A 55,400-nucleotide genomic window follows, 5' to 3' on the forward strand; every position below is an offset into this window, starting at 1 on the left:
CGTTCGGCATCAGCTCCATTTACACCGCTCAAAAATAATGCGGCTGGCCTTGGCGGCAGCAGCTCTGGTGATACTGCCGCTGGGGGCGCAGGCCCAGAAAAAAAGCCTGAGTGGCGCGAGTAAAGGCAAAAATGGCCGGGTGAAGTCGGTGACGGTGAACAACCTGCCGGGTTACGATGACCGGTGGCTACACCTAGGCATGTACGTGGCCCCCAACTTCTCGCGCTATAAGATTGAGCAGTCAGCGGAAGCTTACCCCCGCGTTGTGAACGGCCAGAATGTACCTGGTACTGGCGTATCGGCCAACTCGGTGGTAAGCCCCGGCGGCTCGGTAGGCTTTCTTGCCGACCTGCGGATTGGGAATTACGGCGCGCTCAATTTTGCGCCCGGCGTAAGCTTCCTCACGCGGCGCATTGAGTTCAAGCCTTACGGCTACTCCCAGAACCTGCAGCAGTACCCCAACGACCCGGAAGAAATTGCGGACCAGGAAATAGGGACGACTCAGGTAGATTTTCCGTTGCTGTTCAAGCTGAAATCGGAACGGCGGCGCAACTCCCGGGTGTACATCATTGGGGGAGTAAAGCCGAGCTTCACGATTGGTGGCCGCAAGAAGGACGGGGAGATTACGCTGCTGGAAGCCGGCCGCTCGGATTTTGCCATTGAATATGGCGTGGGCATGGACCTGTTTTATCCATTCTTCAAATTCTCGCCCGAGTTGCGCTTCTCCCACGGCCTGACCAACTTGTACGTGCCCGGCAACACCGATGTGTATAGCCGCAGCCTGCAGGGTATGAAAAGCAACACCGTCACCCTGTACCTCAATATCTGGTCGGGCCGCTAACCCTGTTTTCTCACATGACCAAAACTGCGTTTATCACCGGGGCCTCCTCGGGAATTGGCCGGGCTACGGCCGTGGCGCTGGGCAAAACCGGCTTTCAGCTGGTATTGGCGGGCCGCCGCCGGGAACGGCTGGAGGAACTGGCCCGGGAGCTGAGCGAGGTGCCCACACATCTGCTCACCTTCGACGTGCGCGACCGGGCTGCCGTGGAAACGGCGGTACAGAGTCTGCCTGCTGAATTTCAGGAGGTGGATGTGCTCATCAACAACGCCGGCAACGCGCACGGACTGGCCCCTATCCAGAGCGGCAACCCTGCCGACTGGGACGATATGCTGGATGGCAACGTGAAGGGTCTGCTGTACGTGAGCCGGGCCGTGCTGCCCGCCATGACAAGCCGCAACACCGGCCACATCATCAACATCGGCTCTATTGCCGGGTACGAGGCGTATGCCAACGGCAACGTATACTGCGCCTCCAAAGCCGCCGTAGCTTCCCTGACCAAGTGCATGCGGCTGGATCTGCTGCCCCACCACATTCGGGTGGCCGAGGTAAACCCCGGAGCCGTGGAAACGGAGTTTTCGGCAGTTCGCTTCAAAGGCGACACGGAGCGGGCGGCCAAGGTGTACGACGGGTTTGAGCCGCTGCGGGCCGAGGACATTGCCGATGTCATCCAGTTCATGGTCACGCGGCCGGCCCACGTCAATATTGCCGAGGTACTGATTCTGCCCGCCGCCCAGGGAGCCGCTACCACTATTCGACGGGAGTAAAGTTTCAAAAGTCGACAGCGAGAAAGCCCGCGGGTCAGCTCTTTTGAGCCGGCCCGCGGGCTTTCTCGCGTACTGTATTTATTGATGCGCCTGCTCCGCCAGCTGGGTAAGCGTAGGGCCATGCAGTGTGTGTTTGCCAGTGAACTGCACTACTGTGGCTTCCACGCCTATCCGCTGCAGAAACCCCCGTTGCTGGCGGAGAGCCTCAGCGGTAATAAACTCGTCCTCGGTGCCGCACACCAGCGTGACGGGCAGCTTATGCAGCAAGTTGGTGGCAGCGGGCAACGCCATATCGGGTGGAAAGGCACCGGCCCATAGGATAAGATGAGCCGGCCGGAAAGCCGCCTGGGCCAGCCAGCGGCTGACGGTGGCAGCGCCCTGCGAAAACCCCAGGACCGCCACGGCAGCATCGGGGGCAGCCTGGGCCAGCAGCCGCTCGGCCAACTGGTTGAGGTAGGCCACGTAGTCGTCGATTTCCGTCAGTCGGTCTTCCCGCGTCATCCAGGTAGCACCTATCCGCCCGCCGGTTCCCTGCAAATAGAACCTCGACAGGCCTTCCGGCGCAATAATGACCAAGTGCGGATCGGCGGCCGTGAGGTGGGCAAAGTGCCGGATGAAATACGCCGCCAACTGGCCGTAGCCATGGGCCACAAACCATACCCGCCGCGTTGTCACGGCTAACTCGCCCAACTGGTAGTAGCGCGCCGTGCGGGTGACCGGAAAATGCTGTTCCTGCGCGAGCATATAGGAAATCAGATGCAGTAGTGAAGCAGTGAGTTTGACGCGTTGGCGGCTCCGGTCGAAGTAATCAGCAAGAAAAACCCACCAGTTCCCCGGTTTCTATTTCGTCGCTGGCAAATCATCGGCGGTGAAGCCGAAGGGGAGCAGGTCGGAGAGGGAGCGGAAGCGGTAAATGCTGCCATCGGGGCCGGGCAGGAGCAGCGGAATAGCCTGCTGCTGGCGGTGCTCGTACTCCACCATCACTTGGCGGCAGGCCCCGCAGGAAGTCACCGGTACAAAGTCGCCGTTGGCGGGGCGGGCGGCCACGGCCATGCCCACAATGCGGCGCTCCGGCTGCGTGGCAGCCAGTCCGAATAAGGCCGTCCGCTCGGCGCACAGGCCCGAAGGATAGGCGGCATTTTCCTGATTGGTACCCCGGAAAACCGAACCATCGTCGAGCAGCAGGGCAGTGCCTACGTGGAAGTGGGAGTAGGGCGCGTAGGCTTGGTCGGTGGCCGCGCGGGCCGCTTGCCAGGTGGTAGCTTCGGCGGGAGTAAGTTCGGCTTCGGAAGCCACCACCTCTACGGTAATGGTCAGGTGAAGGGGATGAGCCATCGGGGGAGACAAAGAACGGCCCGGCACCGGCACGCGGCCCCGGGGAGTGAAAAGGGGCGGCGAATGTACAACTTTTTGCCGAACGCAATGGGAAATATGATAGAATGTGCGGAATGAGACAAATGTGGATGATGTGGAAAGACAGTGAAGCAGGAGGACGGGGGCGGCAGATACGGCTTGATGCCTGACTGCTGCCAGGCCGGTATAGCCTGCACGAAACGGCAGCCGCTCCATCTGGCTGGCATCTGATAGCCATGTGTTGCCGGCCGCATTGGCTGCGTTCCGGCCGTCGTTCCCGGAATCTCCCCGATATTGGCGGTTCAGTTCTCCCACCTTCCTTCCCACCCATGACTCGTATTCTGCTCCTCGGTGCCGGCCGCTCGGCCTCCTCGCTTATTCAGTACCTGTTGCGCCATGCCGCCGCCGAAAGCTGGCACTTGACCGTGGCCGATGTGCAGCCCGCTCACCTGGTACCCGTACTGGCCGCGCACACCGAATATGCCCGCGCCATACCCTTCGATGTGCACGATGAAGCGCAGCTGGAGGAACTGGTGCCACAGGCTGATATCGTGGTTTCCATGCTGCCGGCGCTGTTTCATGCGCCCGTGGCGCGGGCCTGCGTGCGGCACCGGCGGCACCTGGTCACGGCCAGCTACGTGAGCGAGGAAATCCGGGCGCTGCACGCCGAGGCGGAAGCGGCCGGCGTCACGGTGCTGATGGAATGCGGCCTCGACCCCGGCCTCGACCATATGTCGGCCATGCGCATACTGGCCGATATTCGGCGGCGCGGGGGCCGGCTGACGTCGTTTAAATCCTATTGCGGCGGACTGCTGGCCCCGGAATCGGAAGGGGAAAATCCGTGGCAGTATAAATTTACCTGGAACCCGCGCAACGTGGTGCTGGCCGGCCAGAGCACGGCGAAGTTTCTGGAAGCCGGCCGTCTGCGCTTCATTCCGTATCAGCAGCTATTCGCCCGCACGGAACTGCTCACGGTGCCCGGGTTTGGCGAGTTTGAAGGCTACGCCAACCGCGACTCATTGAGCTACCGCGCGCCCTACGGTCTGGAGGCCATTCCCACGATGCTGCGCGGCACTCTGCGCCGTCCCGGCTACTGCGCCGCCTGGCACGCGCTGGTACGCCTGGGCCTCACCGATGACACCGTACATCTGGCCAACCCCGCCACCCTGACGTGGCGGGAACTGCTGGAAGCCTACCTGCCTGCCACCACTACCGCTGCCGACGTGGCCAGCCGCGTGGCCGCCTACCTCCAGCTCGACCCGCAAGGTCCGGAAATGCAGCGTCTGGCCTGGCTGGAGCTGTTTTCCGACCGGCTCGTGGGTCTGCCCGATGCCACGCCGGCCCAGCTCCTGGAAAAGCTGCTCACCGAAAAATGGGCGCTGCAACCCCACGACAAGGATATGATTGTGATGCAGCACCAGTTCGAATACGAGCTGAACGGCCGGCAGTACGCGCAAACCTCCTCGTTGGTGGTGCTGGGCGACGACGCAGTGCATACTGCCATGGCTAAAACCGTCGGGCTGCCCGTGGGCATGGCCGTACGCCGGCTGGCCCAGGGCCGACTGACCCGGCGCGGCGTCGTCATTCCCACGCTGCCGGAGGTGTACGAGCCCATTCTGACTGAGCTGGAGCTGGACTACGGCATCCGGTTCGTGGAGGAAGAGCATGTGCTGCCGATGGCAGAGGCTGCGGCTATCAGGAAATAACCCGGCCCGTCGAGCGTTGAAGGTCCCATGAGCTACTATCTGCGGTTGCTCACACTGGGCTCCCTCACGGATCTGTGCGACAAAACAACGGTGCTGGCCGACGGCCGGGTGCTGCGCCGGTACGCCGCCTCCGAGTTCAACCAGCTGGCCGGCAACCTGCTCGACGCGCTGCACCAACAGAAACTCAGCACGCTGGCCGAGCTGCTGCCCTGACCAAACGCCCCCGGCTACAACGCCAGATAAAACGGCCCCAGCAGCTCCCGAAACTCCACCGAATAGTCTTCGGAGCCGGCTTCATGTAGCCAGAGCGTCCGGGTGTCCACGACGGTGTCCGGCTGGTGGCCGAAAGTGGTAATGTGGCGCAGGGGCTTGCTGCCCGGGCGGTGGTGCAGTACCAGTCGGGCCGTGGGGAACAGACCGGCCCGAGCCGCTTCCCGCTCGAACTGCTGCATTTCCGGGGGTGGCAGCAGTACCGTGAGCTGGCCGGCGGGGGTGAGAAACGCCGCCGCAAATTCGGCCAGCTCCGCGAAGGTCAGAGAGTCGGCGGCGGTGTGGCGGGCGGTGGTGCGCCGGGCGTCGGGGGAGCGGAGGGAGTTGCGGAAGAAGGGCGGATTACACAGGATGCCGTCGAAGGCCGCCGGGTGGGTGGCGGCCAGCTGCGCCAGCGGCATGGCGTGCAGCGTCAGCCGGTCGGCCCAGGGACTGGCCGCAAAGTTGGCCCGGGCCTGCGCGGCGGCGGCCTCGTCCAGCTCTACGGCTTCAATCCGGGCTTCGGGGTTGCGCTGGGCGGCCATCAGGGCCAGCAGGCCGGTGCCGGTACCGATGTCCAGCAGGCGGGTAGCCCCGGCCACAGCGGCGGCGGCCCCAAGCACGCAGGCATCGGTGCTCACCTTCATGGCGCAGGCACCCTGCTCCACGCGGAACTGCTTGAACCGGAAATAGTCGTTGGGCATCGAAACCGAAGGCTACGCGCGCTGCCGCTCAATCAGCTCGTAGCCCTCATCCGTCAGCAAGGGGCCGCGGGTGGCGCTATGCACGGCCAGCTGGTCGCACCGTTCGTTTTCAGGGTGTCCGTTGTGGCCGCGCACCCAGCGGAACTGCACCGTGCGCTGTTTGTACACCTTCACGAAGCGCCGCCACAGGTCTTCATTGGCTTTCTTGCCGAAATCAGGCTTGGTGAGCCAGTTGAATACCCACTTCTTCTCCACCGAATCCACCACGTACTTTGAGTCGGTAACGACGGTAATGGGCAGCTCGGGACGGTTGATGGCCTCAAGGCCCACAATCACGGCCAGCAACTCCATACGGTTGTTGGTGGTGAGGCGGAAACCCTGGGTCAGCTCCTTTTCGTGCTGGCCGAAGCGCAGAATGGCCCCGTAGCCGCCCGGCCCTGGGTTGCCCCGCGAGGAGCCATCGGTGAATAAGTAAATCAAGCGGAAAGCGGTAAAAGCCGGAAAATCCCCGCAAGGTACGAAGGGGGGAGTGTCGAATGGGTGAATGGCTGGATTGTCGGATGGTACTTATTTGGCCTGATCCGACAATTCAACCATTTATCAGTTCAACAGTCCACCTACCCATCCACCTCACTCACTCTCCTTGATCAGCTGGCGGCGGTAGTTGGCCAGGATGGTGGATTTGAGCAGGAAGCCCAGATACCGGTCATTGAGGTCGAGGACGGGCAGGGCCCACGCGCCGAGCTGTTCCATGCAGCGCAGCGTGTCCAGCAGCGTATCGTCGGGGCGCACGATGGCGGGCGGTTCGTGCATCAGGTCCCGCACGCGGGTGGTGTTGTAGTGCTCGTCGTCGAACAAGGCGTCGCGCACGGTATCGAGGCTGATAATGCCGTGCAGGTGGCCTTCGGCATCTACCACCGGAAACAGGTTGCGGGAGGCGTGCCGGAAGGTGGTCACCAGCTCTCCGAGCGTATCCTCAGGTTGCACGGGCAGGAAATCGGTCTGGAGCAGGCTGCGCACGTCCAGCTGAGCCAGCAGGCCCCGGTCCCGGTCTTGGTTCACGTACACGCCCTTCTGCACCAGCTTGCGGGTGTACACCGAGTACGGCTCGAAGTAACGCGTAATCAGGTAGGAGCCCGAGGTGACTACCATCAAAGGCACAAACAGCGCGTAGCCGCCGGTTATTTCGGCAATCAGGAAGATGCCAGTAAGTGGGGCGTGCACCACGCCGGCCAGCGTGCCGGCCATACCCAGCACAATGAAATGGACTTCGGAAATGGGATAGAGGCCGCTCAGGTTGATAAGGCGGGCAAACACGAAGCCGCACAGCGCGCCCGCAAACAACGACGAGCCGAACATGCCCCCGTTGCCGCCCGAGCCGATGGTGATGGTGGTAGCCACCACTTTCAGCAGCATACTACCCGCCGCCACCAGCAGCACCAGCCACGCGCTCTGGTCGTCAAACACGTCGAACAACGAGCCGTCCACGAGCTGCCCGGCGTGGCCGCCTAGCAGCAGCTGCACAATGTTGTACCCCTCGCCATAGAGCGGCGGAAACAGAAACACCAAGCCGCCCAGGGCCAGGCCACCCAGCAGTACCTTGCGGAAGGTGCCCGGCAGCTGCTCAAAATACGAATCGGCCCAGAAGTACACCCGGATCATGTATACCGACAGCAACGCCGTGAACACGGCCAGCATCAGGTACAGCGGCACGGCATCTACGGGCCAGCTGGTGGTGATGAGTACGAACGGCTGCCCGGCATACAGGGCCTTGGAAACTACCGTGGCCGTGGCCGAGGAAATCAGCAACGGCACGAAATACGCCGCCGACAGTTCCGAGAGAATCACTTCGACTGCAAACAGTACCCCCGCAATGGGGGAGTTGAAGATGGCCGCCACGCCTGCCGCCGCGCCGCAGCCCGTGAGCAGCCGCCGCTCCCGCCGCCCGATGCGCAGAATGCGCGACACGTTGGAACCCATTGCCGAGCCCGTAACCGAAATCGGGGCTTCCAGACCTGCCGAGCCCCCGAACGTAACCGTCAGAAACGACGAAACCAGCTGCGAGTACAGCTTGCTGCGCGGCACTATGCTGCCCTGGCGGGCAATGTTGTAGATGATCGGACCGATGCCCCGGCCCAGGTTACCCCCGAGGAAATACCGCGTAAACAGCACCGTGAGGGCAATACCGATAATCGGGTATAGCGAGTTGGTAAATACCCGATACTGCATCGGTACCCAACTGCTGAGGCCCTGCTGCGAGTCATGCACCAGCGTTTTGAGCACGACGGCCGCCAGGCCCGCCAACGCCCCCACCAGCATGCTCACCAGAATCAGGTACACCCGGTCGCTGAGGTGACGGGCCCGCCACAGCAGGAGCGGGCGGAGCAGCCGGTGAATGGTGTTTTTAGGCATGGGCGCGCTGGGGGTGGACGGCAGCCGAAGGAGGTGGTCTGCAACCTAACGAAAAGTTCGGCGGAATGGGTATTAAGTTCCCTCCGGAATGACGTTCTGAAGGGAACTCCCTATTTCCCCATCATCATCCCGCCAGCGCAGGAACTCCCAGGCCGGCCCCGACGAGTTCCTGCTTGACCTGCTGCATCAGGCGGCTTTTTAGTTGGAGCACGCCCCGGCGGTAATCCTCCGAGTCGGCCCAGAAATACACGCGCAGGTCGGCGGTGGTGGCCCCGGCTTTTTCCAGGTTTACGTAAGGCGCACGCGGCGACTGTTGCACCTCCGGCACGGTGCGCAGGTAGTGTAAGATAATATCGGTGGCCACGTCAGGAGTAGTATCGGCGCCGAGGTCGACGCTGAGTAGGAATTCCTGGCGCAGGTTGCCGTCGCGGGTGTAGTTGATGAGTGGCTCCTTGAGCACCATCGAGTTGGGCAGGAAAATGTGCTTGCCGTCGAAAGTGCGGATAAGCGTAATACGCAGATTCAGGGCCTCTACGTGGCCCACGAGGCCTTTGATTTCCACCGTGTCGTTGATGTGGAAGGGACGGTTAAAGGCCAGGATTACGCCGGCCAAGAAGTTCTCGGCAATATCCTTGAAGGCGAAGCCCACAATAAACGCCGACACGCCCGCCGCACCCACCAGACTTCCCACAATGCCCGAAAACCCCAGAATATTAAGCGCAATGAGCAGGCCGAGCAGCACCATTATCCACTTGCTGATATTGGCCAGAAAGTCGGCCAGCAGTGGGTCGGCGGAGCGGCTGCGCAGTCGCCCGCCCAGTAGCGCGCTGACGCGGTTGGCAATGAAAACGGCCGCCACCAGCAACACCAGGGCCACCAGTAGTTTGGGCAGCACAAACAGAAAGTGTTGCCAGTAAGTAGAAAGGACGCGGTGCAGATCCTGAATCATAAGCGGAAAGGTTGAGCTGAGTAAAATGCCGCCGCTAGCGAAAAAGCAGCTAAAGCAAAGCCCCACGGGCGTGCGCCAGCGGGGCCAGAATACAAGGCTATACGCAGAAAAAGACCCACCAGGTTAACTGAATTGTCTTCAGACCCGGGCCGGGCGGTTCATCCAACGCCAGAAAATCAGCCCACCCAGGGCGTAGGCCACCACGTCCAGCCAGTCGGCCGTGACGCTGGCACTGAACCGGGGCCAGATGCCTTCGAACCAGATGGCAGTAAACAGCCAGCAGCTGAAAATCCAGCTCGTGGGGAGCACAAACTGCGGCTGCCGGAAGTAGTAGCGGCGCATCCACCAGAGCATCAGGGTGAGTTCCAGCGGCAGGGTCAGCACGTCGGTAAGCTGGCCGTTGAGGAAGGTAGGCCACCAGGCCAGGTGCAGCAGCGGGCCGCCGCGCTTCTGGGTGAGAGCCAGCAGGTACAAACCCACGCCCGCCCAGAACAGCGGCTGGCGCAGCTCGGCCGGCAGTTTCAGCCGGCCAGTATCGTTACCAACCATAAGACAAACGCCATGAGTGCCCCAAACGCCAGTTGTCCGCCCCGGATGAGGTGCTTGAAGAACCGAACCAGCGGCTTGTCATCGGGCTTGATTTCGATGAGCATAAGGGACGACACCGGCCGTTGGGCCAGGGCCTCCCGCTCCTGCTCGCTGCGCAGGCGCTGTGGGTCCAGCAGCTGCCCGCACCGCTCGCATTGGTCGGTGGTCAGCTGCTGCCAGTTGCTCCAGTACCCGCAGGCCGGACATTTTTTGGTGGCTTCCAACGTGGTGAAGTTGTGAAGAGTGAACAGAACGGCCATGCTTCGAGAATCTCAGCATGACCGTTCCGGAGTTTTCAGGCACAGCCTAAGGCATTACAGCTCCATAATGTCCTCGTTCCAGAGCGTGGGCTCGTCGGCAATGAAGTCCTGCATCATCTGCACGCACTCGTCCAGGTTCAGGTCCACTACTTCCACGCCGTGGCTTTCCAGAAACGCCCTAGACTCGCCAAACGTGCGCGATTCGCCCACCATCACCTTTGGGATTTTGAACTGCACGATGGTGCCGGCGCACATGTAGCAGGGCATCAGGGTGGTGTAGAGCACCGTGTCGCGGTAGCTGCGCTGGCGGCCGGCGTTGAAGAGGCAGTCCATTTCGCCGTGCTTGATGGGGTTATCCTCCTGCACGCGCTTGTTGCGGCCCCGGGCCACCAGCTTGCCGTCGCGCACCAGCACCGAGCCGATGGGAATACCGCCCTCTTTACGTCCTTGCCGCGCTTCGTCGATGGCGGCCTGCATGAATTCGTCCATAGTCTGTTCGGTTTTTGGTTGGGGGTTTTGGGTTTTGGCGGGCCCGGTCCGGCGGCTGGAAGCCGTCGGACCGGTTTAAGCACGCTGAGGTTGTTACATCATCGTATGGAAGTCAGCTAACGACAATCGGCCCGACGGCTTTCAGCCGCCGGACCGGGGGCGATAAGATAGCCCATTACCGCGCGCAGATTCCCCGGTACGGGCAATACTGGCACTTGTCCAGGTCGTCGGTTTTGCGGATGGGCTCGGCGGGGTCGAGGATGCGGCGCACCAGCTGGCCCAGCAACTGCTCGCTGTGCTGGAGGAAATCCTGGCCCTCGGCGGTCAGAAAGCCCATATCGGCCGACATGGGGCCGGCTCCGAGGTTGCGCAGGGAAATGATGGCGGCGTCGGCGGCGGGCCGGCCCTGCTGGGCCAGCAAAAAGCGGTAGAGCCAGAGCTGGCGCACCTTGTCGGCGGCGGGCGTGGCGTCGGTGAGCAGGCGCTCCACGGCCTGGGCGGGCGTTTCGCCGCGCTTCAGCAGCTGCAGGTGGGATTTTTCCACCAGGCCGGTTTTGTAGTCCACCACCCGCAGGCGGCCGTCGGGGAGCTGGTCTACGCGGTCGGCAAAGCCCACCAGACTCACGGGTAGCTTCTCGCCGTCGGGCAGGGCCACGTACACGGTGGCCTGCAGACCTTCTTCCAGGCTCTGAATGCGGAGCGGCAGGGCGTCGGGCTGGTCCGGCAGGCTTTCGAGGTAGCGACGCACCAGCTGCCCGGCCACCTGGCCCAGCACGTGGTTGAGGCCCTCATCGGCACGGGCGTGGCGGTCGGTTTCTTCCTTGCGCAGGGCTTTGGCCACCAGTACGGGGGCCAGCTGCACAAGGCTGGGAATGTCGGCGGCGGTCAGGGGTGGGGCCTGCGGGTTGTTCTGCTGCACAAAGGGCGTCAGCAGTTCCTCCAGGGCCTCGTGGACTACCGTCCCGAAACCATCCGGCCCCAGGGCTTCCTCTACTTCCTCGGTTTCGCGGAACCGGGCAATCCGCTGTAAGTAAAACTGCAAAGAGCAGCCCAGGTACTGGTTCAGGCCCGTGGGCGACAGGCCTTTGGTGAGCAGCTCCCGGAGCGCCAGCAGCATGCCCGCATCCTTTTCCAGCGTCAGATCGGTGGAGAGCTTTGGGGTACTGGTGGCCGGGTAGTTTTCACTCGGGGCCGGATGATTTATACCCGACGTCGGGTGATTTTTACTCGGGCTCGGGTATAAATCATCCGACGTCGCGTCTTTTTTACCCGGGCTCGGATGATTTTCATTCGACGTCGCGTCTTTTTTACCCGAGCCCGGATGATTTTCACCCGACGTCCTGTCTTTTTCACCCGGGTTCGGATAAAAATCATCCGGTACGGTCAGGGCTTCCGGTTCGGCCGTGTTCGGGTCGATTACTGCTTCGGAGGTCACCGTCAGATCCAGCAGCTCCAGGGCGGGGTTCTGCACGGCCAGGTCGTGCTCAATCTGAAGCAGGAAGCGGCTCCGTTCGCCGGTGCGGGTGCCCTCGGCCCCGGGCAGAATGTGCAGCAGATCTACCTGCTGGGCGCGCTGGAGCAGCCGCCAGAACTGGTGGGCAGTGGCGGCCTCGTGGTCGGCGTAGGTGGGCAGGCCGAAGGTGGTCAGCACATCGTAGGGGAACAGCGAGCTGTGGCGCTTGGGGGCCGGCAGCACGTTCTCGTTGCAGCTCAGGATAATGACGTGGTCGAAGTCGAGGGCGCGGGTTTCCAGCAGGCCCATCACCTGCACGTCGGCAATGGGCTCCCCGCTGAAGGGCAGGCGGGTGTTCTTCATCTGCTCGTAGAGAAACCGCCGGAACGAGCGCACCGACAGCCGCTGCTCCCGGCAGTCAAACACCGAATCGAGCCGCTTGACCAGGGTGAAGAACAGGTACAGGTACTCGGCCTCAATGGCGGAATGCTGATCCTGGTAGGCCTTTTTGAGCAGCTCAATGAGCGAGTAGCAGGCCTGAATGATGTCGTCGCAGTTGTCCCAGGTGGCAAACAGGGTGCGTAGCAGTTCGTGGCCCTGGCCCAGCTCCAGCAGCTCCTCGGCCGTGAGCAGCACCGCGTGACGCTTGATGATGGCGCGGCACACGGTATCGAGCAGGCCCGGCTGCTTCGTTTCCGGCTGCTTATCCAGCCAGAGCTGGTAGCGGCGCAAAAACGGGTGCTGAAGCAGCTTGCTCACGGCCAGGTGGTGGTAGCGTGGCACGCCGTAGCCGGTTTCCGGGGAACCCTCGCGCACGCCGGTCAGGTGCACCTCAAACAGCAGATCCACGAGGTTGAACAAAGGCGTACTCTGGAAATTGAGGCCCATGGTCACGTTGTACTCGGGCACCTCCTGCGGGGGCAGGCCGTGGAGCACGGGCAGCAGCAGGGTTTCATCGGGCAGCACCACGGCCACGGTGGCGCGCGGGTTACGGCGGCGGGACTCGGCCAGGAGCTGACCGGCTACTTTGCCCTGCATGGAGGCGTTGGCCACGCCCACCAGCCGCACCGTGCGTGGCAGCTGGCGCAGCAGCTCGGCCGGCCCCCCAAAGTTTTCCCAGGGCAGATCCAGGCGGTCCTGGTACTGGCGCAGGTGCTGGCCGGCGCGGTTGGGCGAGCCGAACTCCAGGTAAAACGCGTCGCCATCGAAGTATACCTCGGCCCGGCCCGCCTTGCGCAGCCGCCGTACCAGTCGCTCCTCCGCCTTCGACAAAAAGCCCAGCCCGATGAACACATGGTGGGGCAGCGTTTCGCCGGCTTCCAGCCGCTCGCGTACCCGGCGCTGGGCCAGGCGGTAGGCTAGGCCGGGGTAGGCCAGGCGGTCCTGCTTCATGCGCCGCTGGAGGCGGTAATACACTTTTTCCAGGTCGTCCCAGAAGCGGAAGTAGGCCGTGGTGGTGCTCTGGGGCGTGAAATCGTCGCCCAGGTTCCAGCGTTCCAGCGCTTTGGCCTGACTCAGGTACTCGAATACCTTGCGGGGCGAGGCCAGGTTCTGATCGAGGCTGGAGAAGTCCTGCAACAGCAGCGCCGACCACCCCACGAACTGGTCGAATTCCAGCCGGGGGTCAATTTCGCGCATGATTTCGAACAGTAGCAGCTGCAACGCAATGGGTTCCTCCACCTGCACGCCGGCCAGCTCCACCATGTAGTCTTCCATGGCCGCAATGCGGGGGCTCCAGAGGGCCTGCCCGGCCTCGGCGGCCAGGCTCAACTCGTTCTGCAGGTACACCACCGCCCGGCGCGTAGGCACCACCACCACCAGGTCGGCCAGCTCACCGGTAGGCCCGTACTGCGCCACCAGCTCCCGGGCCATGCGCCGCAGAAAGGGCGTGGCATCGGGTAGAGGCAGTAGGGCGGGGGAAAGCGGGGTGGGGGCAGCGGTAGGGGCGGTTAGCATAGGGTAGGAAGCAGAATCGAATAACTAAAGGTACGTTACCTTGGGTGCAGAATCCGCTTGTATGTGGTACTGGGCGGTGTATAGGGTAGATAACAAACAGCAGATTATGTTTATTCAGGAAGTTTCACTCAACATCCACGGAGCTGACCCGGACGATGTCTATCAGGAGATGGATTTGTTGCTGGGCCTGTATCGGCAAAGTGGGCAGAAGCAGGGGAAAGTAGAAACTCAGTACACAGCTAGCGGCCGGATAGTAGCGTTACCCTACACGCTCGAAGTCGATTCGTTGGCGACCTGCTATAACAACGACTATGTGAACCGGCAGCTTGACCGCTTACAGGAGCTTACCGGCCAGGCAGTGCATATTCAGTGCATGGGAGCAACTGGTCCCGAGCCGCTAGCTAACGTCTGCCAGTGCCCTACCACCCCGTTTTATCTGCTCCACACCGACTACGTTACGCTGCTTTCACCAGTACGGTGCGGTGGCTGTAACGGTAGCGTTCCGCTATATCGTCTGCGATGCGGGGGAGAAACCTCTTTTTACTCGCTGCTGAGCTGGGAAACCAATTATCAGTCGTGTGACAGTTTGCAGATGAACTGCACGGTAGGGGAGCGGTGGGCCACCCGGCAGTTATCCGATATTCATTCTGCCTTGTCAAAAGAAGGAAGGGGGCTGGCTGCCGAACTTGAAGCTGTAACCGGAGTGCCGGTATACTACTACTTATATAACTACCGGGCGCTTTCTCTGGCGAAAGACCAGCAGCGGCCTTGTCCGGTATGTGGGCAGCCATGGCTGCTATCCGAACCATTGCATGACCGGTACGACTTTCAATGTACAACGGACCGGCTGATATCAGAACTTACAAGCAATAGCCATTGAGAGCCCCTAATGCCCCACTACTGCCGGCTCTACCTCGGCCGGTCCGGCGGCTGGGGCCACATAAGTAGCCAACGTCCGCACGGCCAGCAGCAGGCTGATGAGAATGAGCACGGTGCCCAGGATAAAGGGCGCGCCGGGAAAATATACCGGGGCCTTAGGGCCGGTGAAGTAGGAAAACAGGTTGGTCATCAAAGGCGGCCCAACGATGGAGGTGAGGCTCATCAGGCTGGTGAGGGCGCCCTGTAGCTCACCCTGCTCGTTGCCCGGCACCTGGCCCGAGATAATGCCCTGCAAGGCCGGCCCCGAGATGCCCGCCAGGCAGTACGGCACCAGAAACACGTACATCATCCAGCCTTTGGTGGCGAAGGCAAACAGCAGAAACCCCACCGCGTACAGCAGCATGCCCACAAATACCGAGCGTTTTGGGCCCAGGGCCGGGTTGATGCGCCGAATCAACATGCCCTGCACAATGGCCACCAGCAGCCCAATAGCCGCCAAGGAGTATCCTACCTGGTTGTTATCCCATTTGAATTTCTCGATGACGTAGTACGTCCAGTTCGTTTGGGTGGCGTGGGCGGCTATGTAAATACAAATCAGCGACGATACCAGCCCGGTAATGACGGGGTAGCGCTGCAGCATTCGGAGGGAGCCCAGCGGGTTGGCCCGCCGCCAGTCGAAGGGCCGGCGGCGCTCCGCGGGCAGCGACTCAGGCAGCACGAAGAAGCCGTAGAGCAGGTTGAGCAGGGTGAGCCCGGCGGCGGCCAGAAACGGCACCTTCGGCCCGAAATTCACCAATTGGCTACCCAGCAGCGGCCCGATGATGAAGCCCAGCCCGAAGGCCGCCCCAATCATACCGAAGTTCTGGGCCCGGGTTTCGGGCGTGCTGATATCGGCAATATAGGCGGAGGCCGTGGTGAAGCTGGCTCCCATCACGCCCGCAATCAACCGGCCCACAAACAGCCAGCCGATGGTGGGCGCGAAGGCCAGCAGCACGTAATCGAGGGTGAAGCCCAGCAGCGACAACAGCAGCACCGGCCGCCGCCCGAACCGGTCGGAGAGGTTGCCCATAACCGGCGAAAACAGGAACTGCATGATGGCAAAGGCAAAAATCAGCCAGCCGCCCACTCGGGCCGCGTCGCTGACGGTGCCGCCGGTCAGGTGCCGGATCAGGGTGGGAATCACCGGAATGATGATGCCAATGCCCGTGACGTCCAGCAGCAGGGTGAAGAAGATAAAGCCCAGTGCAGCTTTCCGGGGAGGAGAGGTGGCAGTCATAGAGTAGTATCAGGGAGGAGCTGCAAAGTTACGGGTTTGCCACCCGGCCGTTTCGGAAATATTCCGTTCTTTGGCCCGTCTCGCCCATTTTACAGGGAAGCAATATTCGTCACGTATTCAACCGGTTCATGATCTTTATTTATGGTACGGGCACTTCGCGCCTGCTCTCGGCTCCATTGCCCACGCTGGCGTGCGCGCACTGCGGCACCCAGGGACAACTAAGCGTCACGGTTTTTTCGCGCTATGCGAGCCTGTTCTGGATTCCCGTTTTTCCCTTCGGGAAAATCAGTGTGACCGTCTGCAATCATTGCAAGCAAACCCTGACATCCAAGGAGCCGCTGCCCGAAACCTACCGGCTACCCGTGCAGACGGTGCAGCAGAATGCTCCCATGGCTTTCTCCAATTTTGCCCTGCCGCTGCTGCTAATGGCGGGGATGGTGGCGGTTTTTCTCCTGGCTCAGTTTGGACCGGACCGGAAGCGCGGGTCGGCTGAGAAGGCCGCCAGTGCCACCACCATGCAGGACGATGACGCCGGCGTTACGCTGGGAGCCCGCTACAAAATGCGGGGTACTGCCGGTACCACTGGCTACGCGCTCATGGAAGTAACCCGCCTGACCGACGATACGGTGTACTACAAAACCACCGGAATGCTACGCAACGAGCCGACGGCGGCCAATGCTACCGTGGCCCTGCGTGATTCCGTGCCTCCGAATTCGGATAAGGGCCGTTACCCTCGCAAGATGTGGCATTTCCTGGTAGCAGGGCAGGGAATGTTTCGCCCTCTTATCCTGACGGAGTAAGGAGCACCTGCCGCCTGCTGCTCGCCGTCTACGCGTCCCACTGCTGCACTTCCTGGGTGGTGAAGTAGTAGAGCACGCAGCGCACCTGGCCAAACCCTAGCTGCCGGAACAGGCCCGCGTACTGCTGCAGCGGCTGGCGGTGGCGGGCTTCGGCGGGCGGGAGTTTGAAATCGAGCAGCACCACGCTGGGGCGAGAGGCGCCGGGCGCGGCCTCAAATACGATGCGGTCGGGCTTATAGTCCTGCTTGCGGGTGCCGCCCACTAGAATCTCCCGCTCCGCCTCGGCCACCACATCGGGTCCGAAGTAAGCGGCTAATTGCGGGTGTTCGGTTACCTCGTGCAGGCGGCGTAGCAGCTCCGGCTTCTCCCGGCTGCTGATGATGCCCTCGGCGGCCAGCTGGGCCACCACGCGTTCCACCTCGCTGGCCTGTTTTACCCGGCGCAGGGCGTAATGCAGGCGGCGGTTCCACTCGCGCTGCTCCTGCTGCTCATCAAAGTCAAACACGGTGTTGGCGTGCTGCTTCAACCGCAGGCGCTGCTCCCAGGGCGTGCTAATGAGGTTTGTCAGCGTCAGCGTTGTTGGTTGTTGGTTGTTGGTTGCTAGTTGTTGGCTGCTGGCGGCCTCAGCGCTGCTCATTGCTGATTGCTCACTGCTCAGTACATACGCCATTTGCTCCGGTTGCCATTGCTGGGTACTGAGCAGGTAGCGGTGCAGCAGCTCGGCCACGGTGGTGGCGGGCTTATCGGAAACGGGGGCTTCCTCGCCGTCTTTGCCGGCCCTGGTGGGCTTAGGCTGCCGGCTGATGACGTAGAGGCGGTGCCGGGGGCGGGTGAAGGCTACGTACAGCATGTTCAGGCCCTCCAGAAACGTCTTTTCCAGCTCCTGGGTGTACTGCTGGGCCAGCGGCGTGTATAGCAGTGCCTCCCGCTGGGGCAGCACAGCAATGCCGGGCATCTCGGCCACCGGCCGGTCGGTGGGCTCGGGCAGGCGGCCCCACAGCAGCGTGCCCAGGTGGGGGCGCAACGACCAGTCGGCAAAGGGCACCAGCACCACACCGTAGGCCAGGCCCTTGGCCTTGTGCACGGTGGTGATGATGATGGCGTTGCGGCCGGCCGGGGCGTTGATGCTGAGCGCGCTTTTCTTCTGGTCCCAATAAGCCAGGAAGTTGTTGAGGTTGTTGCCGAAACGCAGGCTGTACTCCAGCGTCAGGTCCAGAAAGCGGAACAGGTACTCGCGCTCTGCCACCCGGTCCAGCAGCCCAAACAGCCCGATCAGGCGTTCCGTTAGCTCGTACAGGCCCAGGTTGCCAGTTTCACGCTCCTGCACGTCGTAGCCCAATGCCCGCAGCTCGTCGAAAAACGGTTCGGCCGAGGGCTGGTTCGCCAGCTCGGCCCAGCGGCGGGCGCGGTCGGGGGTGGGCAGCTGCCCCCGCACCACCCGGTCTACCAGCAGCAGGGCTTCGGCGCGGGCCAGCGTATCGGCGGGCTGGTTGAGCACCCGGAACAACGCCACCAGCAGGTTCACCACCTCCGCAAACTCCAGCGACAACGAATCGGCCGATATAATGTCGTAGCCGCGCTCCTTCAGGAATTTGGCGGTGCGCCGGCTTTGGTCGCGGCGGCGGCAGAGCACGGCAATATCCTGGAGCCGGAACCCGTCGGCCACGGCCCGTTCCACCAGTTGCAGCGTCAGGTAGAGGGTGCTTTCGTCATAGTCCAGCGTCTGACCGGGCAGGTAGCCGGGCAGCGGCTCGGTCGTGAATGTGCCTAGGGCCGCATCATAGCGGCAGGCCGGGGCGTCATCCGCAGTGAAAAGAAGTTCGACGTGCGCCCCGGCGGTTCCCTTGCCCGTGGCAGTAGGGGTCTGCTGCACGAAATCGGCGTCGTAAATGGCCTGCACCAGCGGTAGGGCGGCGTGCGACTGACTAACCTGGCTGAAAAACTGGTTGTTGAAGTTGATGATGCCCTGGCCGGAGCGGTAGTTGATGTTCAGGTTGCGGGGTTCCAGGGCCTGGTCGAGGGTGAGGTAGCGGCCGGCCAGCAGCTCGCGCAGGTCGGGGTCGGCGAGGCGGTTGTAGAGGTGGCTGGTCTGGCGCTGGTACAGGCGCAGAATCTGCTCCATCTCGCCCCCGCGCCAGCGGTAGATGGCCTGCTTGGCGTCGCCCACGGCCAGGCTCAGCTGTCCGTCGCCCAAGGCGTTTTCCACCAGCGGCAGCAGGTTATTCCACTGGAGCACGGAGGTGTCCTGAAACTCATCGATGAGCAGATGGCGGTACCGGTCGCCCAGCCGCTCGTACAGAAACGGCACCGGCTCGCGCAGCACAATCTGGGCAATGCGCCGGTTGAACTCGGCAATGAGCACCACGCCCCGGTCGCGGCTCAGCTGGTCCACCGACTTACTCAGCTCACTCAGCAGGCTCACCTGAAACACGTAGGGCAGCATGCCCGTCACCAGCAGATAATCGGGCAGCAAAGCGGCGCGCAGGGTTTGCAGCTGCCCGAAGGCCTGCGTCAGCAGGGGCGCGGCGGCATCCACGGCCTCGCGCAAAGGGCCTTTCTTGGACTTGGCGCTGCTCCAGTCGCCCGATTCCACCGGCTTCAGGGCGGTGGAGGTGGGGAAGCTGGCCCCGGCGGCGGGCACCTCCAGCCAGCGCGCCCAGTTGCTGAAGTGGCCGTACACGCCGTTGCCGCCCCCGGCCAGGTGCTCGGCCTCCAGGCCGTGCGCCGCCAGCGTTTCCAAAGCCACGGCGGCCGGCTGGCGCACTAAGTCCTCAATTTCCTGCTTGCGCAGCCGCAGGGTCTCGTGCAGGCGGCGGTAGTCCTGCATGCTGAGCTGCTGCAGCTGCTCCACGGCCTCGTGGACCGGCTCGCTGAGCAGAAACTGCCCGAACTGCACCAGCTCATCGGGCAGATTGTTCCAGCTGCGGCCTTCCTCAGCTTTGTTGAGGGCGAAATCGGAAATGGTGCGGGAGAGCAGGGCCGCGTTCGGGTCGCGGTTCACGCGGTCCAGCAGCAGCGCCACGGCATTCTGCAGCACGGTGGCGCTGTCCAGCTCCACCTCAAACGTAGCCGGCAGCCCCAACTCGCGGGTAAACGCCGTCACGATGCGCTGCACAAACGAGTCGATGGTGCTCACCGCAAAATCGGCGTAGTGGTAGAGGGCCAGCCGGAACGTGGCCGTGGCCCGCTCCCGCAGTACCCGCTGCCGCTCCTCGGGCGTGGTCAGGTGGGCCAAGGGGCCTTCCTGGGCCAGCTCGTCGGCAATTTCGGTGAGCAACGCGTCGGTGGCACCGGCGGGCAGGCGGGCAAACTGCCGCAGCGCCCCCAGAATCCGCTCCTTCATTTCCCCGGCCGCGTCGTTGGTAAACGTAATGGCCAGAATGCTCTTGAAGTACCCCGCCTCCTCGGTGGCCAGCGCCAGCTTCAGGTATTCCTTGGTGAGCTGGTACGTTTTGCCGGACCCGGCGGAGGAGGAGTAAATGCGGAAGGTGGCGGGCATTGGGGGGACGGGTTATTGCAAAAGGTCTAGTTTATCCCGCTATTAGCGTGATGAAATATAAAGCAGATTTAACGGCTATAAACTGGCTTGAAATTGGGGAACAGCCTGTGATTAAGGGGGGATTATTCCGAGTAGCCAACGCGCTTCCAGATGTTTTTGAAGCTTATATTGCTCTGCTGCCTGCCATCGGGCTGATTGAAGGATTTCCGTTTGACCAAATCAGTTTAAAGGACAACTCAATCGCTCAGACCAATCAGAACGCTGCTATCTGGGGTGAATATGGAATTCATGATGCTCATCGCACTCCAGACTATAAACCAACAGTTTTCCGTGAGCTAGCAAATCAATTCAAATTGCCATTTGACGTTACGCTACTGAGCAGATTGGACTGGGGCAAGCGCGGATTTGCAATAGATTGGACGCGGACCGCTAACTCACTAAAGGCATTGTTAAATGCACTGGCTACTGGTAACGACTTGTCTCTCTATATTGAAGATTACTGGCGATGGGCAGAAATTCATGAAATTCTTCCTACAACTGATGAAGTTTTATATGAGGTAAATGCAGAAGATTTTTTGGGATTCATGACACAATCTTTCTTCGATGCCACCTTGTATCTTTTCCCGGAAGACAGGAGTTGGTGCTTGGTTAATATAGAAGATTGTAACGTGATGATAATTGGGACGGATAGAGCTACTGCGGCCATGATTGCCAAAACCTATTCTTTGGAAACGATTGACTTATTATACGAGAGTCCAATGTAATTCCCCCTACACCGGCTCCTGCAACCGCTCCACCATCTCCGGCGTCACGCGGACCGGGCGCTTGGTTTGCGGGTCGAGCAGCACCCACTGGGTTTCGGCTTCGCAGAGCAGCTGGCCATCGGGGGCACGCTCGATGCGCACGAACCGCTGGCTCTGGGCCCCGCGCACCTCGCCAATCCAGGTAGTGCAGCGCAATTCCTCGCCCAGCAGGGCCGGGTGCAGGTACCGGATATGATGCTCGCGTACCACCCACACGTAGTGGGCCTGGGCCTCAGGCGGGGCGGCGGCGTGCCAGTGGGCGGCGGCCGTGTCCTGCACCCACTGCACGTAGCGCACGTTGTTCACGTGGTGTAGCTCGTCGATGTCGGTGGGCTGCACAGTGAGGTAATGGGCGAAGCGAAAGGTGGGGGCAGCAGGAGTTTCCATAGTAGCGCAAAGATACGGGCGAGGGTAGGCGCTGGGGAGAGAAGAAGTGGGAATATTGCTTGGTTACTGCATTTAGCTCGTAGTGCTATTCCATATCTAAAATATACCTGTATCTTTGAGCACCTTAAGAAAACGCGGTTCCGCTGTTCTGTTAAGCTCTTCCGCAAGGAAGAAAGCAGTTCCGGACTCTTCCTTTTTTAAGATAAAAATCATCCATCATCACCAGTACCATGCAGACAGGAACTGTAAAATTCTTCAACGAAACCAAAGGTTTCGGCTTTATCAAAGTTGACGAAACCGGCGAGGACGTGTTCGTTCACGTAACCGAGTGCATCGACGAGATTCGCGACAAAGACAAGGTTGAATTCGAAATTGCTCAGGGCAAAAAAGGCCCGAACGCCGTAAAGGTGAAACTGGCTTAGTCCAATATCCTTTCCGGATAGCTCAGAAAAGCAGGCTCCTCAAGAGCCTGCTTTTTTTGCGTTCAGGGGCCGCTGAACGACTTATAAGAACGTCATTGAACTTACAAGAACGTCATTCCGAGCGGGGCGAGGAATGACGTTCTTGTAAGTTCAACGTGCAATCATCGATTATTCTCCCTACCTTTGCAGCCGCATTTGAGAACGGCCACGTTCCGCGCAGCTTGTGAGCTGCCTTTAAAGAAACTTGTTGGGCCGGCTTTGTCTTCCGTCCGTTGCTTCCGTCACTTGTCGTTGTGTTGAGTGGGAGAGAAGAGCGTCGCTGAATCCGCTGTTTTCAGAGCTATTCACTCCACTCCATCAACACTGACATGGAAAACGAAACCGTTAAGACCAAGTTCAGCGAGCTGACCCTCTCTGAAGAAATGCAGCGTGCCATCACCGAAGTTGGCTACGAAGAAGCATCCCCCATCCAGGCCGCCGGTATTCCGGTATTGCTCCAGGGCCGCGATGTAATCGGCCAGGCCCAGACCGGCACCGGCAAAACCGCCGCCTTCTCCATTCCCGCCATTGAGCGTGTCGATACCGACTCGCGTGAGGTGCAGTGCCTTGTACTCTGCCCCACCCGCGAGCTGGCGGTGCAGGTTTCGGGCGAAATCCAGAAACTGGGCAAGTACAAGCGTGGTTTGGCCGTGGTGCCAATCTACGGTGGCTCTTCCTACGACCGGCAGTTCCGCGCCCTGGAGCGCGGCGTGCAGATCGTAATCGGTACGCCCGGCCGCGTAATGGACCACATTGAGCGTGGTACGCTCAAGCTGGAGCATTGCAAAATGATCATCCTCGATGAGGCCGACGAAATGCTCGACATGGGCTTCCGCGACGACATCGAGACGGTGCTCAAGAAAATGCCCGAAGACCGCCAGACGGTATTCTTCTCGGCGACCATGAGCAAGCCGATCATGGAGATGACCAAGCGCTACCAGAAGGATCCGCAGATCGTGAAGGTAAACCATCAGGAAATGACGGTTACCAACATCGAGCAGAGCTACTTCGAGGTGCGCGGTCCGCAGAAAAAAGACGTACTGACCCGCCTCATCGACATGTACAACATCAAGTCGGGCATCGTCTTCGCCAACACGAAGCGCATGGTTGACGAGATTGTGGGCGACCTGCAAGCCAAAGGCTACTTCGCCGAAGGCCTGCACGGCGACATGGGCCAGCAGCAGCGTCAGAACACGCTGGATAAATTCCGCAAAGGCACCCTCGAAATCCTGGTAGCTACCGACGTAGCCGCCCGCGGCATCGACGTGGACAACGTGGAAGTGGTGGTAAACTACGACCTGCCCGCCGACGAGGAATACTATGTGCACCGCATCGGCCGTACCGGCCGCGCCGGCAAGCAGGGCAAAGCCTTCACTTTCGTGAGCGGCCGCGACATCTACAAGCTGCGCGACATCATGCGCTTCACCAAAGCCACCATCAAGCAGGAGCGCGTGCCGTCCTTCGAAGATGTGTCGGAGGTGAAAACCACGCTCATGCTCAACTCCATTAAGGAGGTGATTGTGAAGGGCAACCTCGACAAGTACATTGCCCGCGTGCAGCGCCTCATCGACCAGGAGCAAGAAGAAGCCGTTACGTCCTTGGACGTGGCTGCCGCTTTGCTGAAGATGACGATGAAGGAAGACAAGCGCGCTCAGGAAAGCCTGGACGCCAGCCGTACCCAGGGCGCTGCCCGTGCCGGCTTCACCCGTCTGTTCGTGACGATGGGCAAGAAGGACCGTCTGCACCCCCGCGACATCGTGGACCTGATTGCCGAAAACACCAGCCTCACGGCCAGCAAAGTCGGTGATATTGCCCTCTACGACAAGTTCAGCTTCGTGGAAGTACCGAATGAGTTCGTGGAAGAAGTGGTGAGCCAGCTCGGCCGCAGCTCCATCCAGGGTCGTCCGGTGGCCTTCAACATTGCTACGCCCCGCCAGGAAGGCGATGCGCAGCAGGAAGGCGGTAACCGCGGCGGCTTCGGCGGCGGCAGCGAGCGTCCTCGTCGGGGCCCGGGTGGGTTCGGCGGTGGCGAGCGTCGGGAAGGCGGCGGCAGCTACGGCGGCAACCGCGGCGGTGGCTCCTACGGCGGTGGTAACCGCCGCGAGGGTAGCAGCTACGGCGGCGGTGAGCGTCGGGAAGGCGGCAGCAGCTACGGCGGCAACCGTGGCGGTGGCTCCTACGGCGGTGGTAACCGCCGCGAGGGTGGCAGCAGCTACGGCGGCGGCTACAAAGGCAAGCGCGACGATAGCTAAATCACAGATGGTGCAGATTGGATTGATTTCGCAGATTTCAATCTGATCTTACCAACGCAAAAGAGCCACTTCATTTGAAGTGGCTCTTTTGCGTTGTCTGGGTTTTGAGGAGTGACCTTTCCGTATCATTTCATTGCGGCCGAATACTTTTGAACATCCGGTTACAGCGGTTTTCTGAACGATGTAGAGACGCGTATTCGCGTCTTCCCGTTGAACGAGAAGCGTTAGGCGGTGCGCGTAGAGACGCGAATACGCGTCTCTACGCGCACAAAACCCCATAAAAAAGCCGCTCCTACTGGAGCGGCTTTTTTTGTGTTCAAGGAGTTGAAATCTGTGAAATCAGCTCTATCTGTACCATCTGTGATTATTTCTTGGCGGCGTCGCGCAGGTCGCGGATTTCGTCGTGGCCCTGCTTGATACCGGCTGCCTGCTTCTCGATGATAGTTTTGAGGGCGGCCGGAATGTCCTGGATTTTCTGAGCCTTCTCGTAGGCCGCTTTGGCGTAATCTTCGCCCCGCTCGCACTCAGCCAGAATGCTGTGACGGTCTTTGCTGGTCACCAAGCCTTTCAGGTTGATGAACGCGCGGTGAATGGTACCGGTGATGGACGACTCTTCCTCGGGGTGCAGGTTGAGTTTGTGCATCTGGTCTTCTAGCTCGGTGATATAAGCGGAACGCTGGGCGGCGTATTTCTTAAAGGTTTCCTTCAGGTCGGCATCTTCAACGTCGGTGAGGGCTTCGGTGTAGCCTTTCTGACCGTCTTTCAGGGTTTCGAGCAGTTCATTGAGGCCGGCTTGCAGTGCTTTAGCTTCCATGAGGAGAGAATTAGGGTTGGGTGTTTAGGAAAGGTGGAATGCCTCTCTTTACTGCCAAACAGCCCACAAGGTTACCAGCCGACACCAGTAACCAGCGCAAAACGGCTATGCTCGCGGAAGCTCTCTAGTCCCGCCCCGAGGCAGCCATAGCCCGGCCGGCCAGGAAGCCAGTAGTCCAGGCGGCCTGGAAGTTGAAGCCGCCCGTGATGCCATCCACGTCCAGTACTTCGCCCGCGAAATGCAGGCCCGGTACCAGGCGGCTTTCCATGGTTTTCATGTTGATTTCGCTGAGTGAAATGCCGCCGCATGTGACAAATTCGTCTTTATAAGTGGTTTTGCCCTGCACGGCAAGCGCCGTGCGTAGAAGACTCTCAATCAGGCGATTTTGCAGCTTAACCGGCAACTCGTTCCAGCGGATTTCGGGACTAATACCGGCCTGCTCGGCCAGGGTGCGCCATAACCGCTGCGGCAGCCCGAGCAGCGCGTTGCTGACAACTACTTTCTTGCCGTGCAGCTCCCGGAATTCCAGCAGATGCTGGCGGAGCGTGTCTTCCGTGAAATCGGGCAGCCAGTTGATGAGGGTAGTGCTCTGGTAGCCCAGTTCGTGCAGACGGCGGGCACCCCAGGCCGAGAGTTTGAGCACGGCCGGGCCGCTCACGCCCCAGTGCGTCACCAGCACCGGCCCCTCGTATTCCAGCTTTTCGCCGGCTACCCGCACGCGGGCACGGGGCACGCTTACGCCCGGTAGCTCCCGCAGCGGCGAGTTGGGCACGTTGAAAGTAAACAGGCTGGGCACCGGCTCCTCAATGCGGTGGTCCAGCTGCCGCAGCCACGCATACTGCTCCGATTTAGGCGCGCCACCAGTAGCTACCAGCAAGCGGCTGACGGGCAAAGTCTGGGCATGGGCTCCGGTGAGCTGCAACTCAAAGCCGCCCTGGGGCCGAGGCGTAATCTGTTCGGCGGTAGTCTGCAGCAGGATCTGGACCCCGGCCCGGCGGGCGGCTTCCAGCAGGCACTGGGCAATGGTTTCCGACGAATCGGTGACGGGAAACATGCGGCCGTCGGGCTCGGTCTTGAGCTGCACGCCGCGCTTTTCAAACCAGCGCACGGTATCCAAGGCACCAAACTGTTTGAAGGGCTCCTTGAGCTGCCGGGCCCCGCGCGGATAATGCTGCACAAGCTGGGCGGCCGTATCGGCGGCGTGGGTTACGTTGCAGCGCCCCCCGCCCGAAATTCGGACCTTACTCAGCAGCTTACCTGTTTTTTCAATCAGCAGCACCCGCAGGCCGGGGTTGGCCTCGGCGCAGGCAATGGCCCCGAAGAAGCCGGCCGCGCCGCCCCCTAGCACGGCAACAGTTAGTTGTTCATTCACGGGACAAAGATAAATCACGGAGGCAGATGGATTGTCCGGCTCGCCCGGATTCATGCTGCTGAATGAGCCTGGCCAACGCTATTAAGCAGCTGCACCCAACTTCATGGGTCCGCTGAAATATCCGTCGCCATTTGTTTCAGGTCCTGATTAGCAGAATTCCAGCGCGGCAACCACGTCATCGTGGCGAAACTGATAGCCGGTCAGCCGCCGGATAAGGGAAGAGTCGATTTGCTTACCGCCGGTAGTTTCTTCCTGGAAGGTGGGGGGCTGCAGGTGCAGGCGGGTAGCGGCGGCGGTGTAAAACGTGCGCCGGGTGGGGTGAGAGGCTGCGCTGGCATTGAACGTGTACCCCCATAGTTGCTGCTCCAGCACGCCAGTCAACAGGCCCACGCAGTCGTGCAGATGAATCATATTCACCGGCGCCTCGCCGTGGGCCACTCCGGTTCGGCCCGCCAGAAAACGGCCCGGCGGGCGGCCTGGGCCCATAAGGCCGGCTAAGCGTACCACCGTATGGTTAGCGTGTTGGAAGGGGGCTTCTGCTTGCAGTAGCGGGGTGAGTGCATCCTGCGTGGCCTGGGCATCGGGCTCGTACATCAGGCGGGGCTCGTCGGGATATACGCCCGTGGAGCTGACCAGCAGCACATGCCGCACCCCGGCGCTTTCCGCCGCCGCCGCCACCAGCCGCACCACCCCGGGATATGCCTCCTGACTACCAGCCCCCCGGGTAGGTGGAACGTTCAGAATCAGAATTTCCACGCCCTGCAGCATGGCTTGCAGGGTATCGGCATCGGTAGCGGAAAGGGTGGGTGCCAGCCGCAGCAGATAGGGCCGGATACCCGCGTCGCGTAGGGTGAGCAGCTGGCCGGGCGTGGTGGTGGAGCCGTGGACCGGGTGGCCGGCCGCCACCAGGGCGCGGGCCAGCGGCAGCCCCAGCCAGCCGCAGCCCAGTACGGCTACGGTAGGGAGAGAAGCAGAGAGAGCAAGGTGGGTCATGGGTGGGTAAAGGTGGCAAAAAAACTTTCCCGGGCAAGCAGGCAACCGGGGAATCGGCAAACTGTTACCTTGCACCCCAACAAGTATGCAAGCATACTACCTATGGCCATTCCGGACCGCCTGTATCCTGAGTTTTCCATCAACTTCGAAGCCTGCGTGCGGCTGCTGCGGCCTGATGAGGATGGGCGGCAGTTACCGCCGTATAACGGTATCCGCTGGGATTTTAGCTATGCTCAGGACAAGCCGAGAGTCTCCTACATGTGGCTGTACCCGGATTTTTTCGACCCGATTACCGGCGACTCGTGGCGGGAAATGCCCTTGCCGGTAGATGAGTGGCTGCACGTGCGGGTTGCTGTTATTCTTGACGAAGCCCGGCCTTTGCATCAGTCAAAAATCCGTGCCGGAACCAGCTTTTACTACTGCGAAGGAAGCCATATTGTGGCTGAAGGTACCGTTACCCGGATAACTGGTTTATTTGAACCCCGGCCGCAGCCATAACCCCTGAACCATCATTTCCCACTTCAAACTTTCTCACCCCATGTCCTTCACTCATCCTTACGCTCAGCCCATGCTGCGCGACAATGCCCTGCAGGGCAAAACCATTGTGGTAACGGGCGGTGGTACCGGCCTTGGCCGGGCCATGACCACGTATTTTCTGCAGCTGGGGGCCAACGTGGTCATCAGCTCCCGCAAGCTGGACGTGCTGGAGCAAACTGCCGCCGAACTGCGCGAGCAGACCGGCAACGCCAACATCCTGGCCGTGCAGTGCGACGTGCGCAAGTATAACGAGGTAGAGGACCTGCTACAGAAGACCATCGATGCCTTCGGGGGCGTGGATGTGCTGCTCAACAACGCCGCCGGTAACTTCATCAGCCCTACTGAGCGCCTCAGCCACAAGGCTTTTGATGTGATTGTGGATATCGTGCTCAAAGGCTCCTATAACTGCACGCTGGCTTTCGGGAAGCGCTGGATTGCCGATAAGCGCCCCGGTACCATCCTCAGCATCGTGACCACCTATGCTTCCGTTGGGTCGGCGTTTGTGGTGCCCTCGGCTTCGGCTAAGGCGGGGGTACTGGCCATGACCCGCTCACTGGCGGTAGAATGGGCCAAATACGGCATCCGGGCCAACGCCATTGCACCCGGTCCGTTCCCGACGGAGGGAGCCTGGAGTCGCCTGTTCCCCGAGCCGTTGGCCTCCAAGCTCGACCCCGCCGCCAATGTGCCGCTCAAGCGCGTGGGTAACCACCAGGAGCTGGCCAACCTAGCCGCCTACATGGTGTCCGATTTCTCCGCCTACATGAACGGTGAGGTGGTGACGCTCGACGGTGGCGAGTGGCTCAACGGGGCCGGCGAGTTCAACAAGCTCGAAATCCTGACCCCCGAAATGTGGGACCAGATTGAAAAAACCATGCGCCGCTAGGCTCACGGATTTATAGACGGACTGGGGCAAATTTGTCGGATTTTGTAGACGGTGTCTGGCTTTAGCCGAAGTCTGTTATCGACCAGAAAGTAGTATCCGTTGCCATTCGACCTAACAAAAAAGCCGCGCAGTCTGCGCGGCTTTTTTGTTGCGGTAGATGCTCGTCGGTGGAACCATCGACAAAATCCGACAAATCCGGCCCAATCTGAAAAAAATCGTGAGCTAGAATTTGTAGCCTTTGAAGTCCTTGCTGAATTCCTGGGCAGGAATGGGCTGGTTGGGCACGACGTCGGAGAATTCAAATTTCTCGAACAGGCCTTTATCGTCGTTTACCTGCACCACCAGCGGGAGGTAGAGTTTCTGGTCGATGCACAGCAGCACGCGGCGGCCGTAGCTGTTGGGTACCTGCACCGTTTTGCCGGCCGGTACTACCGCACCTGCCGAAAGGCCGTTGCGTTCCAGAATCCGGTACTCGCCACACCCAAATTTGTCGGAAATAGTTGTCACGCTTTCGGCCTTGGCGGGCTTGTAGCTTACGTAGCGAAACTGCGGATAATCGGAGCGGAGGACGTAGGCGGGGCGGCCCTGCACGGTGGTGTCGCCGGCGTAGCGGAAGGTTTTCTCAAAGGTGCGGTCAAGGCGTTGGCTGGAGCCGTGCAGCAGCTCGGCAATGGTGCCGTAACCGGCGTCGAGGGTGCTGTGGTGCTGGTTTTTGCGCATCACCGCGCCTTTCGGATCAAGGCTGAGCGTGACGTAAGGGAAGCTGTTGGGGTTCACCCAGGCGTCGCCGTTGTTCTGGCCCGTGACATACAGCACTTCGATGCCCTTCTGGTTGCGCAGATAGACTTTGTAGGGGCTGAACGTCATTTTCATGAGTGTCCGGGCCTGTTGGTAGGATCCCTCAATGCGCTCCTGTGCCCGCACATTGCAGCGGAGGGTTTTCAGGTTCTGAATGGCCGTGCTAAGACGGCTGATTAACTGTTCGGTGGTAATTTTGGGCTCGGCGGGAGCGGCCGCCAGGGTGCTGAACCCCAGCATGGTTACGGCCAACGGCCGGTAATAACGCATCATGTAAAAGAGAAAGAGTACGTAAGACGGGGGAAGATACAAGGCCGCCGAACATAAACCGGGCCGGATAGGTGAGGCAGTGGGTTTGACTCTCCGTTTGCCTATATGGCACAGGTCGAACAGCAAACTCACCATCCCACTATTTCATCTAATTGAGACTGATGGCGGGAAACCGGCTGGCTTTGCTGTCGAACACAAACAGCTCATTTATTTCGATGCCGCGCAGAAAGCGGTAAAGCGGAAACTGCTCCACCACGGCCCGGATGGTTTCAGCGCTCAGCCCGTTCATGGTAACCCACCCTTGGGTGCGGTCGGCGCTAATGGCGTAGCTGTCAATGACGTTGTCTTCAATCAGGCGGCTGATGAAGGCCCGGTGACGCGGGATAAGGGCCACGAAATCTTCATCGAAAAAATCGGGCAGACGCAGGGTAACGACGAATTTGGCCATGAATGCGGGGAATACCCTGGCATAACGCGGCCCGGCTGACTTGGGTTGAGGCGTACAGCGGCGGTGTAACTTTTTTGGTGATTTAGCAGAATAGAACCCCATGCACTTTACCGTTATTACCCCGACCCATAACCGCCGCGCCTACCTGCCCGAAGCCATCGACAGCGTGCGGGCCACCGTTTCGGCCCCGCTCGACTTCTCGTTTGAGCACCTGATCTGCGAAAACGCCAGTACCGACGGCACCGCCGAGTGGCTGGAGGAAACGACTGCCCAGCAGGGTGCCACGCTGCGCGTACGCGCCCAATCTACCCTGCTCAAGGCGGGGCCCGCCCGCAACCTGCTTATCCGGGAAGATGCTCCTGCTGATACCTGGATTGTGCCCCTGGACGACGATGACCTGTTGCTGCAACGTGCCCTCTACCACTATGCCCGCGAAATTGAGCAAGCCCCCGGCCGGCCCTGGCTGGTGGCCGATTTCCTGCGCGTGGACCAGGACCGGCGTTACCTGCCCAATGAGGACTACTACGCCTGGCGCTTCGATTCGGCTCCGGATATGCTGCGCGCCATTTTCCGGGCCGAGCACTTCATACAGGGCAACGTGTGCTACAGCCGGGAGTTGTTCGATGCGGTAGGCGGCTACGATGAGGACATTGCCATGGCCGAGGACCTGGACCTGTACGTGCGCTTTCTGCTGGCCGGCCACCTGCCCGTTATCTGCCCCCATATCAGCCACCTGCACCGCTTCCACACCAGCAACGTGAGCATCGGCGTGGATGCTGGCAAGCACGCCCAGGACCTGCGCATCATCTATGATAAGTACGCCGGGCAGCTGCAGAAGCAGGGGATTGAGCGGCCGTAAGAGTCTAAATCAATGGAGATATAGGTCTGGAGCCTATGTCTCCATTAACATGTAATTCTTGAAGCACAAAGCTTTGAAGTGGGTAACCCTCGACAAGTGCTTGGCTAACGACATTCATTTCTGAGCTCCATGATGCCACTTCAAAATGAAAGTCGTCCTGCCATTCGCCCCTGTCGATTATCGTTACTCCAAGCTCATAAGCTGCGTTGTACACGGGTTCATCCGCAAATGGGAGCCCTTCTATAGTCGTATTGTCAGGGTGATTCAGAATGAACGTTACTGGAAAATCCAGGTCAAATTTCCGCATATACGCTCGCCCGAAAGCTACCGGAACAAACAGGATGATTTGAGTAGCAAGGGCATAAGGCACTTGTTGTTCGATTAGTATTTCAAACACACTTTCCTCTGTGGCTTCCTGCGGAACAAAATGCGGTAGAAAGTCAACAATGAGCTGATTTATATCCATTGCCATAACTAAGAAACTATTCTTCCACCACCACGCCGCCCTTCACTACCAGTCGTACCTGCCGCAGGGCGGCTACGTCCTGGGTGGGGTCGCCGGAAACGGCAATGAGGTCGGCGAGGAGGCCGGGCTGGAGGCGGCCCCGGTCGGGAAGTTGGAAGAGGCGGGCGTTGGTGGCGGTGAGGCCGCGCAGCACCTGCAGCGGCGTGAGGCCGTAGGTTTTGACCAGTTGCTCGGCCTCGCGCAGGTTGTCGCCGTGCGCAAACACGCCCACGTCACCCCCGATGGCCAGCTCTACCCCGCTTTGCAGGGCCAGCTTCATGCTTTCCCGCTTCTGGCGGATACGCTCCGGCTCGGGCGTGGTGCCGGGCTGCCAGCCCCGGTAGCGCGAAATGGCCTCGCCGGCGGCCACGGTGGGGCAGAGAGCCACACCGCGCTGCTTCATCAGCCGGAACACTTCCAGCGTGCCCCCGTCGCCGTGCTCAATGGTTTGCACGCCGGCCAGCGCGGCGCGGCGCATGCCTTCGGGCGTACTGGCGTGGGCCACCACGGGTCGGCCGGCATTACGGGCGGTTTGCACAATCAGGTTTAGTTCTTCCTGCGAGAAGGTAGGGCGGCTGGGCTCATTGGGCCCCCAACGGTAGTCAGCATATACCTTGATAATATCGGCCCCTTTGCCCATCTGTTCTCGCACGGCCCGGATAATATTGTCGGTGCCATCGGCCTCCTGCGCGCCTTGGGGCACGTCCACATCGGCGGAGAGTTTGGGTCCGTAGCTGCCGGTCGCTACTAGGGCGCGGGTGGCTACCAGCAGGCGTGGGCCGGGTATGAGGCCCTGGTCAATGGCCTGTTTCAGCCCTACATCGGCATAGCCGGCTCCTTCCGAGCCCAGGTCGCGGGCGGTGGTGAAGCCGGCGGCCAGGGTAGCGCGGGCGTGGGCGGTGCCCCGTGCGACGCGCAAAGCCTGGGATTCCAGCAGCACCTGGTCGTTCCACGGGGTTTCATTGTAGGGGTGGAGCAGCAGATGGCTGTGGCCCTCAATCAGGCCGGGCAGCAGTGTAAGGCCCGGCAACTCCAGCACCTGCGCGCCGGCGGGCACCCCAAGCTGCACGGCCGGCCCCACGGCTTTAATCCTGTCGCCCTCGGTAAGCACGGCCCAGCCGGAGTGCAGGGTTTCGCCATCGAACACGGCGGCCGGGCGCAGGAGCAGGGCGGGGATAGGTGCTTTTGAAGAAATGGATTGCCCAGGTGCCCACTGAGAGAAGAACAGAAGCGCAACCACCCATACTCCTTGGAAAATACGCATAATAGATGCTTTGCCGGAAATTAGCCTGCCACAAGATACTATTGCCCCCTCAAAAGGGCCACCAGGATTTACGCGTCGGTTGGGGCAAACCCATTACCTTTCGTAAGACCTGTGCCATATGCTGAGCCAAATTTTCTGCTTCCACTTCAAGCAGATATAGCTTTGTGGTATCCGTCAGGGTTAAGTACAGTATTTCCGCATATCCTGAAGACTGAACCTGGACCCCCTGTACTTCGCTAAACGATATATGTCTTTCCGGAGTGACCTGTTCACGATAGACTAGGTTGATGTTTTGGAGTAGGATCTGTTTGGTTATCGTGTCAATCTGCACCTCGTTTTGTAGGCGTAATTCAAATAGATCAACTGTTTTACGACGTTTCCTAAGCCACGCAACTATTCCTAAAAGAGCCAGCGCAAACAGTATGACATAGATTTCCAGATAGACGCCGATTATGGTCCACAAACCAATAAATATTCCAAGTATAATCCTGTTTATTCTTTTTGCGTTGGCGTGGGAGGAGTCCAGCGAAGATGTATCTGGGAGTAGGAATACAGGCAGGTTATGGCACTATCCAACTCCGAAAGCCTGCGGCTGATTTGCTTTAAATCTGAGTAGAACAAGATGAGGCTCATATAGCCCTGTAAAACGTGAATGCCCGCCGGAAGATAGACTTTCGGCGGGCATTCGTATAGGGCAGCAGTACTTACACTTTCTCCTTGGCAGGCTTGCGCTTAACCTGGATTTTCTCCAGCTTCTTGCCGTTCCCGGCCGGGGCGGTGTCGTTGGAGGCGCCCACCAGGGTCATTTCCTTCACCAGGTGGCCGGCCCCGGCGAATTTATCCACCACGAACAGCATGTAGCGCACATCCAGGGTAATGTTGCGCACCCGGTCGGGGTCGAACATGATGTCGGACATAGTGCCTTCCCAGTTCCGGTCGAAGTTGGTGCCAATCAGCTCGCCCCGGCCGTTGATGACGGGGGAACCGGAGTTGCCGCCGGTGGTGTGGTTGGTGGCAATGAAGGCTACGGGCACAGTGCCTTTGTAGGCATAAGGACCAAAATCCTTGTTTTTGTACAGCTCGGCGAGGCGGGCGGGCACTTCAAACTCAGGGTTGGTGGGGTCGGCCTTCTCCATGATACCATCAAGGGTGGTGTAGAAGTCGTATTTGGTGCCGTCGGCGGGCTCGTAGCCAGCTACCTGGCCGTAGGCAAGGCGCAGGGTAGAGTTGGCATCGGGGTAGAATTTCCGATCGGGCTGTTGCAGGCGCAGGCCGGCCACGTACGTGCGCTGGAGCAGAGCAATCTGGTCGGTGGCAGCAGTGTAGGTGGGCAGGATGGCCGTGCGGTAGTTCCCTATGATGGCCTGCGCCAGTAGCACAGCCGGGTCCTGACGAAGCGTTTGCACATTGCCCTTGGCTACCTCATCCAGCACCGCAAAGGCCGATTCCTGCGTGGTAAGCTTTGATTTGCCGTAGAGCTGGGCCGCATACGCCGTCCACCCACCAGGGCCAGCGTACTGCCCCTGCAGGGTTTTGACGTAGGCCGGCAGCAGCGCGGCCGGGGTGCCGGTCGCGTAAAGCGGCAGCAGCTGGGCGGCTACTTTCTGGTCAGTAGGGGCGCTGTAGTTGCGGAAGAAGCCCACGGAGCCTTTTCTGGTTTTTTCGGCAGCGGCGGCCAATTCGGCGGCGGGTACCTTGTTATCGGCCAGTTCCAGCAACGGCAGCAGGCTATTGGCATAGGCCATCAGCTCCACTCCCAGGGCCGCTTCCGTTACGTAGTCGCGGGCCAGGGTATAGTCGCGGGCAGTAGCGTAGTTGCGCTTCAGATCGGGGAGCAGCGTGGCAAAGGCGGCGCGGCGGGCAGCGTCGCCGCTTTCAGCCCACTGCTGAAACACTTGTTCCTGCTGCTGCTTCACGCGTACGGCGTCGAGCTTTTTGAGGCCCCGGTTCTCGCCAATCCACTTTTTCCAGTAGTTGGCAATGCTGGCGTATTTGGCCGCGTACTGAATCCGTACTTTATCGGAGGCCTTCATATCGGCATCCAGTACCTTCAGCTTGGCGTCGCGTACCTTGATTTTGGCTGGGTTCGAGACGGCATAGGTTTCCTCCACGCCCCAGCTGGTGAGGTATTCGTTGGTACGGCCCGGGAAGCCAAACACCATGGTAAAGTCGCCGGGCTGCACGCCGCCCAGGGAAATGGGCAGGTGGTGGCGGGGCTTGAAGGGTTTATTATCGGGAGAGTAAGGGGCCGGCTTGTTATCGGGGCCGGCGTAGATGCGGAAGATGCTGAAGTCGCCGGTGTGGCGGGGCCAGGCCCAGTTGTCGGTGTCGCCGCCGAACTTGCCGATGCTGCTCGGGGGCGCGCCTACCAGCCGGATGTCCTGGAATACCTCCGTCACAAACAGATAGTACTCATTGCCGTTGAACATGGGTCGCACGAAGGCCTGGTAGCCGGTGCCCTGCACGGCGGCCTGGGCCACGCGCTGCCCATTAGCCTGCACCAGCTTCTCACGCTCCGCTTCCACAATGCCCGTGGTGGGCACGCCGGCCAGCACCTGGCTGCTCACATCCTCCATGCGCACAATGAAAGTGGCCGTAAGGCCCGGATTGGGCAATTCCTGGCTGCGGTCCATGGCCCAGTAGCCGTTGGTGAGGTAGTCTTTCTCGACGGAGGAATGGCTCTGAATCTGGCTGTAGCCGCAGTGGTGGTTGGTCAGCAGCAAGCCTTGGTCGGAAATGATTTCCCCGGTGCAGCCCCCGCCAAATTGCACAATGGCATCCTTGAGGCTGCCCTGGTTGATGGAGTAAATCTGCTCAGCGGTGAGCTTAAGGCCTTTTTTCTGCATGTCGGCCTCGTTGAGCTGCTTGAGCAGCAGCGGCAGCCACATGCCTTCATCGGCGCGGGCGGCCGGCAGGGCAGTCAGGAAGGTAAGGGCCAGCAAAGCCAGTCGGGTACGGATGCGCATTCTTGAAGTGGATGGGGTGGAGGTAGTTGGAAAGACCCAAAAGTACGGCTTCGGCTGCTGGCGGGCGTTACTTCCCACAGCGTTGCGCGGAGGAAAACGCGGAGTTCCGTAGAGCAGTTCAACGCAAAACGCCCGACCAAAACGGGCCGGGCGTCCACAAAAGGCAGTTAATCGGCCTCAATCTGCAGTAATATGTGCTTTACGAGTGACCCAATTCGGCCACGGCGGGCGCGTTCTGGGCGTTGGTGTTGGAGGCTTTGGGCGTTGTGGAAGCTGCCGGAATATCATCCGTTTCCTGGGCCGCGTGGGTGTCTTCCCACTCCCGGAAGCGCAGAATTTCGCCCTGGAATTTCTCAATAAACCAGCTGATTAAAGCCAGATCATCCAGAAAACCCACCACCGGAATAAAGTCCGGCACCAGGTCAACCGGCGACAGAGTGTAGAGCAGCACGCCCAGGGCCGACACGATGGTGCCGGTATCAATCTGGCGGTACTCGCCGCTGATGTAATTGCGCACTAGCCGCACGAGGGTGCGGCCCACGTCGAATACCTGCTTGAATTTATTATCGCCGCTGTCTTTGCTGGCCAGCTTGTTGGCTACTTCATTCAGCACCATCACCACCTTAAAGGGGCGGCCCAGCAGCTTGCCGGCGCGGTTCAGGAACACGCTGAACAGCGCGTTTTTGGAAATCGAAAGACCTTTTTCGACGAGAGAGGACATACAGGAATAGTTGAGGTTGTGTGGGGCGTGTACGGGTGCCCCGGGGCCGGCGTTACAGTGGCTACCTCAGAAAAGCCAGGCCCTAACGTAGGCCGGCACCTCCCGCAGCAGGGCGTAAACGTCGCGCAACTCCCAGTAGCGGGCCGCCGAGGCAGATACCGTGGATACGCCTTGCTGCCGCAGCAACAGTTGGGTGCGCGGCAGATGAAAGAACTGCGACACCACCACGGCCGACTTCAGGTGGCGTATCCGGGCCAGGCGGGCAAAGTTGCAGGCTGTAGCCTCGGTGTTGTTACCGGCATTATCTACCACAATAGCCCCGGCCGGTACATCTTGCGCCAACAAGTAGCGTTGCATAGCAGTGCCCTCGTAGTACCCCTCCCGACCCAGCCCGCCACTCACAAAGATCAGCGGGCTCAGGCCGGCCCGGTACAGGCGCAGGGCTTCATCGAGGCGGGCGCGCAGGCGTGGGGAGAGGCTGCCGTCGGGGTTTACCGTGTTGCCGGGCACCACCAAGCAGTCGGCGGGTTGGGGCTGGGCGGTGAGGCCCAAACAGGCAATGCCGACGGCGGCTAACAGCAGCACTAGTAGCAGGCCGCCCAGGAATCGGGTCAAAAGTTGGCGCATCAGGAAGTAGTGGCGGGAGTGGGTTGTAGTCGCTGATTGCGTAGGGCCAGCCCGACGGCCGTGCCGGCTGCCAGGCCCGCGTACAGCAGGCTGCGAAACTGGGCCTCATGAATTTCCCGACCCCGTTCGCGCAACTGGTGCTTCTCCTGTTCCTTGAGCGCGACCGTAGATGGATGGATGTTCACGAGGGTATGCGCAATATCCACCTCGTACTTATAGCTGACTTCCAGGTTGAAGTACGCAAACAGATTGAGCGGTATCGTGAAAAACAGCAGCCACAACAGCCAGTCCGGCGTTGGCTTGCGGAATATTCCGGTAAGCATACAGTAGTGAGGGATATAGCTTGGAAACAGGTATTGTTTCCCACCGCCTTGCCCCGAAATTATTCAGATTCCGCTACTTTCGCCTCTATGAGCCTCTTCCTTGCCTCGCCCGCCGCTACTGAGTACGCCCCATTCTACCATACGTACGTGAAGCTCATTGCCGGTGATCCGCTGGAAGCGCTGCGCCGGCAGCCCCGGGAGTTACGCCAGCTGCTGGCCGGCCTCACGGAGGAGCAGACGCTGTTTCGCTACGCCCCCGGCAAGTGGAGCATCAAGGAAAACCTGGTGCACATGCTCGATACGGAGCGCATCTTCGCCTACCGCGCCCTACGCATTGGTCGGGGCGACACGACGGCCCTGCCTGGCTTCGAGCAGGACGATTACGTGCCCGCCTCCGGGGCCGACGCCCGCCCGCTGGCCGACATCCTGCACGAGTACGACACCTTGCGGGCTGCCACGCTGAGTTTGCTGGAGTCGTTTACGGCGGAGGCCGTGGGCCGGCTGGGCACGGCCAGCGGCCAGCCCGTGAGCGTGCGGGCATTGGCCTACATTCTGCCCGGCCACGAGGCGCATCATCTGAATTTGCTGCGCGAGCGGTATCTGCCCGGGCTGCAATAATAGCTTTCGATTCACAACACCGCCTCCGGGGCGTGCGTTACATACGTCCCATTCACTCTCAACTCACACCCCATCATGGCCAAAGCCCAGGAACCCCGCAAAGAGAAGAAAAAGGAGCCAGCTAAAACCACCAAGGAAAAGAAGGCCGCCAAAGACGAGAAAAAAGCCCTGAAAGCTCGTCAGCAGGACTAAATAGCCAAAGTAGTCAAAGAGGTTCATCTGTCCGGATGAGCCTCTTTTTTGTTTAAGCAACCAACTGCCCATGCCCCAGCGCATTGCCCTCATTACCCTGGTAGTGGCGGACTACGACGAAGCCATCTGCTTCTACACCGAGAAGCTGGGCTTTACGCTCGTGGAAGACACGCCCTTGAGTGCCGAAAAACGATGGGTGCGGGTAGCTCCGCCGGGCTCTGGCGGGGCCGAGCTGCTGCTGGCCCGGGCCGCCACCTCCGCCCAGCAGGCTGCCATCGGCAACCAGACCGGCGGCCGCGTGGCCCTGTTTCTCTTTACCGACGACTTGGCCCGCGACTATGCCCGCCTGCTGGCGCAGGGCGTGCGCATCGTCCGGCCGCCGGTGGTGGAGCCGTACGGCCGGGTGCTGGTTTTTGCCGATTTGTACGGCAACCTCTGGGATTTGCTGGAACCCACTCAGAGCGTGTAATACACCTCCTTTTGCTTGTCGTGGTGCTTGATGTAGCCGTGCAGGGTGAGTTTGATAAGGGTGCGGTAGGCGCGTCGCTCCCCAATATTGAGCAGTTTCATATACTGGGCCAGCGTGATGCGCGGGTTTTTGCCCAGGTAATCCAATACGGCCAGTTCCTCTTTATTCAAGGGAATCTGCTCGAACTGCGGGCCGGTAGGCTCCTGTCGTTCCAGTACTTTTTCGGTGAGGGAGCTGGCCAGCACGCTTTCGTCGCGCACCCGCACATAGGTGCGCCATTCGGCTTCCGCTACTTGGGCGCGGTGTGGTTTCTGGCTGCTTTCCGGCACCGTAACGATGATAACCGTCCGGCCGTTTTCAGCCTCTACTTCCCGGAAACGCAACTGTAGTGGCGGCTCGATGAAGTGCTGGGCCGCTTGCCGCAGCTGGTAGAATTCTTCCTCCACGTCGCGCACGCCTACTATCCGGCCGTCATCGTCCACGCCCACCAGCACCCGGCCGCCGTGGGTATTGGCCAACGACGACAGGGTGCGGGCAATGCGCGTGGGGTGGGTGGTGCGCTGCTTGAATTCCAGCCGCTCCCCTTCGCCCTGCCGAATCAGCTCCAGTAGCTCCGTCATCATTTGGTTTTTGGTGGTGGGTTTTTGGTGCTGGTTATACGTGCTTCTTGTAACTCGTCACCAACATCATCAGCCAAAAACTACCTATTCTACTCCGGTTTCCTCCGCTGAGATGCGCCAGAGCCGGCTGGCTTCGGCGGCGTTGGACGCGCGACTGGAGCAACGGGCAGGCTTACCACCGGCAAAATACCGGCCGCTCATGCTGGCTACTTCAGGAGCGGTAGCCAGGTGCAGCGTGGTAGCTGCGCCCTGGTCAGGGGAAATCATCAGCGGGCGCGCCGTCCACCAAAGGGCGCGCATCACCTTGGAAGTATCCGGGCGCATCAGGCCGGTATCTACCAGGCCGGGGTGCAGGCAGTTGGCCGTAATGCCGGTTAGGTCGAGGCGGTGGGCCAGCTCTTTGGTAAACAGAATGTTGGCCAGCTTGGAATCGGCGTAGGCCGTGAGCCAGCTGTACTTGTCGGGCGAATTACGGGCTTCCCGGTCGGGCTCAATCTCACCTACCCAGTGCGCCACCGACGACACCGTAACCACCCGCGCCTGACCAGCAGCATCCAGCAGCGGCAGTAGTAGGTTAGTAAGCGCATAAGGTGCTAGGTGGTTGGTGGCCCAGCATAGCTCGTGGCCTTCTTCCGTAATAGTAAGATGGCCCGGCATAATGCCGGCATTATTAATCAGAATATCCAACTGGCTGAATTCCTGCTGCATTTCCCGGGCTAGTGTGTGCACGTTGCGCAGCAACGATAGGTCGAAGCACTTCACATGCACCAAGGCTTCCGGCCCGGCGGCCAGCTGAATGGCCTGCTGGGCGCGGGCGGCCTTCTCGGGGTCGCGGCCCACTACTAGTACGCGGGCTCCTAGCCGGGCCAGTTCCCGGGCCGTAACCAGCCCGATGCCACTGGTGGCACCGGTTATCAGGGCAGTTTTGCCCGCCATTGGCAGCACGGAAGCGGTTACCATACAAACAGAATTCACGATTAAGATAATCTACAGACGCAGCCAGGGACCCAATGGTTGGGCCGGCCGCCGGAACTTACGCCCGATGCAAGGCCCGCAGCTGTTCCCCGATTTCGGTAAACAACGGCCGGGCCGCCGCCTCGGGTTGGGCGCATTGGTGCTGCAGTGCCCGTAGCTCGGCCCCCAGCTGTTCGGTGGCGGCAGGTGAGCAATGATCCAGCAGCTCCTCCAGCAAACAGGCAAACGCCCGGACTTCCAGCTGTTGCAGCGCCCGGGCCGTTGCAGCTTCAGTTGGGGTAAAGAAACTGGCTGCCCCAAAATCACCGAGCAGGCTGCTGCCGTCGGGAGTAACGAGAATATTGTGGGCGTACAAGTCGCCGTGCAGAATGCCCTGAGTGTGCAGGTGTGCCGCCGCCGCCGCAATGCCTCGGGCAATGCGCAGCACAGCCGCCAGCGAGAAGGTAGTACCGGCGGGGTACACGTCGCGGGTGCAGGTCCGGAAGCTTGGCGGGCCGGCCAGGTTCCGGAAGTCCGGCGAAATCAACTCCATAACCAGGCCTTCCGCTTCGGTGGGGTGGCCGGTTATTTTTCCGGCTACGGCAATGAGGTGCGGGTGGGTGCCGGCACTGATGCAGGCCACCATTTCGCTGTGTGGCAATCCATCGGAGGTGACTGCACCTTTAAACAGCTTCACCGCCACCGGGGTAGGAGGTAGGGCCGGCCGCTGCCAGTGGGCCTGGTAAATAACGCCCGATGCGCCTTCCCCTAACACGCCCTGAAGCGCCAACTCAGACCACGCAATGGGAATAATCGGTGAGCGTAGCAGGGCTGCCTCTTCGGCATGCCGGCTGCATGGGTTGCCCGCGTAGGCCAGCCAGGTAAGGCGGGGCAGGCGCAATAGCCAGTCGGGTAGCGTCGTTAGTTGATTGGCGGCCAGGCGCAGCAACTCCAGGTTGTGGCAGTGGGCCATTTCCGGCGGCAGCTCCCGCAGCCGGTTGCCGGCCAGCATCAGCTTCTGCAGCTGACGGCACTGCCCAAGCTCCGGCGGCAGGGCCTCCAGTTGGTTATCGGTCAGAATAAGCCAGCGCAGCATTGGCGGCAGGGCCGGGCCGGGCAGCGTCCGGATCTGGTTGGCCTTGAAGCCCACCATTTCCAGAGCCAGGCATTGGCCCAGCACTTCCGGCACGTGGGTGAAGCGGTTATCGGAGCAGAACAGAATCCGCAGCCGACGTAGCCGCCCCAGGTCCGTCGGCAGCTCCGATAACGCATTACCCGACAGGTTTAGAACTTCGAGCGTATCGGCCAGCGCAAAAATTTCCCGGGGAAATTCCGTAAGTCCTTCCGCCAGGTCCAGCCGGGTGGCCCCGGCCAGTTTCCCGGCCCGTAGTTGTTGGAGTGTATGCATAGAGCGGGTAATCCATCAAAAAGCCGCTTCCGAAATTCGGAAGCGGCTTTTTGCGAAACGAAAATCAACAGAGCCGTGCACTGTCCGCCAGTGGCGGTAGTTGGCCCCATGAATTAGAAAGGCAGGTCGTTGTCGTCGTCCGAAGCAATCGGAGCGGCCGAAGCACGCAGATTTGGGTTCGAATTCTGAGCCGGAGCAGCAGCAGCGCGGGGAGCCGCCTGCTGGTAGCCACCACCCTGAGGAGCCGCGGCAGCGCCCGTGCCCGACTCAATGCGCCAGGCTTCGAGGTTGGTGAAGTACAACATCTGGCCGTTCTTGTTGAACCCACGACCCCGCAGGTTGAAGGAGATTTTTACCTCGTCGCCAATTTTGTAGGGGTCGATAAGCGCGGTTTTATCCTGTACCAGCTGGAACTTGATATGCTCGGGATACTGGCCGTCTACGACCTCCAGCACGAACTCGCGCTTGCGGAATTTTTCGCTCACCTGCTGTTCGTCGAAAATTTCGTGCAGGCGGCCGGTAGCTTCGTAAGCCATAAGGTTGAATATGTTTGGGGAGTTGAAAACAGTAAACCAAACCTACGAAAAAAAACGCGGTTAGTTCGGGCTGCGGGCCGCCGTTTGGGGCCGGTGGCCTGACTACCTTTGCCTTGCGTTTTTGCCCACCCACCACTTTTTTCTACCCATGACTGCTTCCTTCGCTTTGGCCTTGCACGGCGGTGCCGGTACCATTTCGCCCGCCCTGATGACCCCCGACAAGGAGCAGGCTTATCAGCGCGCCCTGCTGGCAGCCCTGGAGGCGGGCACGGCGGTGCTGCGCCAGGGCGGCCCCGCCCTTGATGCCGTGGAGCAGGCCGTGCGCAGCCTCGAAGACTGCCCCCTGTTCAATGCCGGCCGTGGCGCGGTATTCACCCACGAGGGCCACCACGAGATGGACGCCGCAATTATGGATGGCCGTAACCGGGCGGCCGGGGCCGTGGCTGGGGCCCGCGCCGTGCAGAATCCCATTCGGGCCGCCCGCCTTGTGATGGAGCAAACCGAACATGTGCTGCTGGCCTGGCCCGGGGCCGACGAGCTGGCCCGCCTGCATAACCTGCCTATGCAGGCGCCGGAGTATTTCTTCACTCAGCACCGCTTCGACCAGCTGCAGGAGGCCCTGCAGGAAGGTCGCATGCGCCTCGACCACTCCCAGGCCCTGCCCGATGAGGACCCGAAAAAGAAAATGGGCACGGTAGGGGCGGTGGCCCGCGACCAGCACGGCCATCTGGCTGCTGCTACCAGCACCGGCGGCATGACCAACAAGCAATACTCCCGCATCGGCGACTCGCCCATCATCGGGAGCGGCACCTTTGCGGATGACCGGACCTGCGCCATCAGCTGCACCGGTCACGGTGAGTTTTTCCTGCGGGCCGTGGTGGCGCATGATATCAGCTGCCTTATGGAATATCGGGGCCTATCATTGGCCGAGGCCTGCCGGGTGGTGGTGCACGAGAAGCTGGCTCCCATAGGTGGCGAAGGCGGCCTGGTAGCCGTGGACGCGGCCGGCAACGTGGCCCTGCCTTTCAACTCCGAAGGTATGTACCGCGCCAGCCTCACCTCCGCCGATACGGGCCCATTCGTGGCTATCTACAAATAAGGCCGATCAGGTATTCTCGGCGGCTATATATATAAGGAGTAAATGCCGGCGAATGGGATTGTTCTTGCTTGCGCCGTTTGAGGTTGTTTGTTTCTCATTTGTATAAAGGAAAAAAACCCTCTTTCGGTCTGAAAAGAGGGTTTTTATCTATTTGGGTAAAATGGCTTAGCCAGCCGGAGCGGGCTCGTTGGCACCCTGGCCGGCCGTAAGCAGCGTCGATTCGGCTGCCTGCTGGCGGAGCTTCAGGTCGGGGTAGAATTCGCGCTGGGTGATGTCGTAGAGGTTGCTCTTGACGAGGACGTGTAGCTGCATGCTCTCGATGGAAATGGCCTCACCTTTTTTGGCGGCGGCGGCGTTGTTGTGCTCCAGCTTATGGCCGTCCATGATAATGACCAGGTTGGAGCCGATGGTTTCGAGCTGGTTGCCCTCGGTGATGAGCACGCCCGTATCCTCACCCAGGCCGATGCCGATGAGCTTGGGATGCAGCGCCACCGCCTCAATGAGCCGGCCAAAACGGCCGCGCTTCACAAAGTGCGAGTCAATCACCACGCTGTCAATCAGGCCCAGGCCGGTGCCCATCTTCACGGCACCTTTCATCAGGGCATCGGGTACGCTGCCGCCCTTGATCATTGTCTTCGACATAGCCACGGCCCCGGCCGAGGTGCCTGCAATGATAAAGTTCGGCGTGTTGTAGTACCGTTGCTTGAGCGTGCGCAAAAACTCCGTTTCGCCAAACATTTGGGTGAGGCGCGACTGATTGCCACCCGAGAACATCACAATATCGGCCCGGGTGAGGCGCTCCACATACTGCGGGTCCAGCGCTTCCTCGCGGGTGCGGATGTTCATAATGTTCACGTTGTTGCAGTTGAGCATCGTGAACGAGGAAATATAGACGCGCGCCACTTCCTCCGGAATCATGGAGGCGGTGGTGATGACTTCGATGGTAGGGTCCTCTTTTCCCGATTCCAGAATCACGCGCTTGAGAATGCCCAGCTCAAAAAAGTTGAGGTAGTATTTCTTTTTAGTGCGCGGGTTGGGGTAGGTACCCTTGTCCTCGTTGCCTCCAATGGCAATGAGCTTACCGAGCGGTTTTTGATTTTTCAAGGCAGAAATCAGCATAAGCAAACAAACGAAAAAGCGCGTGGCGGCTCGGTCTGGTCCGTTAAACGGCAGAGCACCGGCCGCTCCGATGGGGAACCCGCAAGCAAGGTTCGGGCCACGCGGGCGTTTTCAGACGAAAAGAAAGAACAACCGACCAACCCTGGCCGGGGTTTCGGGCGGTAATATCAGGGGCCATACCGAAGCAACAAAATCCGTCCCGATTACTTGGCCCGCGTCGGTCGAACGGCGCGACTTACTTGGTGGGGCGGCCCAACAGCGCGTCGAAGGTAACGGTTGCCACGGCGTGGTAGTTGGGGCGAGCCTCGGCATAGAGCTGCCGGGCACGGGCCAGCCCGTCGGGCGTGGCCAGCAGGGCCCGGTACAGCGGCACCAGAAACTTGCGCCTACCCACCCGCGTGAGAAACTGATGGAGTGCCTCATCGGCCGGGGAGTAGCCGGTGGCAATAGTATGCGGGAACCAGGCGGCCAGGATTTCCGCGTTGCCCGACTGCGTGAAACCGAAGGCTGCATCCAGCTCCGCGAGTTGGGCCGGGCTTAAGGTAGCCGGCAGCCCGTGCAGGAAATGCACCCATTCGTGACTGCTCCAGTCAGCAGTGGCCAGCGCCGGGGCCGGGGTGCCGCTTTGCCAGGCGCGCTGTGCTTTCTCAACCGCCGCAAACCGCTCGGAGGAAACCGGCGGAGCTACGGCCGGAATTCCGGGGCCGTTGATCCAGGCATCGAGTTGTATCCGCTCTGCCAGGCCCGGATGTTTGTCGAGAAGCTCCTGGCGCAGGTAGGTAAGGAACGAGGCCGTGTCCATGCTCTGGAAACTGTGCCGGGCAAAGTATTCCTTTATAAAGGTGTCGAGGGCGGCGCGTCCTACCAAATGCTCCAGCGTAAGAAGCAGGTAGTCGCCCTTCTCGTACGCAATTTCGTTGAGGCCCTCGTCCGGGTCGCGGCCGGCCAGGTTCAGCAGCAGGTGCGTGTCCGGGCTGGTGGCACCCAGCTCCTGCACGGTGTGGAGCAGGGCAGAGTGGCCCAGCGCCTGCAGCATATCCGCGTACGGCTTGCCATAGAGCTGCTCCATAATGCGCCGCTCGAAGTACACGGTGAAGCCCTCGTTCAGCCAGAAGTCATTCCAGGTGGCGTTGGTCACCAGGTTGCCGCTCCAGGAGTGGGCCAGCTCGTGGGCCACCAGGCTTGTCAGGCTCCGGTCACCGGCCAGGATAGTAGGCGTTACAAAAGTTAAGCGCGGGTTTTCCATGCCCCCAAACGGAAAAGAGGGTGGGAGCACCAGCAAATCGTACCGTTCCCAGCGGTAGGGGCCATACAGGTCTTCGGCCGTGGTTACCATCTGCTCCAGGTCTTCGAACTCACTGGCCGCGATGGGCAGCGTGATGGGTTCGGCATACACGCCCGTACGCGGACTCAGCGGCCGGAATTCCACCGCACCCACCGCCAGGGCCATAAGGTACGCGGGAATGGGCTGGGTCATGCGGAAGTGGTAGATGCCGCTGGGGTCGAGCTGCTGCGGGTTCTCGGCACTCATCAGCGGCAGCAGATGGGCGGGTACCTCTACGCGGGCCTCGTAGGTGAAGCGCACCCCCGGCGAGTCCTGACACGGAATCCAGGTGCGGGCCAGGATAGCCTGGGACTGGGTAAACAGAAACGGCTGCTGGCGGCCGGCCGTCTGCTCCGGGCTGAGCCATTGCAGCGCGGCCGCGTCGGGTGCGGTCTGGTACCGGATGCTGACAGCGGTAGTGTCGGGAAGAAGTTGAATGTGCAGGGCCTGTCCCAGCACCGCGTCGTGGGGGCCGAAGTGGAAGGTAGTCGGCGTACCGGTCGGCCCGTCCAGTAGCACGGCGTCGATTTGCAGACCGCGCACATCGAGGATCAACTCCTGGGCGGTGGCTGCGGACCGGCGCAGCTGCCAGGTAGCGGAGCCCCGCAGAATCTGTTGCGTAAAATCAACCGTCAGGTCGAGCAGTAGGTGATGCACGCTGGCCTCGGCGGGGCGGGCGTGGCTGTGCGGGTCGGCGGGGAAAAGCAGGTTGGACATCATTGCGAAAGGCAGGAGGGGGGCCACCCGGTGGCGGCGCGTATGGGGTTGGGCAAAAGTAACAATTGCCGTCTGGGCTCTGGGGTACGGTAAAAGGCCCCGGCAGGGATGGGAAATACTCGGGGCAAAACGTCTAACTTGCGGCGTTGGGCAAGAAGCACCGATACTGGCAACTCCGCCGTACCGAAATCAGTACAACGCCCTGACTGCGCCGGCCCCGTGGCTGCCGCTCGTCAGAAACCGTTTTATTGATTCTTCTCCCGACCACCCCGCATGAACGAATTCCATCGTCCTTCTTTTCTTACCACTTTCTGTTGCTGGCTGCTGGGCCTGCTGCTGTGCACCTCCGTGGTGTCGTGCAGCCAGGACCAGAAGGCACAACTGAAGGAAGCCCTGCCCGGCGGCCTCACCAAAGCCGGCGGTGCCCAACCCAAGCTCGACAGCGTGTACATTGTAAAGTACATGAGCACCGAGCCCAAATTCAAGGACCAGACTGAGTGGGCCAAGAAATTTTACCGGGAGCGGGACTTCCGGCTTGGCTGGTTCCGCAACCACGAGCTTGTACCACAGGCCCGCACCCTGCTTGGGGTTATCAACAAAGCTGCCGACGAAGGGCTGGATCCTAAGGAGTATAAAACCAAGGATTTCGAACAGCTTTTCAAAGACCTGGATGCCGCTCAGGGCGACTCTACCAAGCGTAATACGCTGGAAAAGGAAATCGATGTAGCACTGTCGGGGACCTACTTCAACTATGCTTCCGACTTTTACCGGGGCACGGTAGATCCGCGCGCCGTGAAGGCCATTGACTGGAACGTGAAGCGCAACAAAATCAAGCTGCACAAGGCGCTGATGACCATCCTTAAGGAGCGGGAAAGCACCTACGGATACTATGATTTTGAACCCTTGCACCCCGAATATGACCGGCTGAAAAAGGCTTTGGCCGACTACCGCGCCATTCAGCGCAACGGCGGCTGGCCGGTGTTGCCCGCCACTACCCGCTTGAAGCCGGGCGCCACTTCGGCGGCCGTAGCCACACTGCGGACCCGCCTGCTGGGCCCTGATGCCGCCGCTCCGACGGCTGGTACGCCGGCCGTTGCCGTGGCCAACAGCCCCGGTACGCCGGCCGCCCCTGCCGCTCCGGTTGCACAGGTATACGACGCCGAGCTGGTAGCTGCCGTGAAAGAGTTTCAGGCCATGAACGGGCTGAAACAGGACGGTATCGTAACCGGCGAGACATTACGTCTGCTCAATGTTTCAGTGGCCCAGCGCATCGATCAGATTACTCTGAACATGGAACGCTGGCGCTGGATTCCGAAGAAGTTCGAGCCGAATTATCTGCTTGTGAACATTCCGGAGTACACCCTGCATGTGGTGGAAGAAAACAAGGAGAAATTCACCATGCCGGTCATCGTGGGCAAGACGCTCAACGCCACGCCGGTCTTCAGCGACAAGATGGAATTTGTGGTACTGGCTCCTTACTGGAACGTGCCCTTCAGCATCATCGACAAGGAGCTGCGCCCGAAGCTGGTGGCCAATGCGCAAGCCACGCTCGACCGCCTCGATATGGAAGTGGTGAAAGGATGGGGGGCTAAAGCTACCCCCATTGACCCCAATAGCATCGACTGGGCCAACGTGAGCCAGAAGACCTGGAAGTACACCCTGCGCCGCCGGCCCGGCCCCAAAAACGACTTGGGTGACGTGAAGTTTATCTTCCCGAACTCGAACGATATCTACCTCCACGACACCCCCCACGACGAGCTGTTCAGCCAGACCAAGCGCGGCTTCAGCCATGGCTGCGTACGGGTAGCCGAGCCCATCAAGCTGGCTGAATACCTGCTGCGTGACAAGCCCGACTGGGACCGGACCGCCATTATGGATACCATTGCCGGCCGCCGCGAGAAGTACGTAACCCTGCCCGAGAAGCTGCCCGTGTATCTGGTGTATTTCACTACCTGGGTAGACGAAGCCGGTAAGGTCCACTTCCGCGACGATATCTACGGCCACGACAAGGCCCTGGCCAAGGAGTACTTCAACTAGTTTTCCAAGCGCGAATCGGCTTCGGCCGAAGACTATTTCAGGCTCCCACTTACCTGCCCCCGGGCCGGGTAGGTGGGGGCCTGACGCATTATAGCGTTATAAGAAGTGCTGGTAGGCGCGTAACCCTGATGTTGTATGATTGCCACGTGATGCCGTTGCTTACGGCCAGCAGATCGGTGTGTGAGCAGATGGTGGATGATACAACGGCAGCCCGAAGGGAGTAAGGACGCGTGGTAGGAATGTGCTGGACTGACATGACGCAATAGTCGTTCGCTCCGAAGATGTCCCGCCATCGGGGCCGTTTGTCGGGTAATTTGTTTGTCTGGTGATATGGCTACGCCCACCTGCCTGCCGGTAAGAAAGCAGCCCCATACGATGTACCGACAACGCTCTGTAAGTAGGGGGCTCTACAGCCCAAAAATTCGATTGGGTCAGACAGTCACAGTTCCCAGGCAAGAAGCATGCAACCCATAAAGCCGAATTTACAATTGTATTGGGAAGATGAATCTGCAGGCTGTTGTTATCAATTGTAAACCCAAATAAAGTTTAGGCAAACTATGTTTACAATTGGCAACATGAATAAGAGAGTGTAAGGGTCAGTTTAGATAATGGTACATTTGTAAATAACCTCTATACCCATGCTTGACCGGATTCGGACGCTGCTCACAGCGCGTCAGCTTAGCCCTACCCAGTTTGCTGATACCATTGGGGTGTCGCGGCCTATTGTGAGCCATATCCTGAGTGGGCGTAACAAGCCCAGCCTGGAGGTGGTGCAGAAAATTGTGGGGGCTTTCCCCGATCTGTCGCTCCGTTGGCTACTGAATGGCGAGGGGCCGATGCTGGCGGCCCGTAGCCCGGCTGAGTCCGATTCAGCCCCTTCCCGGGGGCGCTCAACGGTTACAGAGGGCCAGAGGCCCGCAGAAGCCCCACAGGAGAGCCTTGCGGGGCCACATACGCCACAGATAGTCCCTGTAACGCCGGTCGGGTTTACTGAGGCAACAGCTGAAGTTTTGCCAGTCAGACCGGAGGCGGCCGTAGTACCGCCTCCGCCTCCGGGGCCTCTGGAAATGCCCGCACCAGCGCCTGTAGCAATTTCTGCTGAAAAAAAATCTGTGCTGTTGGCTGACGGACAGGAAGTTAGCGTGCCAGTCGCTCAATTTGCAATGCCTCTACCACCTGCGGGAGCCGATATAGCGCGTAGTCTGGCGACGCCAGGCAAGGGCATCCGCCGCATCGTTATCTTCTACCAAGACGGCACGTTTGCTGATTATCAGCCAGAAGCGGCGTCCTGACTCGGTGAACCGGGTGAAATTCCCGGCCAATGGTTTGTATTTCTCGGTTGTTTGTTGGTTAGATGCAATTTGGCAGGCTATCAGTCGAGTTTCTGGTGCTTCGGTTGACCTACTGGCTTTAACCGTCTATTTAGGGGGCTTATATGAGGTAGTATGACTGAGCATAGTAACAATGGTTTTCCTGCTAAAGCAATTGTGATTGTATGAATAATAAATAAATTAAATTGCTGTTCTTCAGATGTTTGTAAATATATATGTGGACTGTGAGTTTAGGGTAACAGAGTGAGAAGTCAAGTGTTGGTATGACGGAATAATCAAAATGGTCGAAAGGGCCTGCAAGGGCTAAAAATGAGGTGGGTAAGCGGGCTGCTTTGCTAAATTTATTGCAGTAGCCTTGCCTACGATAAATGCCAAAGAAAAAATCCATCTTTTAGCCTCAGCAGCTTTGGAGTGGTGGCGCAGGGGGCGGGGAAGGCGCAAAGGCAGGTAGCCTGGGCTGCCTGCCGAATGACTAGCTCCGCACAGACTATTTACATGTGTAGGGCATCGATACTGATAGCTAGTTGTGCTCTGGCGACAGTAGCTGAAGTATAGAGTTGTAAACTGATGCGGGAAGGAGTAAAGCTTGCCTATCTGTGGTTACATATGTATGACTTTTCGCAAGGCGCTAATTGTCGGCAGGAAGCTGGGGGAGTACTTGCCCGGATTCGGGGTGGTGCGTACCTTTGGGCCATGAAAAACTTTCGTCTGCTTTTCCTGCTCGCCGCTGGCGCTTCCTTAATCCTGTCGTCCTGCTCGCAAGCTCCCGACGCGGAGAAGGACCCCAACGCCGACGCGGCCTATAAGCGCAGCCACCGCCCCGAGGGCTACCGCGAGGCGCAGCGCAGCAACGTAAACTACTAGGCAGGTTCCCCGGCTCCGGTTGGCCCTGACACACAAAAGCCCCGTCGGCAGCAGGCCGGCGGGGCTTTTGTGTATGGGTGGCTGGTAGCAGCTAAAGGGCCAGGGCCAACTGTGGGGACGGTTTCGGCAGCAGGGTCGGGAGCTGGATGCCGGCCAGCAGCTCGCCTTCCAGCAGGTCGGCCCAGGTGCGCAGGTACAGCACCACATCATCGCGCTGGTTGTGGCGCAGGGCGTTCCGGCGCTCAAAGGGAATGGTGGCGCGGATGGTGGGGTCGGAGAGGCGCTCCAGGTGCGTCAGGTCCTGGCGGGTGAATCCTAGGGCCAGCATCTCATCAATAGTGGCATCAATGGGTAGGCCGCTGGTGGGGCAGTAATCAGTGAGCTGCCGCTCCCAGTCGCCGTAGCGCTCCATGGCCCGGGCATGAATTTCAGCCTTGGTAAGCCGGGTAACGGTCTGGGCCAGGTGGCCGCAGTTACAGCTGCCCATGTGGCCCCACTGATATGGAGCTTGGCTGCTGAGACGATGGGCCGTGTCGCGCAGGGCCTGAATAACGGGAAGCGTGCGTTGTGCCATAACCAAACAAAGTAGGTGAAAACTGCCCACGGGGCATCTGTGCAAGTAAGCAACAGCCGGCCCGGAATGTTTAGGCCCCGGCTGCAAACCCACTCAACGCAAAATGCCCCGACCAACCGGCCGGGGCGTTTTTGTTACGTGCTGTTCAGGGGAAGCGCGGAAGCGCCGGAACCTGTCTGGGAGCCCTAGCGGTTGCCGCCGCCCCGGAAGCGGCGCTGGCCGCCCCGGCTGGAACCACCGGCACTGCCGCCTTCCGGATGGGAGGTGCCAGCCGGCCGGCCAGCTGCCGCGTGGCCGCCGCGCTGCCCTTCCCGCCCTGAGTTGCCGCTAGGCCGCTCACTACGGCCACTGCCGCCCTGACCGCCCTGGCTGCGCTGGCCTTCCGGCCGGCCTGAGCCTGCGGGCTGCTGGCCCCGACCCGGCCGGGCCGGCCGACCGGCCGGACCTTTCGGGCGCTTAATGGCCGGACCGCCTGACAGCGGTACCGGTGCCACGGCGCTGGAGGTGTACGGATGATTCTGCACCACCGGAATCTGGCGGCGGATGAGCTTCTGGATGTCCTGGAAGTAGGCGCGCTCCTCGTCGTCGCAGAAGGAGAGGGCGGTGCCGTTGGCCCCGGCGCGGCCGGTGCGGCCAATACGGTGCACGTACGACTCCGGCTCGTTGGGGATTTCGTAGTTGATAACGTGGGTCAGCTCGTCCACGTCGATGCCGCGGGCGGCAATATCGGTGGCCACTAGCACGCGCGTCGCGCCAGCTTTGAAGTTGCTGAGGGCGCGCTGGCGGTGGTTCTGCGACTTATTGCCGTGGATGGCCTCCGCCCCGATGCCGGCCTTTTCCAGCGTGCGGACCACCTTATCGGCCCCGTGCTTGGTGCGCGTGAACACGAGCACCCGGCGGATGTTCTTGTCCTGCAATACGTGCTCCAGCAAGTCGGCCTTGTCGTTTTTCTCCACCATGTACACGGCCTGGGTCACGGTATCGGCCGTGCTCGACACGGGCGTTACGGCTACTTTAACCGGGTTGGGGCGCAGAATGGTATCGGCCAAGTCCTGAATCTGGCCGGGCATGGTGGCCGAGAAGAACAGCGTCTGGCGCTGCTTGGGCAGCTTGGGTAGAATCCGCTTGATGTCGTGGATGAAGCCCATGTCCAGCATGCGGTCGGCTTCGTCCAGCACAAACACCTCAATGTTGCGCAGGTCGATAAAGCCCTGGTTCATGAGGTCGAGCAAACGGCCGGGGGTGGCAATGAGCACTTCCACGCCGCGCTTAAGAATCTGCACCTGCGGGTGCTGGCCCACGCCGCCGAAGATGACGGTGGAGCGCAACTTGGGCAAATGACGGCCGTAGGCCTGAAAACTTTCGCCGATCTGAATAGCCAGCTCGCGGGTAGGCGTGAGCACCAGGCAACGGATGCGGCCGGGCGCGTGGCGCTCTACCTGAGCCGTCTGGTGCAGAATCTGAAGAATAGGAACGGTGAAAGCGGCCGTTTTGCCGGTGCCCGTCTGGGCAATGCCCAGCAGGTCGTGGCCTTCCAGCACCTGCGGAATGGCCTGCTGCTGAATGGGCGTGGGGGTAACATAGCCTTCCTCGCGCAAAGCGCTAAGGATGGGCTCAATCAGGTTGAGTTCGTCGAACGACATCTAGAAAAAAAAAGCGGCTGCCCCAGAGGCAGCGAAAATGGCACAGCTATATAAGAGCCCGCAAAGGTCGGGTTTTTTACGGTAAAGCCCCCGCTTCCGTCCCGGAGACTGCCGGCCCGGGCGGAGTTGCCGGTTGCCACCGGTGGGCGTCAGCCGCAAAATCCGCCTACCTTGGCCGCTAAAGAACCTATTTCCTCTTTTACCTTATGCAGATCATCGAGCGAAAAATAGCCTTCGACGGCCACTACAAACTCAGCGTATTGCAGGTGCAGGACGGCCCCGATGTGCTGCGGCGGGAGCGGTTTGAGCCCGGTACGGCCGTGGCGGCGCTGGTGTACCATACCGGCACCCGCCAGTACATCCTCACCCGCCAGTATCGCATCGGGCCCGAGGACGAAATTGTGGAGCTGGCCGCCGGCATGGTGGACGGCGACGAGGAGCCCGAAGCAGCCATCCGCCGCGAGATTCACGAGGAGCTGGGCTACGACGTGGACCGCCTGGAGCGCATTACCCGCATGCTGCCCTCGCCCGGCACCAGCTCGGAAGTCATTACCGTATTCTACGCCGAAGTCAGCCACCAGTCGGGCCAGGGCGGCGGCCTGGCCGAGGAAAACGAGAAAATCGAAGCCGTGTCCTTCACTGCCGAGGAGCTGGGGCAGGCGCGCTTCGAGGACGCCAAAACGCTGGTGGCAGTACAGTGGGCCCGCCTGCGGGAAGCCGCAAACTAGCTCCGGATTGTACGCAGGCAGGCCCTGACTTCGGTAGAAGTCAGGGCCTGCTCAGTTGGTCGTATAGCTAAAAGCTACTCCGCCTTCACGATGTACTCGAAGTTTTGCTTGGTTTTGGCGTCGTTGATAGTCAGGGTGATGTCCTGGGGCGTCTCGACTTTCACGAAGGGAATAACGCGCTTGCTCATGTACAGGTCGCGGTTCCAGAAGCGGCCGTTACCGGCAGTCAGGCCGGGGACGTTTAATACCTCTTTGCCCTCCTTGTCCTTGGCCACCAGGCTCAGGTAGGCGGGGTCAGCATTGGCGGCTCCCCGACGGTACATTGTCACGGTAAGCTGGCCGCCGGCGGGCAGTTGCGTAAAGCGGCGCTGGTAAGTAGTATCGGCCCAGCTGTTCATGCGCTTGAGCTCATTGATTTCGGTGAGCAGTTCGCTGTAGGGGCGGTAAGCCACGCGGGTTACGCAGGCATCCACCTCGGCATCCTCATCGGTGTTTTTCGTGACGTTGAGTACGTAGGGGCTTTCCTCGTCCTTTCTGGGGAAGGTGTATTTTTTGCGGGGCTTGCCGGGCATGTACTGCGCGGAGGCTGCCAGGGCACCCAGAAACAGAACGGCGAGGAGGAAAAATTTCTTCATAGGGAGTGATAAAAGCAACTAGAGGGTGAAGGCCGGATTCCGGTCTGGCAAAGATACGGAATACCCCGGCCGCTGCCACCGGTTTCGGCCAACGGGCCACGGGGTTCGACGGGACGCGGCAGCCGGCTGATTAAGCAGCGCCCGCCCGGCCGGAATTGACGATACCGTAATCCGCCGGTAACGCCCGCGTCATGTGCCGGGCGGTTCTTTGCAGTGGATTAAACTGCTGAAAATCATGCGGACTCCGATTGTTTTCCCACTGGCCCACCAAGTGGTGCGCGCGGTAGCCTACCGGCTGTTTCAGCTGGCCCTGGTGCTGGCCTACCTGCTGCGCTCCGTGGGGGCGCTGCGGCTGCCTTTCCACTTCAACCACGCCGCCACCGATGACAAAAAGCTCCCGGGTAGCCGTCGGGTGCGGCCCCGGACGTCATTTTCGGCCCGCCCGGCGCTGTAAGCAAGGCTTCAAGTAGAACGACTGTTTCCGCGGGCCGCCTGATGGTCCTTTGCCCCCTTCGATGAAGCAGAAACCCGCAAAGCGCCGCCTCGACGTGTGCGTGATTTCCGACGTGCACTTGGGTACCTACGGCTGCCACGCCCCCGAGCTGCTGCGCTACCTCAAAAGCGTGCGGCCCCGGGAACTGGTCCTCAACGGGGACATTGTGGATATCTGGCAGTTCAGCAAGAGCTACTGGCCCGCCGCCCATATGCGGGTAGTGCGCTACCTGGCCAGTCTGGCCGCCAAGGGAACCCGGATCCATTACCTCACCGGCAACCACGACGAGCTGCTGCGCAAGTTTGCCGGCACCCGGCTCGGGGCCCTGCGCATCGATAACAAGCTGGTGCTGGAGTTGCCCCACGGCCGTACCTGGTTGTTTCACGGCGACGTATTCGACGTTACTATGCGTCATTCGCGGTGGCTGGCCCGTCTCGGCAGTCACGGCTACGACCTGCTGATTCTGCTCAACCGCCTCGTGAACTGGGGGCTTACCAGCCTGGGCCGGCCCCGGGTGGCTTTGTCGAAGGTGGTGAAGGACCGCGTGAAGAGTGCCGTAAGCCTGATAAGCGACTTTG

At 60.5% G+C, this 55,400-nt stretch carries 55 protein-coding genes and 1 pseudogene (3 of these 56 running past the window's edge); 22 read left to right on the plus strand and 34 right to left on the minus strand.

Features of this window, described 5'->3' with window-relative positions; translation table 11 throughout:
- Window positions 1-38, plus strand: the 3' portion of a protein-coding gene (gene ubiE, locus EI293_RS08555; protein WP_125436711.1) for a bifunctional demethylmenaquinone methyltransferase/2-methoxy-6-polyprenyl-1,4-benzoquinol methylase UbiE. It extends 691 nt beyond the left edge of the window; the window shows 38 of its 729 coding nt (coding positions 692-729); its start codon lies beyond the left edge, outside the window; it ends in the stop codon at window positions 36-38.
- Window positions 1-841, plus strand: the 3' portion of a protein-coding gene (gene porT / locus EI293_RS08560; RefSeq protein ID WP_125436712.1) for a type IX secretion/gliding motility protein PorT/SprT. 14 nt of this gene lie to the left of the window's left edge; only the last 841 of its 855 coding nucleotides appear in the window; its start codon lies off the left edge, out of view; its stop codon occupies window positions 839-841. Before ubiE ends, porT begins: the two co-directional genes overlap by 52 nt.
- A gap of 14 nt (window positions 842-855) precedes the next feature.
- The gene (locus tag EI293_RS08565) at window positions 856-1,605 is read left to right on the plus strand and encodes an SDR family NAD(P)-dependent oxidoreductase (protein WP_125436713.1); all 750 of its coding nucleotides are present in this window, start codon (window positions 856-858) and stop codon (window positions 1,603-1,605) included.
- A 78-nt stretch (window positions 1,606-1,683) separates the two neighbouring features.
- Here EI293_RS08565 and EI293_RS08570 read toward each other — a convergent pair whose 3' ends face one another.
- Together EI293_RS08570 and cdd are read right to left on the minus strand one after the other, a co-directional pair.
- Window positions 1,684-2,349 carry an alpha/beta hydrolase gene (locus tag EI293_RS08570; RefSeq protein ID WP_125436714.1) on the minus strand — a complete coding sequence of 222 codons (666 nt, stop codon included), beginning with the start codon at window positions 2,347-2,349 and terminating at the stop codon, window positions 1,684-1,686.
- A gap of 96 nt (window positions 2,350-2,445) precedes the next feature.
- Entirely contained in the window at window positions 2,446-2,940 is a 495-nt protein-coding gene (cdd, locus tag EI293_RS08575) for a cytidine deaminase (RefSeq protein ID WP_125436715.1), read from the minus strand.
- Window positions 2,941-3,287: 347 nt separating this feature from the next.
- Here cdd and EI293_RS08580 point away from each other — a divergent pair, with 347 nt between their 5' ends.
- Both EI293_RS08580 and EI293_RS08585 read left to right on the plus strand, forming a co-directional pair.
- Window positions 3,288-4,664, plus strand: coding sequence for a saccharopine dehydrogenase C-terminal domain-containing protein (locus EI293_RS08580; RefSeq protein ID WP_125436716.1), 1,377 nt, complete (start codon window positions 3,288-3,290; stop codon window positions 4,662-4,664).
- A 27-nt stretch (window positions 4,665-4,691) separates the two neighbouring features.
- Window positions 4,692-4,877, plus strand: coding sequence for a hypothetical protein (locus EI293_RS08585; RefSeq protein WP_125436717.1), 186 nt, complete (start codon window positions 4,692-4,694; stop codon window positions 4,875-4,877).
- 14 nt (window positions 4,878-4,891) lie between these two features.
- Here EI293_RS08585 and EI293_RS08590 read toward each other — a convergent pair whose 3' ends face one another.
- From EI293_RS08590 to EI293_RS08625, 8 genes are all read right to left on the minus strand, one after another.
- The gene (locus EI293_RS08590) at window positions 4,892-5,617 is read right to left on the minus strand and encodes a tRNA1(Val) (adenine(37)-N6)-methyltransferase (RefSeq protein WP_246010583.1); all 726 of its coding nucleotides are present in this window, start codon (window positions 5,615-5,617) and stop codon (window positions 4,892-4,894) included.
- A gap of 12 nt (window positions 5,618-5,629) precedes the next feature.
- Window positions 5,630-6,097: a ribonuclease HI gene (gene rnhA / locus EI293_RS08595; RefSeq protein ID WP_125436718.1), complete on the minus strand. Its 468-nt coding sequence runs from the start codon at window positions 6,095-6,097 to the stop codon at window positions 5,630-5,632.
- 150 nt (window positions 6,098-6,247) lie between these two features.
- On the minus strand, window positions 6,248-8,029 hold the full coding sequence (locus tag EI293_RS08600) for a chloride channel protein (RefSeq protein WP_125436719.1): 1,782 nt from the start codon (window positions 8,027-8,029) through the stop codon (window positions 6,248-6,250).
- A 124-nt stretch (window positions 8,030-8,153) separates the two neighbouring features.
- A complete protein-coding gene (locus tag EI293_RS08605; protein ID WP_125436720.1) occupies window positions 8,154-8,978 on the minus strand; it encodes a mechanosensitive ion channel family protein in 825 nt (274 codons plus the stop codon).
- A 138-nt stretch (window positions 8,979-9,116) separates the two neighbouring features.
- A complete protein-coding gene (locus EI293_RS08610; RefSeq protein WP_125436721.1) occupies window positions 9,117-9,527 on the minus strand; it encodes a hypothetical protein in 411 nt (136 codons plus the stop codon).
- Window positions 9,500-9,826, minus strand: coding sequence for a hypothetical protein (locus EI293_RS08615; RefSeq protein WP_125436722.1), 327 nt, complete (start codon window positions 9,824-9,826; stop codon window positions 9,500-9,502). Before EI293_RS08615 ends, EI293_RS08610 begins: the two co-directional genes overlap by 28 nt.
- A 54-nt stretch (window positions 9,827-9,880) precedes the next feature.
- The gene (locus EI293_RS08620; RefSeq protein WP_125436723.1) at window positions 9,881-10,315 is read right to left on the minus strand and encodes a nucleoside deaminase; all 435 of its coding nucleotides are present in this window, start codon (window positions 10,313-10,315) and stop codon (window positions 9,881-9,883) included.
- 175 nt (window positions 10,316-10,490) lie between these two features.
- Window positions 10,491-13,724: a PD-(D/E)XK nuclease family protein gene (locus EI293_RS08625; protein ID WP_125436724.1), complete on the minus strand. Its 3,234-nt coding sequence runs from the start codon at window positions 13,722-13,724 to the stop codon at window positions 10,491-10,493.
- A gap of 106 nt (window positions 13,725-13,830) precedes the next feature.
- On the opposite strand from EI293_RS08625, the gene EI293_RS08630 reads away from it, so the two are divergent.
- Window positions 13,831-14,604, plus strand: a complete 774-nt coding sequence (locus EI293_RS08630) for a DUF2310 family Zn-ribbon-containing protein (RefSeq protein ID WP_170170312.1) — start codon at window positions 13,831-13,833, stop codon at window positions 14,602-14,604.
- Between the two features lie 6 nt (window positions 14,605-14,610).
- Here EI293_RS08630 and EI293_RS08635 read toward each other — a convergent pair whose 3' ends face one another.
- Window positions 14,611-15,879, minus strand: coding sequence for a TCR/Tet family MFS transporter (locus EI293_RS08635; RefSeq protein ID WP_125436726.1), 1,269 nt, complete (start codon window positions 15,877-15,879; stop codon window positions 14,611-14,613).
- Between the two features lie 128 nt (window positions 15,880-16,007).
- On the opposite strand from EI293_RS08635, the gene EI293_RS08640 reads away from it, so the two are divergent.
- Window positions 16,008-16,679 carry a zinc ribbon domain-containing protein gene (locus EI293_RS08640; protein ID WP_125436727.1) on the plus strand — a complete coding sequence of 224 codons (672 nt, stop codon included), beginning with the start codon at window positions 16,008-16,010 and terminating at the stop codon, window positions 16,677-16,679.
- A gap of 28 nt (window positions 16,680-16,707) precedes the next feature.
- Here EI293_RS08640 and EI293_RS08645 read toward each other — a convergent pair whose 3' ends face one another.
- Complete coding sequence (locus EI293_RS08645) at window positions 16,708-20,178, minus strand: UvrD-helicase domain-containing protein (protein ID WP_125436728.1); 3,471 nt, start codon at window positions 20,176-20,178, stop codon at window positions 16,708-16,710.
- A gap of 47 nt (window positions 20,179-20,225) precedes the next feature.
- Between EI293_RS08645 and EI293_RS08650 the strand changes: the two genes are divergently transcribed.
- Window positions 20,226-20,942, plus strand: a complete 717-nt coding sequence (locus EI293_RS08650) for a hypothetical protein (RefSeq protein WP_125436729.1) — start codon at window positions 20,226-20,228, stop codon at window positions 20,940-20,942.
- Between the two features lie 6 nt (window positions 20,943-20,948).
- Here EI293_RS08650 and EI293_RS08655 read toward each other — a convergent pair whose 3' ends face one another.
- Window positions 20,949-21,368: an acyl-CoA thioesterase gene (locus EI293_RS08655; RefSeq protein ID WP_125436730.1), complete on the minus strand. Its 420-nt coding sequence runs from the start codon at window positions 21,366-21,368 to the stop codon at window positions 20,949-20,951.
- Between the two features lie 230 nt (window positions 21,369-21,598).
- Here EI293_RS08655 and EI293_RS08660 point away from each other — a divergent pair, with 230 nt between their 5' ends.
- Window positions 21,599-21,790 (plus strand): cold-shock protein, encoded by a 192-nt coding sequence (locus EI293_RS08660; protein WP_044002346.1) that lies wholly within the window; start codon window positions 21,599-21,601, stop codon window positions 21,788-21,790.
- 368 nt (window positions 21,791-22,158) lie between these two features.
- Window positions 22,159-24,081 (plus strand): DEAD/DEAH box helicase, encoded by a 1,923-nt coding sequence (locus EI293_RS08665; RefSeq protein ID WP_125436731.1) that lies wholly within the window; start codon window positions 22,159-22,161, stop codon window positions 24,079-24,081.
- A gap of 364 nt (window positions 24,082-24,445) precedes the next feature.
- Here EI293_RS08665 and EI293_RS08670 read toward each other — a convergent pair whose 3' ends face one another.
- The 3 genes from EI293_RS08670 to EI293_RS08680 all read right to left on the minus strand — a co-directional run bounded on the left by EI293_RS08670 (window position 24,446) and on the right by EI293_RS08680 (window position 27,260).
- Complete coding sequence (locus EI293_RS08670) at window positions 24,446-24,895, minus strand: PA2169 family four-helix-bundle protein (RefSeq protein WP_125436732.1); 450 nt, start codon at window positions 24,893-24,895, stop codon at window positions 24,446-24,448.
- Between the two features lie 124 nt (window positions 24,896-25,019).
- Complete coding sequence (locus tag EI293_RS08675) at window positions 25,020-26,267, minus strand: BaiN/RdsA family NAD(P)/FAD-dependent oxidoreductase (protein WP_246010584.1); 1,248 nt, start codon at window positions 26,265-26,267, stop codon at window positions 25,020-25,022.
- A 147-nt stretch (window positions 26,268-26,414) separates the two neighbouring features.
- Window positions 26,415-27,260: an NAD(P)H-binding protein gene (locus EI293_RS08680; RefSeq protein WP_125436734.1), complete on the minus strand. Its 846-nt coding sequence runs from the start codon at window positions 27,258-27,260 to the stop codon at window positions 26,415-26,417.
- 102 nt (window positions 27,261-27,362) lie between these two features.
- Between EI293_RS08680 and EI293_RS08685 the strand changes: the two genes are divergently transcribed.
- Together EI293_RS08685 and EI293_RS08690 are read left to right on the plus strand one after the other, a co-directional pair.
- Window positions 27,363-27,758, plus strand: coding sequence for a hypothetical protein (locus EI293_RS08685; protein ID WP_125436735.1), 396 nt, complete (start codon window positions 27,363-27,365; stop codon window positions 27,756-27,758).
- Between the two features lie 40 nt (window positions 27,759-27,798).
- Window positions 27,799-28,680, plus strand: coding sequence for an SDR family oxidoreductase (locus tag EI293_RS08690; protein ID WP_125436736.1), 882 nt, complete (start codon window positions 27,799-27,801; stop codon window positions 28,678-28,680).
- Window positions 28,681-28,902: 222 nt separating this feature from the next.
- On the opposite strand, the gene EI293_RS08695 is transcribed toward EI293_RS08690, so the two are convergent.
- Both EI293_RS08695 and EI293_RS08700 read right to left on the minus strand, forming a co-directional pair.
- Entirely contained in the window at window positions 28,903-29,751 is an 849-nt protein-coding gene (locus EI293_RS08695) for a DUF1571 domain-containing protein (RefSeq protein ID WP_170170313.1), read from the minus strand.
- A 145-nt stretch (window positions 29,752-29,896) separates the two neighbouring features.
- The gene (locus tag EI293_RS08700; protein WP_125436738.1) at window positions 29,897-30,196 is read right to left on the minus strand and encodes a hypothetical protein; all 300 of its coding nucleotides are present in this window, start codon (window positions 30,194-30,196) and stop codon (window positions 29,897-29,899) included.
- 100 nt (window positions 30,197-30,296) lie between these two features.
- Here EI293_RS08700 and EI293_RS08705 point away from each other — a divergent pair, with 100 nt between their 5' ends.
- Window positions 30,297-31,055, plus strand: a complete 759-nt coding sequence (locus tag EI293_RS08705; RefSeq protein WP_125436739.1) for a glycosyltransferase family 2 protein — start codon at window positions 30,297-30,299, stop codon at window positions 31,053-31,055.
- Between the two features lie 4 nt (window positions 31,056-31,059).
- On the opposite strand, the gene EI293_RS08710 is transcribed toward EI293_RS08705, so the two are convergent.
- The 7 genes and pseudogenes from EI293_RS08710 to EI293_RS08740 all read right to left on the minus strand — a co-directional run bounded on the left by EI293_RS08710 (window position 31,060) and on the right by EI293_RS08740 (window position 37,461).
- Entirely contained in the window at window positions 31,060-31,527 is a 468-nt protein-coding gene (locus EI293_RS08710; protein ID WP_125436740.1) for a hypothetical protein, read from the minus strand.
- 10 nt (window positions 31,528-31,537) lie between these two features.
- On the minus strand, window positions 31,538-32,824 hold the full coding sequence (locus tag EI293_RS08715; RefSeq protein WP_125436741.1) for a metal-dependent hydrolase family protein: 1,287 nt from the start codon (window positions 32,822-32,824) through the stop codon (window positions 31,538-31,540).
- A gap of 49 nt (window positions 32,825-32,873) precedes the next feature.
- Window positions 32,874-33,287 (minus strand): hypothetical protein, encoded by a 414-nt coding sequence (locus EI293_RS08720; protein ID WP_125436742.1) that lies wholly within the window; start codon window positions 33,285-33,287, stop codon window positions 32,874-32,876.
- Window positions 33,288-33,528: 241 nt separating this feature from the next.
- Window positions 33,529-35,790 (minus strand): S46 family peptidase, encoded by a 2,262-nt coding sequence (locus tag EI293_RS08725; protein ID WP_125436743.1) that lies wholly within the window; start codon window positions 35,788-35,790, stop codon window positions 33,529-33,531.
- 367 nt (window positions 35,791-36,157) lie between these two features.
- A pseudogene (locus EI293_RS22630) lies at window positions 36,158-36,256 on the minus strand (YkvA family protein); the annotation flags it as partial.
- 321 nt (window positions 36,257-36,577) lie between these two features.
- Window positions 36,578-37,138, minus strand: a complete 561-nt coding sequence (locus tag EI293_RS08735) for a YdcF family protein (protein ID WP_125436745.1) — start codon at window positions 37,136-37,138, stop codon at window positions 36,578-36,580.
- Window positions 37,138-37,461 (minus strand): hypothetical protein, encoded by a 324-nt coding sequence (locus EI293_RS08740; protein WP_125436746.1) that lies wholly within the window; start codon window positions 37,459-37,461, stop codon window positions 37,138-37,140. The genes EI293_RS08735 and EI293_RS08740 overlap by 1 nt, the downstream gene beginning before the upstream one ends.
- An 87-nt stretch (window positions 37,462-37,548) precedes the next feature.
- Between EI293_RS08740 and EI293_RS08745 the strand changes: the two genes are divergently transcribed.
- Together EI293_RS08745 and EI293_RS08750 are read left to right on the plus strand one after the other, a co-directional pair.
- The gene (locus EI293_RS08745) at window positions 37,549-38,079 is read left to right on the plus strand and encodes a DinB family protein (protein WP_125436747.1); all 531 of its coding nucleotides are present in this window, start codon (window positions 37,549-37,551) and stop codon (window positions 38,077-38,079) included.
- A gap of 262 nt (window positions 38,080-38,341) precedes the next feature.
- Complete coding sequence (locus EI293_RS08750) at window positions 38,342-38,740, plus strand: VOC family protein (RefSeq protein ID WP_125436748.1); 399 nt, start codon at window positions 38,342-38,344, stop codon at window positions 38,738-38,740.
- Here the strand turns inward: EI293_RS08750 and EI293_RS08755 are convergent.
- The 4 genes from EI293_RS08755 to EI293_RS08770 all read right to left on the minus strand — a co-directional run bounded on the left by EI293_RS08755 (window position 38,728) and on the right by EI293_RS08770 (window position 42,258).
- Window positions 38,728-39,363 carry an AlbA family DNA-binding domain-containing protein gene (locus EI293_RS08755; protein WP_246010585.1) on the minus strand — a complete coding sequence of 212 codons (636 nt, stop codon included), beginning with the start codon at window positions 39,361-39,363 and terminating at the stop codon, window positions 38,728-38,730. The two genes, EI293_RS08750 and EI293_RS08755, sit on opposite strands and share 13 nt — an antisense overlap.
- An 81-nt stretch (window positions 39,364-39,444) precedes the next feature.
- Window positions 39,445-40,320 (minus strand): SDR family oxidoreductase, encoded by an 876-nt coding sequence (locus EI293_RS08760; protein ID WP_125436749.1) that lies wholly within the window; start codon window positions 40,318-40,320, stop codon window positions 39,445-39,447.
- A gap of 73 nt (window positions 40,321-40,393) precedes the next feature.
- Window positions 40,394-41,722, minus strand: a complete 1,329-nt coding sequence (locus tag EI293_RS08765; protein ID WP_125436750.1) for a leucine-rich repeat-containing protein kinase family protein — start codon at window positions 41,720-41,722, stop codon at window positions 40,394-40,396.
- A 113-nt stretch (window positions 41,723-41,835) separates the two neighbouring features.
- Window positions 41,836-42,258, minus strand: coding sequence for a DUF3127 domain-containing protein (locus EI293_RS08770; protein WP_044002328.1), 423 nt, complete (start codon window positions 42,256-42,258; stop codon window positions 41,836-41,838).
- Between the two features lie 148 nt (window positions 42,259-42,406).
- On the opposite strand from EI293_RS08770, the gene EI293_RS08775 reads away from it, so the two are divergent.
- Entirely contained in the window at window positions 42,407-43,357 is a 951-nt protein-coding gene (locus EI293_RS08775; RefSeq protein ID WP_125436751.1) for an isoaspartyl peptidase/L-asparaginase family protein, read from the plus strand.
- A gap of 165 nt (window positions 43,358-43,522) precedes the next feature.
- On the opposite strand, the gene EI293_RS08780 is transcribed toward EI293_RS08775, so the two are convergent.
- Together EI293_RS08780 and EI293_RS08785 are read right to left on the minus strand one after the other, a co-directional pair.
- Complete coding sequence (locus tag EI293_RS08780; protein WP_125436752.1) at window positions 43,523-44,461, minus strand: cyanophycinase; 939 nt, start codon at window positions 44,459-44,461, stop codon at window positions 43,523-43,525.
- Window positions 44,462-44,711: 250 nt separating this feature from the next.
- Window positions 44,712-46,517: a M1 family metallopeptidase gene (locus EI293_RS08785; RefSeq protein ID WP_125436753.1), complete on the minus strand. Its 1,806-nt coding sequence runs from the start codon at window positions 46,515-46,517 to the stop codon at window positions 44,712-44,714.
- 273 nt (window positions 46,518-46,790) lie between these two features.
- On the opposite strand from EI293_RS08785, the gene EI293_RS08790 reads away from it, so the two are divergent.
- The 3 genes from EI293_RS08790 to EI293_RS22080 all read left to right on the plus strand — a co-directional run bounded on the left by EI293_RS08790 (window position 46,791) and on the right by EI293_RS22080 (window position 50,749).
- Window positions 46,791-48,554 carry a L,D-transpeptidase family protein gene (locus EI293_RS08790; RefSeq protein ID WP_125436754.1) on the plus strand — a complete coding sequence of 588 codons (1,764 nt, stop codon included), beginning with the start codon at window positions 46,791-46,793 and terminating at the stop codon, window positions 48,552-48,554.
- Window positions 48,555-49,192: 638 nt separating this feature from the next.
- Window positions 49,193-49,846 carry a helix-turn-helix domain-containing protein gene (locus EI293_RS22635; RefSeq protein WP_125436755.1) on the plus strand — a complete coding sequence of 218 codons (654 nt, stop codon included), beginning with the start codon at window positions 49,193-49,195 and terminating at the stop codon, window positions 49,844-49,846.
- 732 nt (window positions 49,847-50,578) lie between these two features.
- Window positions 50,579-50,749 carry a hypothetical protein gene (locus tag EI293_RS22080; protein WP_170170315.1) on the plus strand — a complete coding sequence of 57 codons (171 nt, stop codon included), beginning with the start codon at window positions 50,579-50,581 and terminating at the stop codon, window positions 50,747-50,749.
- 91 nt (window positions 50,750-50,840) lie between these two features.
- Here the strand turns inward: EI293_RS22080 and EI293_RS08800 are convergent, their stop codons facing one another.
- On the minus strand, window positions 50,841-51,323 hold the full coding sequence (locus tag EI293_RS08800; protein WP_125436756.1) for a hypothetical protein: 483 nt from the start codon (window positions 51,321-51,323) through the stop codon (window positions 50,841-50,843).
- A gap of 185 nt (window positions 51,324-51,508) precedes the next feature.
- Entirely contained in the window at window positions 51,509-52,966 is a 1,458-nt protein-coding gene (locus EI293_RS08805) for a DEAD/DEAH box helicase (protein WP_125436757.1), read from the minus strand.
- Window positions 52,967-53,172: 206 nt separating this feature from the next.
- Between EI293_RS08805 and EI293_RS08810 the strand changes: the two genes are divergently transcribed.
- Entirely contained in the window at window positions 53,173-53,694 is a 522-nt protein-coding gene (locus EI293_RS08810) for an NUDIX domain-containing protein (protein WP_125436758.1), read from the plus strand.
- Between the two features lie 74 nt (window positions 53,695-53,768).
- Here EI293_RS08810 and EI293_RS08815 read toward each other — a convergent pair whose 3' ends face one another.
- Window positions 53,769-54,329: a hypothetical protein gene (locus EI293_RS08815; protein ID WP_125436759.1), complete on the minus strand. Its 561-nt coding sequence runs from the start codon at window positions 54,327-54,329 to the stop codon at window positions 53,769-53,771.
- A gap of 235 nt (window positions 54,330-54,564) precedes the next feature.
- Here EI293_RS08815 and EI293_RS08820 point away from each other — a divergent pair, with 235 nt between their 5' ends.
- Together EI293_RS08820 and EI293_RS08825 are read left to right on the plus strand one after the other, a co-directional pair.
- Window positions 54,565-54,783, plus strand: a complete 219-nt coding sequence (locus EI293_RS08820) for a hypothetical protein (protein WP_125436760.1) — start codon at window positions 54,565-54,567, stop codon at window positions 54,781-54,783.
- Between the two features lie 61 nt (window positions 54,784-54,844).
- On the plus strand, window positions 54,845-55,400 hold the 5' portion of the coding sequence (locus EI293_RS08825; protein WP_125436761.1) for a UDP-2,3-diacylglucosamine diphosphatase. The gene runs 320 nt beyond the window's last position; the window shows 556 of its 876 coding nt (coding positions 1-556); the start codon lies at window positions 54,845-54,847; the stop codon falls past the right edge of the window.

It is taken from the genome of Hymenobacter perfusus, from assembly GCF_003944765.1.
Lineage (GTDB): Bacteria > Bacteroidota > Bacteroidia > Cytophagales > Hymenobacteraceae > Hymenobacter > Hymenobacter perfusus.

Bases quoted from the DNA above. Each gene is read 5' to 3' on its own strand.
- EI293_RS08605 (WP_125436720.1), bottom strand. From the start codon at position 8,978: ATGATTCAGGATCTGCACCGCGTCCTTTCTACTTACTGGCAACACTTT.
- EI293_RS08800 (WP_125436756.1), bottom strand. From the start codon at position 51,323: ATGGCACAACGCACGCTTCCCGTTATTCAGGCCCTGCGCGACACGGCC.
- EI293_RS22635 (WP_125436755.1), top strand. From the start codon at position 49,193: ATGCTTGACCGGATTCGGACGCTGCTCACAGCGCGTCAGCTTAGCCCT.
- EI293_RS08705 (WP_125436739.1), top strand. From the start codon at position 30,297: ATGCACTTTACCGTTATTACCCCGACCCATAACCGCCGCGCCTACCTG.
- EI293_RS08710 (WP_125436740.1), bottom strand. From the start codon at position 31,527: ATGGCAATGGATATAAATCAGCTCATTGTTGACTTTCTACCGCATTTT.
- EI293_RS08590 (WP_246010583.1), bottom strand. From the start codon at position 5,617: ATGCCCAACGACTATTTCCGGTTCAAGCAGTTCCGCGTGGAGCAGGGT.
- EI293_RS08820 (WP_125436760.1), top strand. From the start codon at position 54,565: ATGCGGACTCCGATTGTTTTCCCACTGGCCCACCAAGTGGTGCGCGCG.
- EI293_RS08700 (WP_125436738.1), bottom strand. From the start codon at position 30,196: ATGGCCAAATTCGTCGTTACCCTGCGTCTGCCCGATTTTTTCGATGAA.
- EI293_RS08810 (WP_125436758.1), top strand. From the start codon at position 53,173: ATGCAGATCATCGAGCGAAAAATAGCCTTCGACGGCCACTACAAACTC.
- EI293_RS08765 (WP_125436750.1), bottom strand. From the start codon at position 41,722: ATGCATACACTCCAACAACTACGGGCCGGGAAACTGGCCGGGGCCACC.
- EI293_RS08715 (WP_125436741.1), bottom strand. From the start codon at position 32,824: ATGCGTATTTTCCAAGGAGTATGGGTGGTTGCGCTTCTGTTCTTCTCT.
- EI293_RS08695 (WP_170170313.1), bottom strand. From the start codon at position 29,751: ATGATGCGTTATTACCGGCCGTTGGCCGTAACCATGCTGGGGTTCAGC.
- EI293_RS08640 (WP_125436727.1), top strand. From the start codon at position 16,008: ATGATCTTTATTTATGGTACGGGCACTTCGCGCCTGCTCTCGGCTCCA.
- EI293_RS08655 (WP_125436730.1), bottom strand. From the start codon at position 21,368: ATGGAAACTCCTGCTGCCCCCACCTTTCGCTTCGCCCATTACCTCACT.
- EI293_RS08760 (WP_125436749.1), bottom strand. From the start codon at position 40,320: ATGGTAACCGCTTCCGTGCTGCCAATGGCGGGCAAAACTGCCCTGATA.
- EI293_RS08660 (WP_044002346.1), top strand. From the start codon at position 21,599: ATGCAGACAGGAACTGTAAAATTCTTCAACGAAACCAAAGGTTTCGGC.
- EI293_RS08635 (WP_125436726.1), bottom strand. From the start codon at position 15,879: ATGACTGCCACCTCTCCTCCCCGGAAAGCTGCACTGGGCTTTATCTTC.
- EI293_RS08625 (WP_125436724.1), bottom strand. From the start codon at position 13,724: ATGCTAACCGCCCCTACCGCTGCCCCCACCCCGCTTTCCCCCGCCCTA.
- EI293_RS08755 (WP_246010585.1), bottom strand. From the start codon at position 39,363: ATGATGACGGAGCTACTGGAGCTGATTCGGCAGGGCGAAGGGGAGCGG.
- EI293_RS08615 (WP_125436722.1), bottom strand. From the start codon at position 9,826: ATGGCCGTTCTGTTCACTCTTCACAACTTCACCACGTTGGAAGCCACC.
- EI293_RS08620 (WP_125436723.1), bottom strand. From the start codon at position 10,315: ATGGACGAATTCATGCAGGCCGCCATCGACGAAGCGCGGCAAGGACGT.
- EI293_RS08785 (WP_125436753.1), bottom strand. From the start codon at position 46,517: ATGTCCAACCTGCTTTTCCCCGCCGACCCGCACAGCCACGCCCGCCCC.
- EI293_RS08580 (WP_125436716.1), top strand. From the start codon at position 3,288: ATGACTCGTATTCTGCTCCTCGGTGCCGGCCGCTCGGCCTCCTCGCTT.
- EI293_RS08790 (WP_125436754.1), top strand. From the start codon at position 46,791: ATGAACGAATTCCATCGTCCTTCTTTTCTTACCACTTTCTGTTGCTGG.
- EI293_RS08805 (WP_125436757.1), bottom strand. From the start codon at position 52,966: ATGTCGTTCGACGAACTCAACCTGATTGAGCCCATCCTTAGCGCTTTG.
- EI293_RS08690 (WP_125436736.1), top strand. From the start codon at position 27,799: ATGTCCTTCACTCATCCTTACGCTCAGCCCATGCTGCGCGACAATGCC.
- EI293_RS08585 (WP_125436717.1), top strand. From the start codon at position 4,692: ATGAGCTACTATCTGCGGTTGCTCACACTGGGCTCCCTCACGGATCTG.
- EI293_RS08670 (WP_125436732.1), bottom strand. From the start codon at position 24,895: ATGGAAGCTAAAGCACTGCAAGCCGGCCTCAATGAACTGCTCGAAACC.
- EI293_RS08680 (WP_125436734.1), bottom strand. From the start codon at position 27,260: ATGACCCACCTTGCTCTCTCTGCTTCTCTCCCTACCGTAGCCGTACTG.
- EI293_RS08600 (WP_125436719.1), bottom strand. From the start codon at position 8,029: ATGCCTAAAAACACCATTCACCGGCTGCTCCGCCCGCTCCTGCTGTGG.
- EI293_RS08735 (WP_125436745.1), bottom strand. From the start codon at position 37,138: ATGCGCCAACTTTTGACCCGATTCCTGGGCGGCCTGCTACTAGTGCTG.
- EI293_RS08610 (WP_125436721.1), bottom strand. From the start codon at position 9,527: ATGGTTGGTAACGATACTGGCCGGCTGAAACTGCCGGCCGAGCTGCGC.
- EI293_RS08775 (WP_125436751.1), top strand. From the start codon at position 42,407: ATGACTGCTTCCTTCGCTTTGGCCTTGCACGGCGGTGCCGGTACCATT.
- EI293_RS08750 (WP_125436748.1), top strand. From the start codon at position 38,342: ATGCCCCAGCGCATTGCCCTCATTACCCTGGTAGTGGCGGACTACGAC.
- EI293_RS22080 (WP_170170315.1), top strand. From the start codon at position 50,579: ATGAAAAACTTTCGTCTGCTTTTCCTGCTCGCCGCTGGCGCTTCCTTA.
- EI293_RS08630 (WP_170170312.1), top strand. From the start codon at position 13,831: ATGTTTATTCAGGAAGTTTCACTCAACATCCACGGAGCTGACCCGGAC.
- EI293_RS08770 (WP_044002328.1), bottom strand. From the start codon at position 42,258: ATGGCTTACGAAGCTACCGGCCGCCTGCACGAAATTTTCGACGAACAG.
- EI293_RS08565 (WP_125436713.1), top strand. From the start codon at position 856: ATGACCAAAACTGCGTTTATCACCGGGGCCTCCTCGGGAATTGGCCGG.
- EI293_RS08740 (WP_125436746.1), bottom strand. From the start codon at position 37,461: ATGCTTACCGGAATATTCCGCAAGCCAACGCCGGACTGGCTGTTGTGG.
- EI293_RS08685 (WP_125436735.1), top strand. From the start codon at position 27,363: ATGGCCATTCCGGACCGCCTGTATCCTGAGTTTTCCATCAACTTCGAA.
- EI293_RS08745 (WP_125436747.1), top strand. From the start codon at position 37,549: ATGAGCCTCTTCCTTGCCTCGCCCGCCGCTACTGAGTACGCCCCATTC.
- EI293_RS08665 (WP_125436731.1), top strand. From the start codon at position 22,159: ATGGAAAACGAAACCGTTAAGACCAAGTTCAGCGAGCTGACCCTCTCT.
- EI293_RS08645 (WP_125436728.1), bottom strand. From the start codon at position 20,178: ATGCCCGCCACCTTCCGCATTTACTCCTCCTCCGCCGGGTCCGGCAAA.
- cdd (WP_125436715.1), bottom strand. From the start codon at position 2,940: ATGGCTCATCCCCTTCACCTGACCATTACCGTAGAGGTGGTGGCTTCC.
- EI293_RS08725 (WP_125436743.1), bottom strand. From the start codon at position 35,790: ATGCGCATCCGTACCCGACTGGCTTTGCTGGCCCTTACCTTCCTGACT.
- EI293_RS08570 (WP_125436714.1), bottom strand. From the start codon at position 2,349: ATGCTCGCGCAGGAACAGCATTTTCCGGTCACCCGCACGGCGCGCTAC.
- EI293_RS08815 (WP_125436759.1), bottom strand. From the start codon at position 54,329: ATGAAGAAATTTTTCCTCCTCGCCGTTCTGTTTCTGGGTGCCCTGGCA.